This window comes from Actinoplanes sp. NPDC049598 (assembly GCF_040675435.1).
Taxonomy (GTDB): Bacteria; Actinomycetota; Actinomycetes; order Mycobacteriales; family Micromonosporaceae; genus Actinoplanes.
Genome location: NZ_JBFAOX010000004.1, coordinates 171,874 through 229,544, shown reverse-complemented (window position 1 = coordinate 229,544; position 57,671 = coordinate 171,874). Strand labels below are relative to the sequence as shown.

The window sequence follows — 57,671 nt, the reverse complement described above, 5'->3', positions numbered from 1 at the left end:
GGAAGAAGCCGGGCGGGTGCAGATGGAACGGGCCGCCGTTGAGAGTGAGGCCGGCGCCGGTCACGAGGTTGCGGCCGACCGAGGCGTAGGAGACCTCGTCGACGAAGATGTCGTAGGCCCGGCCGATCGAGATCAGCCGGGTGGCCAGCGCGAGCAGGAGCACCCCCACCGGCAGCAGGACCATCGCCCCGCCCCGCGGCCGCGGCAGCGGGTCCGGCGCGGGCCGCTCGATCTCGGCCCGGGCGGGCGGATGGGCCCGCCAGCCGAGCAGGTCGCGATGCCGGGCCAGGCGCACCCGGACGTCCGGGCCGGAAAGACCCAGCCGGTCCAGGACGCCGTGGGCGTCCTGCTCGTCGGCCCCGGTGAGCAGCAGGGCCGCCTGCCGGCCGTCCCGGTCGACCAGGTCGGTCACCCGCAGGCCGGTCAGGTCGGCGCGATCGAGGTCGTGGGCGGGCAGGGTGATCAGGGCCGCGCTGTCCGAGCCCGGGCGCCGCTCGGTGGCGGCCAGCGTGACCCGCTGCCGTTCCGCGGTGAGCACGGCGACCAGGTGCTCGGCCGTGGCGGCCCAGGTGAACCGGCTCGCCCAGGCGACGCAGCGCTCGGCGTACCCCTCGGCGGCCCGCGGATCGGCCAGCTCGTTCAGGGCGGTGACCAGGGTACGGCTCAGCCGCGCCGGCAGTTCTTCCTCGGCTCCCGGCTCGACCAGCCAGCCGGTCTCGCCGGGCCGGATCGTGTCGCGCAGGCCCGGCACCGAGAACGCCACCGCGGGCACGCCGGCCGCCGCCGCCTCCATGACCGACAGTCCCCAGCCTTCGCCCATCGACGCGCTCGCGGTGAGCCAGGCCGAGTCGACCAGCGCGTCCCGCACCACGTCGCCGATCCGGCCGTGGAAGACCACCCGGTCGCCGAGGCCGAGCTCGGCGGCGAGGTGCTGCAGGGCGGGACGGGCGTCGCCGTCACCCACCAGATGGAGCTCGACCCCCGGCGGCAGCGCGCGCATCAGCAGGTCGACCCGCTTCTGGGTGACCAGCCGGCCCACGCAGACGATCCGCGGGACCCCGTTGGGCCGGCGCGGCCGGGGCGGCGGCAGCTCCTGCCCGCAGGGGGCGAGGTGCACCGGGCCGCGCAGGGCGAGCCGCCGGCGGATCTCGGCCCGCGAGGACGGGGACACGGCGGCCAGCGCGCGGTCGCCGTACACGAAGGCGCTGGCCTGGTTCTCCAGGAACTGGCCGACCCGGGCGGCCGGCTGGGGGAAGTGCACCAGGAACTGGTCCTGGTGGACGTGGTGGATGAGCAGGGCGATCGGGGTGCTGCGGCGCACCGCCAGCGGGGTGAAGAACGGGATGCCGTTCTGCGAGTCGATGACCCCGTCGATGGACCGGCGGTTCAGCAGCAGCCAGAACAACACGAACAGATAGACCGTGTACGTGCCGCCGCCGCGCACCACGGCGCCGAAGGAGGCTTCCGACCGGCGCGGCTGCCCCTTGGCGCGGGCCGTCACGTACGTGACCCGGATCCCGGCCCGGCTCAGCTCCCCGGCGACCCGCTCGCAGTACAGCTCGGCCCCGCCGGCGGCCGGATGCCCGCTGTCCCGCCAGTTGCAGACGACGACGTGCCGGCCACGCCACGGGTGACTGCCGTAGACGCTCACCGGGCCCCCGCCGGCACCGGCGCCGGGACCTCCCGGTGCAGGCGCCACAGCTCGCCCACCACCTTCTTGCCGTCGGCCATCGGGCGGAACGTCGAGCCTTCCTGGTCGCGCCAGGCCACCGGGATCTCGACCACGGCCAGGCCGAGCGCCCGGGCCTTGGCCACCACCTCGAGGTCGAAGGCGAAGCCGGAGAGCCGGATCTCGGCGAACACGGCCCGCGCCGCCGCGGCGTCGAAGAACTTGAAACCGCACTGGGTGTCGGCCACCGGCCCCGAGTAGCGGCGGGTCAGCATGCGGAAGCCGGCGCCACCGACCCGCCGGACCAGCGGCTGGCGCAGCTCGAGCTTGGCCCCCGCGCACCGGCGGGAGCCGATGACGACCCGGTGGCCCGCCCGGAGCCGGTCGAGCACGTCGTCGAGGGCCTCGGCCGGGGTGGCGAGATCGGCGTCGCAGAAACCGACCCAGCGGGCGGTGCTGGTCAGCATCCCGCGGGCGACGGCCGCGCCCTTGCCGCGCCGGGAGCATCCGGTCACGGTCACCGGGACGCCGGCGGCCGCGGCCCGGTCCACCACGTCGGTCGTCCGGTCGCTGCTGCCGTTGTCGATCACCCGGAGGACCCCGTCGATGCGCCGGCGCCGCAGGTGCGCGGCGAGCGCGTGGAGGGTGTCGCTGAGCCGGCGCTCTTCGTTGTACGCGGGAATCAGGATCTCGAGATCGCGGCGCGGCACCGCGGCCCGGCCACGAAACACCAATTCGGACACGCGCGTCATCCCCCTGCCACTGCCACTTCAACGACGCTCTGCCGTAAGCCGGGAGGAATCTTTACAGCGAACTCACAGCCGCTGACTCGTCCTTTTGGGCAGGCAGCGGAGACCGCCTGCGCGGGGCCGTCTCAACCCGCTGACCTCCGGGTCCCCCGTTTGCCCATCGAGGCCACCAACGAGCGGTCCGAACTTCGCTACACAGCGCACCAACAGGGGAAACAATTGCCACCTAGGTCATCTAATCGGACACCTCCGCGCATGAAGAATTCATTACGAAAATGTTGTCGCCCGATCGCATAAATCGTGTGACGTTGATCTCTGACATGCTCGGGAAAGCGATTCGAGGTCGATTACCCGGCAGTCCCGGAAATACCGACATCCCCGTCATCCGGCGACACCGATCAGAATTCCGACACCCGCCTTCGACCGACTACGTCCGCCGCATGACGCCCGCCGAGCCGCGCCGCCACGAGTCGCCGACACCGATCTACCTACAGGTCGCCGACGCGCTCGCCGAGCGGATCGCGGCGTTGCCGGCGGACACGCTCGTACTGTCGAGGAACTGCGCGACCGGGGCCTGATTTACCCGGTCCCGCGACGCGGCTCGTACAAGAAAGCGCAGGAGTAGCGGCTGAAGCGCTGCATGCTCCGCAACGCAGTCTCCGGCTAGGAGGCGAGTTGGGTTTCGATGGCGCGGGTGTCGAGGAGGTACCACATGTGCTCGAAGCGGCCCTCGCGGAAGTGGTAGAAGGCGTTCTCGCTGAAGGTGACGGCGCGGCCGGTGGGCTGCAGGCCGAGCCACTCCGCCACCGGGGTGCCGGTGACGGTGAGCCGGGCCGCGACCCGGTCGCCCTCGACGATCAGGTCGTCCAGGCGCCACGTGTAGTCCCGGACCGCGTCGACGGCCTGCTTCATGGCGGCGACGTACTCGTCGCGGGAGACGGTCTCGCCGTTGAAGACGACGGTGTCGTGGGCGAACTCGGCCATGCGGTGGAATTCGCGCGCGTTGGCCGCCGCGAGGTAGTCGAGGTAGAGCGCGCGCAGGTCAGTCACGTCAGGATCGTGCCCCGGCGGGCTCGGGCGAAACAGTCGAAGAGGTCCGGCTGGCTCGCTCGACGCGCTGGCCCCAGAAGGTGCCGGCCAGGACGAGGGCGATGCCGGCGGCCGCGAGCAGGGTCAGGTGCTCGCCGCCGAGGCTGAGGCCGATCAGGACGGCCCAGACCGGTTCGGTGCCGAGCAGGAGGCTGGCCCGGGCGGGCGAGGTGCGGCGTACGGCCCACAGTTGCACCACGAAGGCGAAGACGCTGCAGCCGAGCGCCACGTACAGCACGCCCAGCCACTCGCCCGCGCCGAAACCGGTGGCCGTGGGGACGAGCGCCGGGCCGGCCGCGACCGTGAAGACCACCGCCCCGACCACGGTCTGCAGCGTGGTCAGGGTGATCGTGTCGTACGAGGGCCGGCTCAGCCGCCCGGAGAGGGTGACGTGCGCGGCCCGGACCACGGCGGCGGCCAGCATCAGGGCGTCGCCCGTTGACGGCGGGCGCAGGCCGGGGCCGGCCACCAGCAGCACCACCCCGCCGGTGGCGACGCCGGCGGCCAGCAAGAACCGTGGCGGCAGGCCGCCCTGCAGCAGCGGCGTGAGCAGGATGGTCAGGCTGATCAGCACGCCGGCGTTGGTGGCGCTGGTCAGCGACACCCCGTACGTCTCCAGGGCCAGCACCGACGCCTGCGTGCACCCGAGCAGCAGGCCCGTCCGCAGCTCGCCCCGGGCCGGACGCCGGCCGATCATCAGCGGCAGCATGGCCGCCATCGACACCAGGTAGCGCAGGGCCAGCACCACCAGCACCCCGCCCGCCACGACCAGCGTCTTGGCCGCCAGATAGCTGCTGCCCCAGATCACGGCGACGGCCAGCAGCAGAAGGTCTCCTGTCACACCGGAAGCCTGCGGCCCGCCGATACGGTAGACAAGACGCCATCTGCTGAAACAACGATGTAGTGGAGCCTAATGGATCCGCATCACCTCCGGTTGCTGCGCGAGCTGGGCGAGCGGGGCAGCGTCGCCGCGGTCGCCCGCGCGCTGCACATCACCCCGTCCGCGGTGTCGCAACAGCTCAACGTGCTGCAACGGCCGTACCCGGTGCCGCTGACCGAGCGCCGCGGCCGGCGGCTGGTGCTGACCGAGGCCGGCCGGGCCCTGGCCGCGGCCGCGGTCGAGGTGATGACCGCGCTCGACCGGGCCGCCCGGGCCGTCGGTGACTACCTGGACACGCCGGGCACCCCGGTCACCGTGGCCGCGTTCCACAGCGCCGGCCTGACCTGGTTCGCCCCGTTGATGAGCCGGCTCGGCGGCACGCCGGTGCGGTTCACGGACCGGGACGTGGCCCAGACCGACTTCCCGTCCCTGGTCGGCGACTTCGACCTGGTGCTGGCCCACCGGCTCGCCCACAGCCCACCCTGGCCGGCCGACCGGCTCACGGTGGTCCCACTCATCCAGGAGCCGCTGTACGTCGCGATGTCCGCCGGCCACCCGCTCGCCGCGCGCGACCGGCTCACCGCGGCCGACGTGAGCGCCTGGCCGTGGATCAGCGTGCACGAGGGCTTCCCGCTGACCGGCATCCTGACCGCGATCGAGGCGGCCGCCGGGCGCCCCCTCGACATCCGCCACCGGATCAACGAGTTCACGGTCGTGGCCTCGGTCGTCGCGGCCGGCGACGCCCTCGCCCTGCTGCCGGCCTACACGACGGCTCCGGACCCGCGACTCGCCCTGCGGCCGCTCGCCGACCTGCCGGCCACCCGGCAGATCGACGTGCTGACCCGGCCCGAGACGCTGCACCGCGCCTCCGTCCGGTCGGTGCTGGAGGCGCTGCGCGCGGTCAGTCGCGCAACGAGCTGAATCCGGAACAAGTCGTCCGACGTGGACAGCCGTGGCCTGTCCCCACCTGTGGTCAAGGCTTGAACGCGACTACTGGTGCGTGTGAGACTGCGGCGCGTGAAACCGAGTGGCCGGTGACAAGTCAGCAGCGGCACGTGGCGGTGCTGGTCGCTCTGTGCCTCGCCGCCGGGGTGCCGATCTTCTTCCTGTCCGGGACGGCCGTCGCGCCCTACACGCAGTTGGGCAGCAGTCTGCTCGCCTGCCTGGGCGCGATTCCGTGCCTGGCCGCGGCCCGTCAGGTCGGCGGGAGCGCGCGTCTGGGCTGGCGCCTGCTCGCCGCCGGGAGCCTGAGCTGGGGTCTGGGCAACTTCTACTGGTCGTGGAACGAGCTCGTCGTGCACGCCGAGGTGCTGTTCCCCTCGTTGGCCGACGTCGGCTACCTGCTGTTCCCGCTGCTGGCCACGGCCGGGCTGTGGCTGATCGCCGGCTGGACGTCGATCGGGTCGCGGATGACCGTGCTGCTCGACGGCCTGATCGTCGGCTGTGCCCTGTTCGTGATCGGCTGGTCCCTGACGGTCCGGGAGGTCTGGGAGACCGGCGCCGACTCGGCGCTCGCGTTCGTCGTGTCGATGGCCTACCCGGTCTGCGACATCGTCCTGGCCACCGTGGCCGTGCTGCTCGCGGCCCGGACCCGCCCCGGCAGCCGCGGCATCGGTCTGTTGCTGCTCCTGGGCCTGGCCGGGATGACCGTCAGCGACGTGTTGTTCGCCCTGGACACGTCGGCCGGCACCTATTTCACCGGGCAGGACTCGGATGCCGGCTGGTTCGTCGCGTTCGCGGCGTGCGGGGCGGCCGGGCGGCTGGCCACGACCTGGCCGATCACGTTCGACCATACGGGAGTGACGGCCCGCTGGCAGACCGTCCTGCCGTACGTCCCGTTCGGACTGGCCGCCCTCGTGGTCGCCGGCCAGACCCTGTTCGGGGTCGGGGTCGACGCACCCGAGGCGGTCGCGCTGATGATCGGTTTCCTGCTGATCCTGCTGCGGCAGCTCTCGACCCTGCTGCACAACTCGACGCTGACCCGGCGGCTGCAGCATCAGGCCTATCACGACCCGCTGACTGGGCTCAGCAACCGGGCGCTGTTCCTGGAGCGGCTCGAGGGCGCGCTCAGCGCCGGCCGGCCGGTCGGGATCCTCTACCTCGACCTCGACGACTTCAAGATGATCAACGATTCGCTCGGGCACGACGCCGGCGACATCGTGCTGCGGGCGGTCGGCGAGCGGCTACGGGCCTGTTTCGCCGAGCCGGCCACCATCGCCCGGTTCGGCGGCGACGAGTTCGCGGTGCTCACCACCCGCGTGCATGACCTGCCGGACCAGGCCCAGGGGCTGCTCGGGCTGCTGCACGAGCCGGTCGAGGTCGGCGCCCGTACGGTCCGGCTGGGGGCCAGCGTCGGGCTCGCGGTCTCCGACCGCACGGCCGGCTCGGCCGATCTGCGCAAGAACGTCGACCTGGCCATGTACGCGGCCAAGGCGCAGGGCAAGAACGCGTACGCGATGTTCGAGCCCTCGATGCGGCAGGGCTTCGACCAGGAGGTGCTGTGGCGGGCCGAGCTCCGGCAGGCCCTGACCGACCGGATGCTGCACGTCGCGTTCCAGCCGATCGTCGCCCTGGCCGGCCAGCGCGTGGCCGGTGTCGAGGCGCTGGCCCGCTGGCAGCACCCTCAGCTCGGCGTGGTGACCCCGGACGTGTTCATCCCGGTCGCCGAGCGGGCCGGCCTGATCGGTGAGCTCGGCCTGCTGGTGCTGCGCCGGGCCTGCATCGAGTTCGCCTCGTGGCCGGGCTCGCAGTTGGCGTACCTGTCGGTCAACGTGTCGCCGTCGCAGATGCTCGACGCCTCGTTCCCGTCGAAGGTGATCGCGACGCTGGCCGAGGCCGGTCTGCGACCGGGGCAGCTGGTGCTCGAGGTGACCGAGAACGCGCTGGCCGACGAGTCGGAGGTGATCGGCACGCTGCGGCGGCTGCGCGAGTTCGGCATCCGGATCGCGATCGACGACTTCGGCACCGGGTACGCCTCGCTGCGCTACCTGCACCGGTTCCCGGCCGACATCGTCAAGATCGACCGGACGTACGTCCAGGACATCGCGCGGGACCCGGCCGCCGTGCACATCCTCGGCACGCTGTGGCAGCTGTTCGGCGCGCTCGGCCTGACCGCGGTGGCCGAGGGCATCGAGGACCCGGCCCAGGCGGCGATGCTGGCCGAGCTGGGCTGTCAGGTCGGGCAGGGCTTCCTGTACGGACGGCCGGGGCCGCTGACGGCCATCACTACACAGCCGGTCGCCGCAGGCTGACGGCGACGCGCAGGCCGCCCTCGTCCCGCGCCGTCGCCGCGATCGTGCCGCCGTGGGCCCTTACGATCGACCGGGCGATGGCCAGGCCGAGCCCGCTGCCGCCGCTGTGGTCGATCCGCCCGGTGGCCAGCCGGGTGAAGGGCTCGAAGAGGCGGGCCACGTCCTCGGCCGGGACCACGGGACCAGTGTTCTCCACGACCAGGACCGCGCCGGGCCCGCCGACGGTGACGGCGACCGTGCCACCGGGCACGTTGTATTTGATCGCGTTGTGGACGAGGTTGCGGACGAGCCGTTCCAGCAGCACGCCGTCCCCCTCGACCTCGTACGGACCGGCCTCGATCCTGACCTTGACGTCGGCGTCGGCCGCGGCCCGGGCGTGCGCGTCGACGACCCCGGCCGCGATGGCGTCGAGGCGCTGCCCGGTCCGCGTCTTGAGGCCCTGATCGGCCTGGCTGAGCACCAGCAGGCCCTCGATGAGGCGCTCGTTGCGGGCGTTGGTCTCCAGCAGCTGGGTCGCCAGCAGGGCCGACTGCTCCGCCGTGAGCGGCTCGGCCAGCCCGACCTCGATCAGCGCGCGCTGCAGGGCGAGCGGGGTGCGCAGCTCGTGGGAGGCGTTGGCCGCGAAGCTGCGCTGGCCCTCGTAGCCGGCGGCGATGCCGTCCATCATCGCGTCGAGCGCCCGGCCCAGCCGTTTGAGCTCGTCCCGGCCGCGGCCGGCCCGGATCCGGTGGCCGAGGTTCTGCGGGCCGACCTGCGTGATGGCGGGCAGCATCCGGCGTACGGGCGTCAGCACCCACCACGTCAGCAGCGGCCCGAGCAGCAGGGCCCCGGCCAGGACGATCCCGTACTGCGGAAGGTTGTCGATCGGGATCTTGCGGGTGATCCGGCAGGCCATGCCGTCCACGTCGTCGAAGCAGGGCGCGTAGTACGGCTGGTCCCAGGGCAGCTGCGTATAGACGAACATGGCGACGAAGACGTACGTCACCGTGGCCGCGACCCCGGCCATCAGCCGCGCGCGAAGCCCCATCAGTGAAGTCCGAGGCGGTAGCCGGCCCGCGGCACCGTCTGCACGACCTGCGGCTCACCGAGCTTGCGGCGCAGCGTGGAGACGGTCACCCGGACGACGTTGCTGAACGGGTCGGCGTGCTCGTCCCACACCTGCTCCAGCAGGTCCTCGGTGGTGACGGCCTGCCCCTGGGCCCGCATCAGCGTGTGCAGCACGCCGAACTCCTTGTGGGTCAGGGCCAGCGGCCGGCCGTCACGGCTCGCGGTACGGGTCGCCACGTCCAGCTCGACCCCGTCGCGCTCGAGGACCGGGGGCAGGGCCGGAGCCGTACGCCGGGCCAGCACCTGCACCCGCGCCACCAGTTCGGCGAAGGCGAACGGCTTGGTCAGGTAGTCGTCCGCCCCGAGCCCGAGCCCCTCCACCCGGTCGTAGATGCCACAGGCCGCGGTGAGCAGCAGCACCCGCGTCCCGAGCCGCTGCTCGCCGATCCACCGGCAGACGTCGTCGCCGGTCGCGCCCGGCATGTCGCGGTCGAGCACCGCGACGTCGTACCGGTTGACCTGGATCTTCTCCATCGCCTGGGCGCCGTCGTAGGCGATGTCGACCGCCATGGCGGCGCGCCGCAAACCCACCGCGATCGTCTCGGCCAGCAACCGCTCGTCGTCCGCCACCAGTACTCGCACGCCGGCGATGCTGCCATGATCGGGATAAGGCCCGCATAAGCTCAGGCCACGAGGAACGTCCCGGCCATGAAGACCACGAGCAGGACGGCCTGCAGGGCGGCGCCGATCACCAGCACCGCGCGGTCGATCACCTGGTGGGCCCCCATCCGGGCCAGCACCAGGAAGATCGCCACCGCTTCCATCGCGTAGCGCGCCGCCGACTGCATCGACCGGCCGCCGACCTCGGTCGACATCAGCATGACGAGGGTGATCCCGGCCTGCACGACCAGGTACCTCTGGTCCGGCCGGAACTTGAACGGCCCCTTCACGCACAGGATCAGCAGCACCACCGCGACCAGGACCGTGCCGGCGTCCAGGACCGCGCCCAGGGTGGCCTTGTCGAGCGGCCCATGTCCGGCGATCTGCCGGATCGAGATCAGCCACGCCTCACCCGGGAACGTGTACCGCCGGCCCCATTCGTCCTGGGCGATGCTGAATTGCACCGGGCTGCCCAGCTCGATCCAGCAGTAGATGCTGTAGCCGGCCACGCCCAGCGGCACCAGCGCCAGGCTCAGCACGTCGGGCCGGACCCGGCGCGGCCGCCAGCCGGCCTGGCGCAGATATTCGACGGCCAGCGGGGCGATCAGCAGCACGCCGAACAGCCGGGTGGCCGACGACAACGCGCCGAGCGTGCCCGCCAGCCACCAGTGCCCGCGGCGGGCGGCGTACAGCGCCCCGACCATCAGCAGCAGGAACAGCGACTCGTTGTAGCCGATGAACAGGAAGAACCCCATCGGGAAGGCGGCCAGGTACCAGGCGGCGCGCTGGGCCACCCGCGGCCCGAACTCGTAGTCGGCCAGCCGGTACAGCAGGGCCAGGGCACCGAACGCGGCGGCGTGGGCCACGAACAGGGCAGCGGCCGGGCCGCCGCCGAACAGGTGGATCAGCATCGGGTACAGCGGGAAGAAGGCCGGGAAACCCGGGCCCAGGTGGTAGCCGCTCTCCGCGATCCGCACGTAGTGGCCGGCGTCCCAGCCGTTCCAGGCCAGGGCGACCGACCACAGATCCGGCGCGGGACCAGCTCCTTTGTAGGTCAGCCAGGCGAACGAGCCCACCGCGACATGCACGACGGCCGAGGCCGACCACACCGCGAGCGCCGCCAGCAGTGCCGAGCGCCACGGCCGGCGGACCGGCCGCGGCTCGACCAGGATGGCAAGATCGGGTCTGGCCCGTACGTCGACGCTCATGCGGACACCTTGATCGAGCGCGCATAAGGCCGCGTTAAAGCGATGGGGGGTGCCACTGGTGGAGCGCGACAAATTCGTCGTCGACGCCGCGCTGCTCGACCGGCTGGCCCACTGGGGCGGCAACGTGTCCGCCCTGCACCGCGAGCTGGTGGCCAACGCCGGCGGCACGCCCGTACCCAGCCTGGCGACGCTGCACCGGGCCGTGACCCGGGCGCTGTCAGCCGACGCGCCGGCCCCCGATCACGGCGGCCGGGAGCCCCCCGACCCGGGCGTGGCGATGACCGTCGACGAGCTGGCCGAACGGCTCCGGCTGCTCAAGGTCTGGGCCGGCGACCCGTCCTACGCGCGCATCACCACCCTGGTCAACGCGTTGTGGCGCCGGGCCGGCCGGCCGGGCAGCGAGCTGGCCGGCCGGACCACTGTGGTCGACTGCTTCCGGCCCGGGCGGCGCCGGCTCAGCGCGGAACTGGTGACGGCGATCGTCCAGGTTCTGCATCCCGACCCCGACTATGTCGCGCAGTGGCAGCAGGCGCTGCAGGCCGTCGCGGGGGAACGGCGGGCGGCGGCCCAGGTCCGCGTGCACGGCACGCTGCCGCCGGACCTGGCGCAATTCACCGGCCGTACGCCCGAAGTGCGCCGCCTGCGGGACGCGCTCGCCCCGGACGGGCCGGTCCGGATCGCCGTGATCGAGGGGATGGCCGGGGTCGGCAAGACCCAACTGGCCGTACGGGTGGCCCACCTGCTCCCGCACGACCGGACGCTGTTCGTCAGCCTGCGCGGATTCGATCCCGACCCCGGTCATCCGCCGGCCGACCCGGTGGCGGTGCTGGACGGCTTCCTGCGGCTGCTCGGCGTGCCCGGCTCGTCCATCCCGCACGACCTCGCGGCCTGCCGGCGGCTCTACAACGAGCGGCTCGCCGGCACCCGGACGCTGATCGTGCTGGACAACGCCGTCGACGCCGACCAGGTGCGGCCGCTGCTGCCGGACGGGCCCGGCTGTTCGGTGCTGGTCACCAGCCGCCGCAGCCTCGACGCGATCAACCCGGCCGTCTCGCTGACCCTGGAGGTGTTCGGCCGGGCGGAGGCGCTGCGGCTGCTGACCGGCGAGGTCGGGGCGGCGGCCGTACGCGACGACCCGGACGCCGCCGCGCGCATCGCGGAGCTGTGCGGGGGTCTGCCGCTCGCCCTCGGCCTGATCGCGGCCCACGTGCGGACGAAGCCCGGCTGGTCGCTGGCCGACCACGCGGAATGGCTCGACGAGCGCCGCCGGGCCGGGCGCCTGGACGACGGCGTGGCCCTCGCCCTCGACCGGTCCTACCAGGACCTGGACGCCGACCGGCAGCGTCTGCTGCGGCTGGTGGCGCTGCACCCGGCCGAGGACTTCGACGCCTACGCGGCGGCCGCGCTGACCGGCGGCGACCTGGACACGGTCCGGGCCGGGCTCCGGCAGTTGTGCGACAACCACCTGATGCACCTCGCCGGCGACGACCGATACACCCTGCACGACCTGATCCGCCTGCACGCGGCCGAACGCGCCCACGAACAGGAGCCCCCGGCCGGCCGCCGGGCGGCCCTGACCCGACTGCTCGACTATTACCTGGCCACCACCGTGGCCGCGATGACCGTCCTCTACCCGACCGGCGCCGACCGCCGGCCGCGGGCGCCCGGCACGACCACGCCGGCGCCGGACCTGCCCGGCCCGGAGGCCGCCTCGGCCTGGCTGAGCACCGAGCACGCCACGCTGATGGCCGTCGCCGCCTACGCCGCAGGCCACGGGTGGCCGACCCACACCAGCCGGCTCGCCGAGGTGCTGTTCTACTACCTGCTCTACACGAGCTACCGCGACCTGCTGGCCATGAACGAGCGGGCGGCCGCGGCGGCCCGCTCCGTCGGTGACGCCCGGGCCGAGGCCAAGGCGCTCTCCGCCCAGGGTGTCGCCTACACCTCGATCGGCCGGACCGAGCCGGCGGCCGATCGCCTCGACCGGTCGGCCGAGCTGTTCCGCAGCGTCAACGACGTCCGCGGCCAGGCCCACGCGGTGATCAACCGGGCCAATCTCGAGTTCTACCACCGCGGCCCGGCCGCCTCGAAGGTCCACTACGAGAAGGCGCACGCCCTCTACCGGGAGGCCGACGACCGGATCGGCGAGGCCCGGGCCCTGCACAACCTCGGCTACAACGAGGGGGTGCTCGGCCACTTCGACGAGGCGATCGACTTCATGACCCGGGCCCTCGCGGTCCACCAGGAGGTCGGCGACCTCGACGGCGTGGCCAAGGCGTTGAGCAACATGGCCAACATCGAGGCCCGCGGCGGACGGCTCGACGATGCCCGCGAGCACTGCCGGCAGGCGCTGGCCCTGAGCCGCCGGCTCGGCAACCGCAGCTTCGAGGCGGACGCGCTGGACGCCCTCGGCCTCGTCCACACCCGCCTCGGCGAGCCGGACCGGGCCATCGAGTTCCACGAGCGGGCGCTGAGCATCAAACGCGAGGCCGGCGACCGGGTGGGCGAGGCCGACCTGCTCAACGGGCTGGGCGAGGCGGCTCTCTCGGCGGGCCGGCTCGAGACGGCGACCGCCCACTTCGAGGCGGCGCTGGCCATCACCGGCGACAGCGGCATGGCCGAGCAGCGGGCCCGGGCCTGCAAGGGCCTCGGCCACACCCTCGACCGGCGGGGGGACCACGCTGTCGCCCGCACCTTCTTCGAGCGCGCGCTGCACCTCTACACCGAACACGGCATGTACGAGGCCGACGAGCTGCGCCGCCTGCTGGCCGGCCGATGAAGACGCCCGCTCGCGGCCGGGTGAGGCGGAACGAGCGGCCCAACGACGACGCCACAACCATGCGGCCCGTGTGCCATCGCTCCCCCGTTCGGCCACTCGCTCCCACTCGCCTCGTCGATCATTCCGGCCCGCCGGACCCGAGCGGCGGAACCCGACCGAGTCCGACCGTTTCTCAGCCCTTCAGGCGGGCGCGAACCAGCTTGACCAGGCGGACGGCCGTGTCCCGGTCCTTCTTGCCGGTGGGGTCGGTGACGACCCGGAGGTAAGAGACGCAGACGCTCTCGCCGACGCCGCCGTCCGGGGCGCCGCCGTTGTCGGCGCCGATGATGTTCTCGATCTCGTCGGCCTTGAGCAGCGTGCAGGCGTCCACGGAGGCCTTCCGGCGGCGGGAGCGGCGTCGTGCCTCAGCGACCACGTCATCACGGCCGACCAGCGCGGATTTCACCGCGAGATGATCCCCCGCGTGACGCGGTAGCGGGTTTCCGGTGTAATCACGGGCATGTCGCACGCGTCGTCGTTGAGTGAGCTGATCGGCCGGTACCTGCCCCCGGCCACCGAGGCGTGCCCGGTCTTCACCGAGGACTCCCATTTCGAGCCGATCATCGACGGCGTCGCCTACTTCACCGAGCTGGCCGGGCACATGCGGTCCCTCGGGCCCGGCGACGCCGTCTACATCGCCAGCTACCAGGCCGATCCGCATCTCGACCTGACCGGGCGGATCGCCGGGGAGACCGGTTATCGCCCGTTCACCGACGTTCTCGCGGAAAAAGCGGCGGGCGGCACGGACGTACGGATCGTGCTCAGCGCGGCCGAGTTCTCCAGGGGCGTGCCCTGGCTGCCGTTCGGGCCGTTCCGGGCCAACACGATCGCCTCGCAGGTGATCCGGGCTTGGAAGCACGACACCGGGACGCCGCTGGAGGACCGGGTGCTGCTCGACTGGTCCGGCCCGATCCTCGGCTCCAACCACCAGAAGCTCGTGGTGTTCCGCCATGACGGCCGGCTCACCGCGTACGTCGGCGGTCTCGACCTCGCGCCCAGCCGGTTCGACCACTCACCGCACCATCGGCTCAAACTCAAGGCCCATCGGTGGGGATGGCACGACGCCGCCGCGCGCTTGCGGGGCCCGGCGGCCGTACGGGTGTGGGAGACGTTCCGCTTCCGCTGGGAGAACACCGCCGCCCTGCCGCCTTCGTCCCTCCACCTGCCCTCCGGCGGCCACACGTGGCTCAACCCGCTGGAGCCGCCGCGTCACCTGCCACCGGTGCCGGAACAGCCGGAGCACCCGGCCGACGGGACAGCGGTACAGGTGGTGCGCTCGTACCGGCCGTGGTCGCTCTACCGTCACCGCGGGCTGCGCCGGATGCGCCGGGCCAACGTCGTGCGGGCCGGCATCCAGGAGATCTACCACTCGATGATCAAGGCGATCGGCGCCGCCGAACGCTACATCTATCTCGAGGACCAGTACTTCCACGAGTCTCCCGGCGGCGACCCGCGGTTCCAGCTCTACGGCCAGCTGCGCTCGGCCGCCTGCCGGGGCGTCAAAATCATCCTGATCGGCTCCGGCCGCCGCGACCCCGCCGACGGCGGCGACAGCACGGTCCGCCCGGTCATCACCCGTGACCTGCGCTGGCGGGTGCTGGCCAAGCTGCCGGCGCCCGCCCGCCGCAACGTGGTCATGTACCGCGTCGACAACCTGACCGTCCACACCAAACTGATGCTGGTCGACGACGTCTTCGCCAGCATCGGCTCGGCCAACTTCTTCAGCCGCTCGATGGTCGGCACCGACAGCGAGATCACCTCGACCTTCGTCACCACCGGCCCCCTGGTCCGCGACCTGCGCGCCCGCCTGTGGGCCGAGCACCTGCGCACCCCGCTGACCGACGAGCTCACCCCGGCCATGGCCGACCTGGACACCGCCCTGGGCATCTGGCGCCGCGAGTGGCTGCCGGCCGGCCACTCCCCCGACACCTGGCGCCGCCCGGGCCTCCCGGCCGGCTTCGCCCCGGCCGAGCGAGCCCTGACGCCGGCCCGCTACTCCTCCGCCGTGTGGCGCCGGGAGATCCGGGCCCGCTAAGCGCGTGCGGTTTCCAGGGTGGCGAGGGCGGCGGCGATCTCCCGACGGCTCTCCCGCATCATCTCGGCGCCGAAGACACCGGCGTAGGAGTCGCCGTGCCGGCGGACCAGGTCGTCGTAGAGGGCCGCCGCGGCCCGGGCCCGGCCGGTGTCGCCGATCCTCGCGTAGGCGATCGCCAGCCGATGGCTGATCACCAGGTGGCTGTAGTTGTCGCCGGGCGCGGCCCTCCCCAGCGCCCACTCGGTCAGGCGGATCGCCCCGGCGACGTCGTCGAGCTCCATGACGGCCTCGGCCCGCAGGATGGCCAGGCCGACCGTCAGGTCGGCCAGCCCCTCGGTCTCGGCCAGCTCGAAGGCCTCGGTCAGCAACGGTGCCGCCTCCGTCGCCGCCCCGGACTCCGCGAGCTCCTGGCCCAGCGCCTGCAGGGCGTAGACCAGCACGCTGGTGTCCGCCGCCTCGCGGGCCAGCTCGACCGCGCGGCGCAAGTGGCGCAGGCGGCCGGCCGGCTCGAGGACGGGCGGCCAGTCGCCCAGGCTGCGATGCACCTGAGCCTGCCAGAGAACCAGGTCTTCTTGTTCGGCGATGTCCAGCGCGCCCGTCAGCAGGCTCCGGGCACGCCCCGGTTCCGGGCCGCGCAGAACCATCGCGGCCTCCCGCCGCATCGCGATCTCCAGGACCGGATCGCCGGTGTCCGCGACCGCTCCCAGGACCCGGAGGATCTGGGCCTGCGAGTCGGCGTGCGACTCGGCCGACGACGACCGAAGCGGCCGTAGATGCAGCACGATGAGCGCCGCTTCACCGGTCCAGCCGCGCTCGAAAGCGAGGTCGGCGACGGCGTACACCGCGGCCCGCTCGGCCGCGTACCAGTCGAGCGCGGCCGCCGTGCCGGCCGGGGCGACGGGGACGACACCGGCCGGGGCCGGCCCCAGATCCCTCGGTGTGCGCAGTCCGAACGTGCGATAGGCGTTGCGGGTGCTGTGCAGGTAGTGCTCGACCAGCCGGCGCTCGGCCGGGCCGCGCTCGTCCCCGGGGGCGAGGAGTTCGGAGGCGTCGAGGAGCTCGGCGGCATAGGCGCGCAGCAGGTCGTGCACGGTGTACCGGCCGGCCCCGAGCTGCGTGACCATGTTCGCGGTGTACAGCTCGGGCAGCGTCTCCTCCACGCCGGCGCCCGCGGCGCTGGCCATGGCGGCGACCGCGATCTCGGCCGCCGGATGCACCGCGAGCAGCCGGAACAGCCGGGCCGAGGGCGCCGTCAGGGCCGCGTAGGACCAGGAGAAGGCGGACCGTACGTCGTCCTGCCGCTCGCCGGTCCGCAGGCCGTCCAGCCGGCGCGCCGCGGAGCCGAGCTCGGCCACCACGTCGGCCAGCGGCAACTCGGGCCGCACGGCGATGTGCGCCGCCGCGATGGCCAGCGCCAGGGGCAGCCCCGCGCCGAGCCGGATCAGCTCGTCGGCGGCGGCCGGCTCCGCCGCCAGCCTGCCGGCGCCCAGCCGGCGGCTCAGCAGGTCCCACGCGGAGGCCCGGTTCAGCCGGCCGACCTGCACCGGGTGTGCTCCCTCGTGGGCGACCAGGCCGGTCAGGCGGTTGCGGCTCGTCACGACGACCAGGCAGCCGGCCGATCCGGGCAGCAGCGGGCGCACGTGGGCCGAGTCGTGCGCGTTGTCCAGCAACAGGATCATGCGGCGATCGGCCAGCGCCGAGCGCCAGCGGGCGGCGCGGGCCTCCAGCGTGCCGCCGGCGGCTCCGGGGTCGATGCCGATCGACTCCAGCAGCGAGTTCAGGGCCTCCGCCGGCCGCACCTGCCGGCCGTCCGCCTCGAAACCCCGAAGATTCAGGTAGAGCTGACCGTCGGGGTAGTCGACGGTGATCCGATGCGCCCAGTGCACGGCCAGGGCGGTCTTGCCCGCGCCGGCCATCCCGCTGAGCACGACCACCGCCGCCCGCCGACCGCCCTCGAGCGCGGCGGTCAGGTCGTCGCGCGGCGTGAACCCGGTCAGCGACAGCGGCAGCTGGGCCGGGCCGGCCTCGTCCTCCGGGTCGGCCAGCGCCTCCAGGTGGGCCGCCCGAAGCTCGACCGTCGGGTCGGTGCCCAGCTCCTCGGCCAGCCGGTGGCGCACCCGCTCGAAATGCACGAGAGCCTCGGCCCGCCGTCCGGTGACCGTCATCAGCCGGATGAGCCGGGCCTGCAGCGGCTCGTGCAGCGGCGCCGCGGCCGCATACCGTGAGATCAAGGGCGCCAGCCGGTACGCCCGTGGGTGGGCCAGCGCGACATCGGCCGCCTCGACGGCCGCCTCGCTCCGGGCGCCGTCGATCGCCACGAACGCGGGCAGTTCGACAAGGCCGGCCGGCAGCCCGGCGAACGGGTGCTCCACCGCGAGCTCCAGCGCCTGCTCGTACTTCTGCGCCGCCTCCCGCAGGTCCTCCCGCTCCACGGCCGCCCGGCCCGCGGCGACCAACTCGAAGAAGGCGCTCAGATCGCAGCTGCGCCCGTCGATCGCCAGACGGTAGCCGTCCCCGGCCGGCGCCACCCACTCACCCGTCTCCCGGTGCCGCAGACCGGGTTCGAACAGCCGCCGTACCTGCCCGATCAGCCGTTGCACCTGGTTGACGGCGCTGGCCGACGGCCCGTCGCCCCACAGCGCGTCCACGAGTTCGCCGGTGGTGACCACCGCACCCCGCCCGGCCAGCAGCGCCGCCAGCACGATCCGCAGACGCACGGGCCCGACCGGCACCTCCTGGCCGTCGCGCCACAGCCGGAGACCCCCGAACACCCGCACGCGCACGATCTTGGCCACGACACCCACTCTGCCCGTCGAGCGGAGCCGGGCAAACGGCTGAGCAGCCAAGATCACGCAGGGCGAAAGTTATTCGGTGCGCAGGGCGACCGCTGTCCGGGTGCGGGCGGCCCAGCCGGCCGGGAGCAGGGCGCCCGCGGCGGCTAGGACCAGGCCGGCCAGGGCCAGCGCGGCCAGCAGGGCCGAGGCGTAGACGTCGATCGTGCTGTGCGGCAGGCGGATGCCGGCGCCGTGGGCCATCGCGGGCACGGCCCATCGGTGCAGCAGGTATCCGGCCGGGACGCCGATGATGCCACCGATCAGGCCGGGCGGGCCCACCGAGGCGATGACCATGACGGCGGTCTGCTTCGGCGTCATGCCGAGGGATTTGTGGACGCCGATGTCGTGCACCCGGTCGCGGGAGTCGAGCACGACCGCGTTGAGCACGCCGAGCGCGGCCACCGACACCAGCAGCGCGGTGAGCAGGGCGGTCAGCGAATCGAGGATGATCAGCGTGCCGTCCGGGCTCTCGGCCTGGGTGGCCTCGGCCGAGATGTTCCGGCTCCGCAGCGCGGCCAGGTAGGCGTCGCGATCGGTGCCGGGTGCGAGCTTGACGTACCACTCGAAATCCTGGCCGGCCAGGCCGGGCACGCTGGCGGTGTCGGTGTAGAGGTGGTTGTTGGCGCTGCCGTCGAAGACCTCGCCGACCAGGGTGAGCGGCCTGTGCCCGGCGCCGGTCACGGTGTCGCCGAGGTGTTTGCCGGTCGCGGTCAGGAAGCCCGTCGTCACGACCGCCTCGCCCGGCGCGGTGTACCAGCGGCCCGCGAGCATCTCGTACCCGGCCGCGCGGGCGTCGCCGCTGGTCACCGTTCCTCGTGCGGCCTCGCGCAGCCCGTCGACCGGGATCTCGGCCGGTCCGCGGCCGTAGAAGCTCCCGGTTCCCGGGGTGGTGGCCACGGCCTCGCGGGTGTCGATGTCCCGGTGGCCGGGTTCCGCCGGCAGAACCAGCACGTCGGCCGAGGTCTCGGGTTTCTGATCGGCCGCCTGCACCAGGCGCAGGGAACTGGCCAGGCCGATGGCGAAGGTCGCCGCCGCCGTGCCGAGCGCGACGGTCAGCAGCATGGCCAGCGTCCGGGCGGGCCGGGTGAACGGCTGGGCCAGCCCGAGGCTCAGCGGCCGGGGCAGCCCGGAGCGGGCGGCCAGCCGGGCGGCGAACCGGCCGCGGCCGTGTTGCGGGGTGCGGCCGACCGCGAGGGCGTCGACGGTACGCAGGCGGGCGGCCCGCCACGCGGCCGGCGCCGCGGTCGCGGCGATCACCAGCACCGCGGCGAGGATCGCGGCGGCGTCGACCCACGGGGTGACCGCCATCGGCACGGTGCCGAACAGGTCGGCCACGTCGGCGGTCAGTGGTACGGCGAGCAGGTCGCCGGCGACGATCCCGAGGACCGCGCCGATCATGCCGGGGATCAGGGCCTGGGCCAGGCAGGCCCGGACGACCTGGGCCGGGGTCAGCCCGAGCGCCTTCATCATGCCGATACGGCGGGTGGCCGACGCGATCGTGCCCGCGGTCACGTTGCCGATGACGATCGCGGCCAGGGCCAGGCCGATCAGGCCGAACGCGCTCAGCAGCGGCACGAACAGCTGCGTCCGGTGCGCGGCGTCGTCGCGTACGCCCAGCCAGCTCTGTGTCTGCACGCCCGGGCCGAGCGCGGTCGCGTGGGCGGTCATCGCGGCCTCGGTGCCGGCGTCGGCGTAGCGGTAGAGCATCTGCCAGCCGGCCGGCCCGAGCGCGCGGACGCCCTCCGGGGTCATCCAGCCCTGCGCGGTCTGGCTGATCGACCGGGCCTCGCCGACGACCTTCAGCGTGGAGCCGTTCTCCAGCTTCAGCTCGAACCCGGTGGGCAGCCGGAGGCTGGTCCGGGCGATCACGATCTCGTCCGCCGTGCGGGCCCAGCGCCCGGAGAGCAGCGTGACCTGGTCGACCCGGTCGCCGCCGGGGTTCGCCCGGCCGGCCACCTTCAGCGGTGGGACGCCCGGGCCGGGTCCTTCCATCGGTCTCGACTTGACGGTGGTCACGGGGAACGGGCCGCTCGCCGAGCCGGCCTGCGACGCGGTGGCCGCCGCCTGGGTCTCGGTCGTCGTCGCGGAGTCGAAGACCGCGGTCAGGTGGGCGCCGTGCTGGGCGTTGAACGCGTTCCTGAACGGCGCCGACGACGCGGCCAGCAGCAGGCCGGCCAGGACGGTCGCGGTGACGGCCATCGCGGTCGCCGCGATGATCACGATGGTGGAGACGCGGCGCCGCCGGGCGCCACGGACGACGGTCCGGATCGCGCTCATCAGGCGGCCACCCGTCCGTCGACGAGGCGTACGGTCCGGGTGGCGACGGCCTCGGCCAGGACCTCGTCGTGGGTGACCAGGACGATGGTCTGTCCCTCGGCGTGCAGGTCGACCAGCAGCTTGCGCACTTCCGCCCCCGACGCGGTGTCCAGGGCGCCGGTCGGCTCGTCGGCCAGCAGCAGCGGCGGCCGGTTCATCAGCGCCCGCGCGACCGCGACCCGCTGCCGTTCCCCGCCGGAGAGGCGGCCGGGGTAGGCGTCGGCGTGCCGGTCGATCCCGAGCGTCTCGAGCAGCTCGAGGGCCCGCCGGCGCGCGCCCGCCGGCTTCCCCGCGATCTGCGCCGGCAACAGCACGTTGTCGCTGACGGTCAGGTCGTCGAGCAGGTTGAAGAACTGGAAGACCAGGCCGATGGTGGCCCGGCGGTAGCGGGCGGCGGCGGCCTCGCCCAGCCGGTCGACCCGGGTGGCGCCGACCGTGACCGTGCCCTCGGTGGGCCGGTCGAGGCCGGCGATCAGGTTGAGCAGGGTCGACTTGCCGCTGCCGGACGGGCCGAGCAGGGCCAGGCACTCGCCCTCGGCGACGTGCAGGCTCAGGTGGTCGAGGGCGGCCTGGTCGCCCTCGTAGCGGCGGCTCACATCTACGACGTCAATCATGGTTGCCGAAGCTAGGGGCCGCCGGGCGCCCCGGGCGTCGGCCGTGAGAGTGCCTTGCCCGCCGCCCGTCATCCTTGCGGCGTAGTCGGGCGATGGATGCGTCCGGTGGGCCCGGCCGGACACAATGGCCCGGTGACCCGCTTTCTGCAGCGGCCGGTGGTCGCGCGGGCGCTGCGCCGCTCCGGCCCCCAGCCGCGGCTGACCCGCCGCAACTGGGCGTTCGACGTGCTGCTGGTCGCGGTGTTCGTGGTGGTCGCGCTCAGCGGCACCGACATCACCGGCCATCTCTTCGACACCACCAACGACGTGGCGGTCGCCGTGGAGGCGCCCGACTGGCCCGATCCCCCGGACCTTCCGGACGGCTTCCGCCCGGAGATGACCCCGGCGCCGCCCTTCGGGCCGGTCCACCCCGATCCGCAGGGCCCGGGATGGATCGCCATCGCCGCCATCCTGCCGCTGGTGGTGCGCCGCCGCTACCCGCTCGCGACGCTCTCGGTCATCCTCGGCATCACCGTGCTGTCACTGCACGGCGTGGAGCCGAGCACCGACATCCTGCGCGTCTCGTTCTACGCCTGCGTGATCGCCGGGTACACCGCGGCCGCGTACAGCCCGTACCGCCATTGGGCCCTGGCCGCGCTGGTGCCGGCGGCGTTGCTCTACAGCTCGTTCCCCGACCTGGCCGTGCCGATCGTCCCGGTCGCGTGGGTGCCTTTCCTGGTGCTGCTGCCCATCGGGCTGGCGGTCAACGGCATGCGCACCTGGCGTCAGCGGGCCGACCGGCTCCGCGAGGAGCGGGCCGAGGCGCTGCGCGAGGCGACCCGCCGGGAACGCGCCCGCATCGCCCGCGAGCTGCACGACATCGTCACCCACAACGTGTCCATGATGGTCATCCAGGCCGGCGCCGCCCGCAAGGTGCTCGACAACGCGCCCGAGGCCGCCCGTGACGCCCTGCTGGCCGTCGAGGAGGGCGGGCGGGCCGCCCTGGGCGAGCTCCGCGGCGTGATGGGGCTGCTGGCCACGGCCGAGGAGGACTCCCTCGAACCGGAGCCGGGCCTGGCCCAGCTGCCCCCGCTGATCGACCGGGTCCGCGACGCCGGGGTCGACGTCACCGTCACCACCAGCGGCGAGCGGTTCCCGCTGCCGTCCGGGGTGGAGCTCGCCGCGTACCGCGTGGTGCAGGAGGCCCTCACCAACACGGTGAAGCACGCCGCCGGGGCCCGCGCCACGGTCGATGTCGCCTATTCGCCGGACGAGCTGCGGATCACCGTCACCGACACCGGTGGGCGGCCGGCCCCCGAGTCCGCCGCCTCCACCGGCCGCGGTCTGGCCGGCCTGCGCGAACGGCTCGCCGTCTACGGTGGCACCCTCCAGGCGAGCGCCCGCCTCACCGGCGGCTATCGCGTTCAGGCCCAGCTTCCCGTGGAGAGCCGATGACCCCCACCCCGCCGGTACGGGTCGTGATCGCCGACGATCAGGCGCTCGTCCGGGCCGGCTTCCGGATGATCCTCACCGCCGACGGCATCGAGGTGGCCGGCGAGGCGGCGAGCGGGGCCGAGGCCGTCGAGGTGGTCCGGCACACCCGTCCCGACGTCGTGCTCATGGACATCCGTATGCCCGGCATGGACGGCATCGAGGCCACCCGCCGCATCCTGGCCGGCGACGGCCCGCCGCGCGTCATCATGCTGACCACGTTCGACCTCGACACGTACGTCTACGCCGCCCTCGGCCTGGGTGCGAGCGGCTTCCTGCTCAAGGACGTCACCCCGGAGTTCCTGGTGGCCGCCGTCCGCATCGTCCGCGAGGGCGACGCCCTGCTGGCCCCGGGCATCACCCGCCGCCTGGTCGAGCGCTTCACCGCGCCTGAGCCCCGCGAGTCCCCGGCGCACCGCGACCTGGCCGCGCTGACCCCCCGCGAGCGGGAGGTCCTGACCCTGGTCGCGCAGGGCCTGAGCAACCTCGAGATCGCCGGCCGGCTCTTCCTGTCCGAGGCCACTGTGAAGACCCACGTCGCCCGCATCCTGGCCAAACTCGGTCTCCGCGACCGGGTGCAAGCCGTGGTCGTCGCCTACGAGACCCGCCTGATCAGTCCGAGCACATCGATCTGAGTTGTCCCCCTGAGTTACGCTCCAGCCGTCGCGGCGATACGGACCCGTCCTAACGTTGTTTTCGCCGCGCGCTCGGCCTAAAGTGTGCGAACTGACCAACTCAGGAGGGTGCAGTGGCGGACCTGCCACCGAAGCAGCCCGGTCCCTCGGACCCGGCCCAAGACGTTCCCACGCCGGCGCCCCAGTTGCTGGTCATGCCGCCGACCGACGCGATCCCGTCGCTGGTCTGGCCGGGGGCCGAGGGCGAGACGGCATGGGCCATCCCGGTCCGGATTCCCTCGGGCACACGGGGCTACGCCGTGTTCCTCCCGATGGTCCAGGCCGAGACAGCGGCGGCCGCCCCGGTGGCCGCCCAGCCGGCCCCGCCGTCGGCCGAGGCGATCCCGCCGGCCACCACCGAGCTGACCGCTCCCGAGTCGACCGATCCGAAGCCGACCGCTCCCGAGTCGACCGACGATGCGCCGGCTGGTCCCAAGCCGGTTGACCAACCCGGCGAGCCCGCGCCACCGCGAGTGGTCACCGCCGCCGAGCCCCGGGCGATCCCGCCCCAGAACCCGCAGGCGGCACTGGCCCAGCGCCCGCAACCGCAGCCGTACCGCCCCCAGCCGGCGCGCCCGTTCGCGATCGACACCTACGAGCGACCGCCGAGCGCCTGGGCGACGTTCCGGAAGAAGAACTGGCCCGGCCCGAAGCAGGCCAAGGGCTGGGCCGTCCCGGCCGGCGTGCTCGCCGGCGCTCTCGGTTTCCTGGCCTTCCTGCCGCTGGACCGGGTCGGCATCGGCTGGTTCCTGGCCTGGCTGGCGTTGACGCTGGGCGTCGGGTTCGCGGTCCGGCCGAGCAAGGAACTGCCCCGCCGGGAGCGGCTGGTCCGTTCCGGCTGGGCCGCGGCGGCGCTCGCCCTCATGCTCGTCCCGGCCTTCCGCAACGCGTGGTGGCTGGTGACCTTCAGCGTGCTGGGCGCGATCGGCTGCACCGCGCTGGCCATCGTCGGCGGCCGGCAGGTCCGGTCGATCCTGTTCAGCCTGGTCGCCGCCCCCTTCGCGGCCCTCGCCGGCATCCCGTGGGTCCGTAGGCACCTGAAGTCGGGCCGCAACCCCGGCATCACCAAGCGGATCTTCTTCTCGGCCGCCCTGACCGTCGTCGTGCTGCTGGTCTTCGGCGCGTTGTTGTCGTCGGCCGACGTCGCGTTCTCCCGGTTGCTCGACGACGCCGTGCCCGACTTCAACCTCGGCGCGGTCTTCAAGTGGATCTTCTTGGCCGCGGCCGGCGCCCTGCTCGCCGTCTCCGGGATCTACACGCTCAGCGCGCCGCCGGTGACGGCCGGCCTGGACACGCCCGGCCGGGGCCGGTTCGGCCTGATCGAGTGGGCGCCGGCCGGGGCCGCGCTCGTGCTGCTGTTCGCGGGTTTCGTGGCGGTGCAGTTCACCGTGCTGTTCGGCGGGAGCCGGCACGTGCTGAAGACCGCCGGGCTCAGCTACTCCCAGTACGCCCGGAGCGGCTTCTGGCAGCTCGTCGCGGTCACGTTGCTGTCCCTGGCGCTGATCGCGGCCCTGGCCCGCTGGTCGAAGCGGGACACCCGGGCGGAACGGCTGCTGCTGCGCGTACTGCTGGGTCTGCTCTGTGCCCTGAGCGTGGTCATCGTGGCCTCCGCGCTGTCGCGGATGTGGGAGTACCAGCGCGTCTACAGCTTCACCGGTGAGCGGATCTTCGTCATGGCCTCCGAGATGCTGCTCGGCGTCATCTTCGTGATGATCGCCGCGGCCGGCATCAAATGGCAGGGCCGCTGGATCCCGGCGTCCACCGTCGGTCTCGCCGTGCTGATGCTGCTCGGCCTGGCCGCCCTGGACCCCGAGGGCTATGTGGCCAGCCGTAACGCCGCCCGCTACGAGGGCTCGGGCAAGATCGACGCCTGGTATCTGCGGGCTCTCTCGGCCGACGCGACTCCCGCTCTGACCGAGCTGCCCGACCCGGTACGGAGATGCACCCTGAGCTGGATCGCGGAGGACCTCAAAGAGCCCGACCCCTGGTACGCCTGGAACCTGGGCCGCCAGCGCGCCCGCGCGGCCCTGGACGAGCTGGGCCCGGCCGCGATCGGTTCGCAGAAGGACTGCAAGGCCGCCGACCAGTTCGACCTGCCCAAGACCCGCCGATGAACGACGGTGCTCCGGCCTTCGGGCCGGAGCACCGTTTCACGGCTTGTAGCACGCCCACAGTCCGGCGCTTTCCTCGACCGCGGCCAAGCTTTCCGTCTGGTACTGCCAGCCGCAGGCGAGATTCTTGTTTATCGGCGCCCGGCAGACCCACGTCTTGCCGTTCAGGACCAGCGGCTGGACATTGATGCTCCCCTGATAGGTGTCATTGCAATAGCCGAGCATGTCCTTGATTCCGCCGACGTCCTTCTTCTGCTTGTCCCGGCATTTCCCGCCGTACGGCTCGTCGACCTGGATGACCATCTTCAGGTCGGCCTTGTTGTATTGCCACTGGCACGCGCCGTCCAGGTCGATGGGCGCGGTGCAGAATTGGGTGTCGACCTCCGAGTACCCGTACGACTCGCAGTACTTCGCAAGATCCAGGCCGCCGACGCGATCCTTCGGTGAGGGCGCCTCGGCCGCCGGGGAACCGGACCCGCGCGCCGCCCCGATGGCATAGGCCCCACCGGCCACGATCGCAATCGCCACGATTCCGGAAACGGCCAGAAGTATCTTCTTGTCGAGCTGCTTGATCAATGCCACCAGGCTGGTCAACAACTCCATCCCTCGCTCAGCGAAGTCTAAGATCCATTTCATGAGCCCTGCTCCCTCGAAGAGGACGGAGCCGCATCATATCGACGTAAGTCAAAGCAGTTCGATCAAGAAGGTTCGAGCGGGCTGGGCCCGCCGGAATAACTCCGCGGCGTGTACGTTGTGCTGCACGGAAAGTCCGTAAGGCACACGGAGTTAGGGGATCGCATGAGCCTGACCCATCAGCTGGACCGCCTGCTCGAAGCCGGCCTCGCCGGCGTCACCGGCCGGAGCGCGACCGAACTGGCCGCCGATGTCGCCGCCCTGCCCGACGAACCCGGCAGCGTGCTGGCCGTGCATCCCGCGCTGGCCACCGCCCGCGAACTCGCGCCGCTGCTCCGCCACCGCGACAAGCCCGGCTTCGTCGTCGACGACATGACCGACCTCGAGGAGTTCGTCCCCCTGGACGGTCTCGCCGTGCCGGCCGGGCTGCTCTATCTGATCCGCGAACCCGACCGGGGCGACGACATGCGCAACTGGAGCCCGAACGAGGCCCTGCCCGCCATCCTCGAACGCGGGCGGACGCCGCTCACCGTCAACGAGGGCATCAGCTGGCTGTTGCAGGAGCCGAAGGTGCTGGAGCCCAACCACTGCTTCATGACCATCGGCTCCCGCAAACCGAAAGGCGCCACTCTGGACGCCCGGACCCCTGCCATCTGGATCAGCAACGGGACCGGCCGCGACGGCCCCACCCACCGCAGAGCACCGAAGATCGGCTGGTGCTGGGCCGGCAACCGGCACACCTGGCTCGGCTTCGCCTCCGCTCATTCCCGCTGCCCGGCCGGCTGATCAGCGGAAGCCGAAGACCGGGGGCAGGACGAGGACGACGGCCCAGAACCACACCGCGTACACCGGCAGGTAGAGGGTCTGCCAGCGTTCGATGGCCGCGAAGCCGGACCGCCGGCGGACGAATCCCCACAGCAGCCAGGCCGACCAGGCCAGGTTGACCAGGAGCACGATGTTCTGGCCGATCGCCGTCACGTTGTTCGGGGTGGTGCCGTACTCGGCGATCCGGCCGGCCATCGTGTAGAGGACGAGGGCGTCGATGAGAAGGGCGCTGATCACGAGGGCGAGCTGCATGACGTCGAACGGGCCGCGCGGGGCCTGCGGGTCACGGGCCGACAGCGAGTAGAGCAGCAGGCCGAGGACCACCGCGAGCAACAGGTCGAACATGACCAGGGCGCTGCGGTCGACGTCGATGCCGCGGCCGTTCCAGCCGATGACGGCGAGGTAGGCCAGCAGGGTGACGGTGAACAGCGGGGTGAACAGCCGGGTCAGGACCGGCGCGATGTTCTCGATGACCCCCTGCTTGACCTCGACCAGCCAGCCGCCGACGACGGCCGCGGCCACCATGCCGCACGGCACCACCCAGTTCTGGATCAGGTAGTCGGCCTGGATGCCGATCGCCTCGAAAATGCCGTACAGGAAGGCGATGAGGACGCCGCCGCCGAGCATCATCAGGACGAGGTAGACGAACCACTCGCCGGTGAAGCGGATGAAGTCCATCCGCCGCCGGGACGAGCGCAGATCGTCGGAGACGTAGGCCAGACCCAGCACCAGCCACAGCGCGGCCGGCAGGTGCGTCATGACCAGGCCGGCCGACTGGTCGCTCTCGCCGAGCGGGTACGCGTTCGCCACCACCGCGCCCACCGCGAACAGGGCCGCCAGCACCCCGTACACCCATCGCGCCGGCCGCCGGCGCCACAGCAGGAAGCCCGCCAGCCAGGGCAGGGCGAACAGGCTGAGATTGGCGCCGTAGAAGACGCCGAAGTCGGCGAACGACCGCCCGAACAGCGCCGGCACCTTGATCGAGACGGCGGCGCCGATCGCGCAGATCAGCATCGCGACCAGGTCGTGCCTCTTCGACGGGTCGCCGGGCTCGCTCGTGAACATCAGCTGCTTCCACAGCCGTTCGGAGTGCTCGCGGGCGAACTCGCGGGACAGGTCGTCCAGGCCGCCCATCCGCTTGACCGCGACCAGGAACGCCTCGTCGCGGCTCAGCCCGAGCGTCACCAGCCCGTCGACCGAGTCGCGAAGGTGGTCCTCCAGCTCGTCGGCGTCGGACTCCACCAGCTCGGGCCGGCGGCGTACGTACTCCCGCCACCGCACGAACTGGTCCTCGAGCTCGTCCTTGCCGTTCGTGATCGTCACGCGGTGCCCTCCAGCGGAATGAACAGCGGCCAGACCTGTTTGAGCGCGCCGACCACGGTCTGCCATTGACGTTGTTGTTCGGCCAGCTCGGCCCGGCCCTGCGGGGTGATCCGGTAGTACTTGCGGCGGCGCTCCCCGGCCACCGCCTGCCAGCTCGCCTCGACGTGGCCGAGCCGCTCCAGCCGGTGCAGCAGCGGGTAGAGGAAGCCCTCGGTCCAGTCCAGCTCGCCGCCGGACAGCTCGTTGATGCGCCGCAGGATCGCGTACCCGTAGCTCTCCCCCTCGGCGAGAATGCCGAGCACGATCGGCGTCGCCGAGGCGGCCACCAGATCCTTGGTCACCCGCACGGGCGCCTCCTTCATACCTAGAAGTACGAGGCATAGTAGTTCTAGGTATGCCGGAAGGGAAGCGACGGTCCGTCAGGTTGAAGACGTGACGAGCTCATGACCGACGAATCCATCGAGGACCTGCGGGCACGGTATGCCGCGGCGGCCCCGGGCAGTCCGGCCGCCGCACGGCTGGCCCGGGCCCTGGGCCTGCGGCTGGCCCTGGGTTACTTCCGCCAGGCCGGGGCGACGGCCGACCGGGACGAGGCGATCGTCCTTCTGGACGAGGCGCTCACCGTCGCCCACGACGAACCCACCGTGACCCACGCCGGCCTGGGCATGCTGCTGTTCTTCCGGGCGATGCCGATCCCGCTCGGCGGCGACCCGGACGGCAGCGCCGGCATCGCCCTGGGCATGGCGCTGATGCGCGGCGAACTGAACGACCCCGGCCGGCTGGCCGACCGGGACCGCGCGCTGGGGCACCTGCGCTGGATCGTCGGCCACGAGCCGCCCGGGGCCGAGGTCCGGCAGTACGCCGAGGCGCTGATCGCCGCCATGCGCGTGGTCGGCGCGCGCGACATGACGGAGATGATCGCGGCCGTCTCGTCCCTGGCCGGACTTGTCGGCGCCCTCGACGGCATCCACCGCACCCTGGGCGACCTGATGGTCGCGAGCGTCGAACCCGCCGCCTCCGGCCGGCTCGGCGCCGCCCAGGACGAAGTCCTGCGGCAGCTTCCGCCCGGGCACCGGCTCCGTCCGTTGATCCTGGCCGAGGCGGGGGCGCTGATCGCCGAACGCGGTCACGTCGCCGGCCTGCCGGAGCACCTGACCGGCCTGGCCGGCGTGCTCAGCGACACGCTGGCCGACCTGGGCGGCGCCGACCCCGATGACGGCGCGACGGTGCGCCGGCTGACCGGGCTGCTGCTGTCGGCCTCGGCGTACCGGAGCCGGCCCGAGCACATCGAGCAGGTCGTGCGGCTGGCCGAACAGATCGTCGCCGCTCCCCCGGCCGACCCGGTCCAGGCCGGCCGGGACCGCTTCCTGCGGGCGATGACGCTGATCCTGCGGGCCCGGTTCGCGGACCGGCCCGCCGACGACCTGCGGGCCGCCGCCGATGATCTGCGGACCGCGCTGGTCGCCGTGCCGAAGGACGACGACCTGCACACGGTCATCGAGGGCATGCTCGGGGTGCTGCTGCACGATCGGCACCTGCGGCAGGGGACGTACGAGGACGCCGAGGCCGCCCCGCGGATGCTGTCGCGGGCGGGCACGGAGCCGGTCATCGAGCTCGCGCGGCTCATGTCACGCACCGTTTTCGCCGTTCAGCACCTCGACGCGGCCGCGCTCGACGAAGTGATCGACGGCTTCGAGAACGCTCTGCCCAAGTTGGACGCCGGCTATCCGTGGCGCTCCCGATTCGACGTGGCGCTCGGGCTGGCGTACCTGGCCCGCAGCAACCACGGCCGGCACCCGGAGGATCTGCGCACGGGCATCGGCCTTCTCCGCCGGGCGGGCGGCGACCTGGCCGTCGAGGAGTCGGGCCGGCCCGCCCTGCGCGCGGCCGGGGCCCTGGCCGATCTGCTCGACGACGACCCGGCGCTCCGGCCGGCGGCGATCCGGCAGCTCGACGAGATCGCCCGCGACCCGTCCGTTCCGTCGCCGGACCGCGTCGCGCTCGCCGCGCTGGCCGCGATGGCCCGGCTCCCGGACGAGCCGCGCGCGGCCGCCGAGGGGCTCGAACGGGTCCGGCCGGAACTGACCGCCGGCCACCCGTTGGCGGCTCAGATCCATGCCACGCTGGCCACCGCCTACCGTCTCGACGGGCGGCTGGCCGAGGCCGTGGAGAGCGGGCTGCGCGGCCTGCGGGCGTACGGCAATGATGTCCTGCTTCAGAGCGGCACCGCGCACGCCCTCGACGCGGCCCGGCAGGCCGCGGCACTCGCCCTGGAGACCGCCGGCTGGTGCCTCGACGCCGACCGGCCCGCGGCGGCGATCGAGGCCCTCGAGCTGGGCCGCGGACTGGTCCTCGACAGCGCGACAGCCGGGGCGACCGTCCTCGAATTGCTGCGGGAAGCCGGGCACACCGCTCTGGCCGAGGAATGGGCCGCGACACCGGCCGCGCCGGTCGCGGCCACCGCCGCCGAGACGGTCGCCGCCACGCTGGTCGCCGTTCCGTCCGACCTACGGCCCAGAGTCCTCGCCGCCCTGGGCGACTCCGGCCTCGCCGGGCAACTGGTCACGGTCCCGGGCCCGGCGGAAATCGCGGCGGCGGTACGCGCCGTGGACGCGGACGCGCTCGTGTATCTGCTCGCCGGGGACGGTGACCGGCCCGGCCGCCTGGTCCTCGTGCCGGCCGACGGCGAGCCACGATGCCTGCCCGCGCCGGAGCTGCGCGGTGACGCCGTACCCGAGGCCGTGCCGATGGCGGCCGCCGGCCCGGACCGGGACATCCTCCCGGTCGACGGCCCGACCGGCGAGGACTGGGCGGCGACGTGCGACTGGGCCTGGCCCGCGGTGATCGCCCCGCTCCTGACCGGCCTGGGCGAACCCGGACCGGACCGGCCGCACCGCCTCGTGCTCGTGCCCTGGGGTCCGCTCGACCGGATCCCGTGGCACGCGGCCCGCTCCCCCGAGTCGGTGTACGCCTTCCGGTCCTTCGCGATCTCCTACGCCGCCTCCGGCCGCCAGCTGGGCGCGGTCGCACACCGGCCACGACGCACGGCGGGGCCGGTCTCGCTGCTAAGCGACCCTACGGGCGGCCTGCGGTGGGCGCCGGTCGAGGTCGAGCTGCTCCGCGAAGGCCCCTACCCCGGCGCGCGCGTGATCAGCACCGCGGACGACGTGCTCCGCGCGCTGGACGGCGATGCGGTGCTGCATTTGGCCTGCCACGCCGTCACCGGGGCCACGCCGGAGCGCTCCCACCTTGTGCTGGACCCGGACCTGCCGGTGACCAGGATTCTGTCCGAGGCACGGGACCGGCCGCCCGGCCTCCCCGGCGGGCTCGTGGTGCTGTCGGCCTGTTCGACCGACCTCACCCCGTCCGCCCACGACGAGGCGCTGACCCTCGCCACCGCGGTCCTCGCGGCCGGCGCGGTCAGCGTCATCGGGTCACGCCGGCCCGTGTCCGACCACACCACCGTCTGCCTGATGGTGATGTTCCACCGCTATCGCACTGCTGAGGGCCTCAACGACCGGGACGCGCTGCGGGCCGCGTACGTCTGGATGACCGACCCCCAGCGAGAGATCCCGCCCGAGCTGGCGCCGCTGAAAGCGGCCTCGTCCGAGCTGGCCCATCCGGCCGCGTGGGCGCCCTTCACGCATCACGGCCGGTGAGCTGTCCGTCAGATACCGGCGTCAGCACGTCACTTCCGGGGAGAAGATCGTGAGCACAGCGGGCAAGTCTCAGAGAGCCGCCTCCTTCGTTTTCCTGCTCCTGCTGGCCGCGGTGATCGCCGGGCCGGTGCTGTACCTCGTCTACTCCGGACAGAACCGGACCGCGGTGCCGTTGCTGGTCGGCTGCGTCGTCACCGCGTTCGTCCTGGTCCTCCTGGCCGCGAACGTCATCGCGCGGCACCGGCGCAGCCGCCGCCACGCCGAGCAGTACGGCGTACCCGAGAAGGGTCTGCTGCACGCGCTGCAGCTGCGGCAGTGGCTGATCATTCTGATCGGGGTGGCGGTGGTCGCGCTCGGGACGGGGGCCTTCACGGGCGTACGGGTCCTGGCCGGCGACCCGGCCGAGGCGGCACCGGCCCCTACCTTGACCCCCGAGCCGGCGCCCACGACCGTCCCGACCACCACGCCGGTCGAGACGGAAAGCCCGGAACCCAGCGAGTCCCTCGAACCTTCGCTCGAACCTTCCCTCGAACCTTCCCTTGAGCCGGGCGAGCCGGACGCCAGCGGCTTCGACACCCCGGCCCCGGGTTCGACCGAGTACCTGGACAGCGCCGACCCGACCGACGGCGGTTACGACGCCAAGCCGGTGAGCCTGAGCGGAACCCGCTACTCGCGGGGCATCCAGTTCTACTGCAACACCCCGACCAACTCGCACCTGCAGTGGAACGTGGCCGGCAGCGCCACCTTCAGCGCGACCGCCGGCATCGACGACAGCACCGACAACGCCTTCGGCAAGGTCGTCGAGATCCTCTTCTACGACCAGGACGGCCGCACCCTGCTGCCCAAGCCGGCCGAGGTCTCCGTCGGCCACCCGGCCAAGCTGTCCGTCAAGCTGACCGGCGTCGTCGGCCTCCGGATGGCCTGCTCCACCCGCGACGCGAAGACCGACGAGGAGAAGTCCACCTACGCCGTCTTCGGCGACCCGATCGTCGTCCACGAGTAGGTGCTCAGCCCAGGTCGGCGATCCAGCGGGCGGTACGGACGAACGTACGGCGGGCGCTGTCCTTGTCGTCGAGGAAGCTGCCGATCAGCAGGGAATCGCGCAGCATCGCGAGCGCCTCGGCCTTGACCTCGATGTCGGCCCGGCCGGCGTCGGTGAGCATGGCCCGCAGGTCGTCGTGGAACCAGGCCCGGTGCCGGGTGACGACCTGGCGGACCGGGCTGGCCGGGTCGGGGAACTCGCCCGCGGCCTTGATGAACGGGCAGCCCAGGGTGTGCCGCTCGGCGGCATCGGCGGCAATGCCCTCGATGGCGAGCTCCAGCTTGTGCTGGGGCGAGACGGCCCGGGCCAGCCCGGCGTCCCAGAGCTCCTTCATCCGGCTGTCCTCGCGCTCCAGGTACGCGACGACGAGCGCCTCCTTGCCGTCGAAGTGGCGGTACATCGTGGTCCGGGTGACCCCGGCCTCCTGCAGGATGCGCTCCACGCCGACGCCGTTGATGCCCTCGGTGTAGAAGAGGCGAGCCGCCGTCTGGAGAAGTTGCTCGCGGGGCGCGATCGCGCGCTTTGTACTCGCCATGATCCCATCCTACAACTCGGAATGATCGTTCCTTCCGTCATAGGTAACCGGCGTCACTGACGCCTTGTTCCCGCTCGAAACCCGGGGTTAGCTTCAGGAAGCAAACGGAATGATCGGTCATTCCGTGACTGACTGGAGGCTCCCATGAACCGCACCCGCAGGATCGCCGCCGCCGCGGCGGCGGTCGCCACGATCGCCACCGCGACGGCCACGCCGGCCACCGCCCACGGCACCGCCAAACCGACCGTGGTGCTCGTGCACGGCGCCTGGGCCGACGCGTCGAGCTTCGCCCCGGTCACCGCGCTGCTGCAGCGCCGCGGCTACACCGTGCTCAACGCCCCGAACCCGCTGCGGGGTCTGGCGTCCGACGCCGCCTCGGTCGCCGCGTTCGTCAACCAGGCCACCACCGGCCCGGTCGTGCTCGCCGGCCACTCGTACGGCGGGGCGGTCATCACCAACGCCGCCACGCAGGCCCCGCGGGTCACGGCGCTGGCCTACGTCGACGCGTACGCCCCGGATGCCGGCGAGACCGTCGTCCAGCTGACCGGCGCCAAGCCCGGTTCGGCCCTCGCCGCCCCGGCCGAGACCGTCTTCGACGTCGTCCAGGACCCGTCGCGGCCGGCCGGGGACGTCGACCTGTACGTCAAGCGCGACCAGTTCCCGCGGATCTTCGCCGCGCACCTGCCCGCGGCCACCGGCCGGGCCCTCGCCGCCGCCGAGGCCCCGATCGCCGCCGGGGCGCTGCAGGAGCCCTCCGGCCCGCCCGCCTGGAAGAAGCTGCCCAGCTGGTTCGTCATCGGCACCCGCGACCAGGTCATCCCGGCCGCCGAACAGCAGGCCATGGCCGAGCGCGCCCACGGCCACGTCACCACCGTCACCGCCGACCACCTGTCCACCCTCGAGCAGCCCGCCGCCGTCGCCGCCGCCATCGAACAGGCGGCCCGGCGATGAGCGTCCTGTTCATCCCCGGCCTGTGGATCCACTCCACCGCTTGGGATCCGTGGCGCGAACTGTTCGCCCGCAACGGTTTCGACTCGGCCGCCCCGGGCTGGCCCGGCGAGGCCGCCGACGCGGCCCTCACCCGGCAGGCGCCGGAGCGGCTCGCCGGCGTCGGGGTGCAGGAGCTGACCGACCACTACGCCCGGCAGGCCAAGGCGCTCGGCGAGCCGCCGCTCGTCGTCGGCCACTCGTTCGGCGGGCTCGTCGCCCAGAAGCTGCTCGCCGCCGGTGTCGCCCGGGCCGCGGTCGCCATCGACCCGGCCCCGATCAAAGGCGTCAAGGCGCTCCCCCTGGCCCAGATTCGCAGCGCCCTGCCCGTGCTGCGCAAGAGGACCAACCGCGACGGCACCGTGATGCTCACCCGCCGGCAGTTCCGCTACGGCTTCGGCAACGCGGTCAGCCGCGAGGAGTCCGACCGGCTGTACCAGCGCCATGCGATCCCCGGGCCCGGCCGGCCCATCTTCGAACTGACCGCCGCCAAGAAGGACCCCGCGTCACCGGTCGAGGTCGACCTCGACGACAGCCGGCGCGGGGCGCTGCTGATCCTCGGCGGCGGCCGGGACCACACCGTGCCCGCGGTGGCGGCCCGCCAGGCGGCCGCGCTCTACCGCCCGGGACAGCGCACCGACTATCGCGAGCTGCCCGGCAAGGGCCACTCGCTCGTCTTCGACGACGGCTGGCGCGAGGTCGCCGGCATCGTCCTCACCTACCTGAAGGAGCAGTCATGATGATCCCGCCGCCGTTCGACCCCGAGCTCAAGACCGTGCTCGATGTCGTCAACCAGTCCATCACCCCGACCCTGCTGCCGTCGCACCTCTCCGCGCTGCGGGGGCCGGGCTTCACACCGACGCTGGAGCAGCTGCTGGACGGCCGTCCCATCACCCACGAGGTCCGCGACGCGGACGGCGTCACGGTGTCGATCTTCCGTCCGGCCCACCCGGTGGAGGAGGCCCCCGGCTTCTTCTTCACCCATGTCGGCGGCATGATCTTCGGCGACCGGTTCGTCGGCGTCGGGCCCGTCGTCGACTACGTCGAACGGTTCGGGGCGGTCGTGGTCACCGTCGAGTACCGTCTCGCCCCGGAGCACCCGGCGCCGGCCGCGCTCGAGGACTCGTACGCCGCCCTGGTCTGGACCGCGAAGCACGCGGACGAGCTCGGCATCGACCCGGACAAGCTGTTCACCATCGGCGGCAGCGCCGGCGGCGGGCTGACCGCGGGCATCACCCTGATGGCCCGCGACCGGGGCTTCCCCGCCCTGGCCGGGCAGGTGCTCATGTACGCCATGCTCGACGACCGCAACGACAGCGTGTCCGCCCGCCAGATCGACGGGATCGGCATCTGGGACCGGACCAGCAACAACACCGGCTGGGACTTCTACCTCGGCGACCGCCGGGGCCGCGGCGAGGTCACGGCGTACGAGTCCGCGGCGCGGGCCACCGACTTCACCAACCTGCCGCCCACCTACGTCGAGGCGGGCTCGGCCGAGGTCTTCCGCGACGAGGACGTGGCGTACGCATCGGCGCTGTGGGCCGCCGGCGGCGACGCCGAACTGCACATCTGGCCCGGCGGCTACCACCTGTTCGAACTGCTCGCCCCCGACGCCACCTTGTCCGTCGCCGCCCGCGAGACCCGGGCGGCCTGGATCGCCCGGCGCCTGCTGAAGGAGAACTGATGCGCTACACCACTTTCGGCACCCGGACCGGGTTGCGGGTCTCCGAGTACGCCCTCGGCACCGCGTCGTTCGGCACCAACTGGGGCGGCGCCGGCCGCGACGATGCCCGGACCATCCTCGACCGCTTCGCCGAGGCCGGTGGCACGGTGCTCGACACCGCCGACGTGTACGGCTTCGGCGAGGCCGAGCAGATCCTGGGCGACCTGCTCGGCGCCGACCGGGACAAGTTCGTCCTGGCCGGCAAGTTCACCCTCGGCGCCCACCCCGATCTCGGTGTGACCCGCACCGGCAACAGCCGCAAGGCCATGCGGTACGCGCTGCACGCCTCGCTCAAGCGGCTCGGCACCGACCATCTGGACCTCTACCTGGTCCACCACCCCGACTCGGTCACCCCCGGCGAGGAGATCGTCGGCGCCCTGGACGACCTGGTCCGGGCCGGTGACATCCTGCACGGTGGCCTGTCGAACTTCCCGGCCTGGCGCGTCGCGCACGCCGCCTCCCTGGCCGGGCGGGCCGGCCGGTCCGCCACCCTGGCCGGTCTGCAGATCGAGTACAACCTGGCCGACCGGGGCGCCGACCGCGAACTTCTGCCCGCCGCCGAGGCGCTGGGGCTCGGCGTCATGCTCTACTCGCCGCTCGGGGGTGGTCTGCTCACCGGCAAGTACCGCGCCCGCGAGCAAGGCCGGCTCTCCGGTCCGGTGGCCATCGGCCAGCAGGAGGACACCCCGCAGAAGGTCGCCACCGTCGACGCCCTGCTCGAGGTCGCCGCCCGCACCGGGGAGAAGCCGGCCCGGATTGCCATGTCCTGGCTGCGGCACATCAGCCGCCGCTGGGCCACCGCGGTCGTCCCGGTGATCGGCCCCCGCACCCTGGCCCAGCTCGACGACTACCTCGCCGCCCTGGATCTGGACCTGCCGGCCGAGCATCTGGCCACTTTGGACGCGGTGAGCGAGCCCGCGCTGGACTATCCCCAGAGCGCCCTGCGCACCTACACCGCCCCCACTCTGGGCGGCGCCGCGGATCGCTTCGATCGGCTCCGGCCGGTCGCCTGATCACCGATCCCGCCCCGGCTGAAGAGCCGGGGCGGGTTTCCGGTCAGCCCTTGTAGGCGCCGATGATTTTGGTGAACTCGTAGGCCGACTGGGTGACGCCACTGCAGGTGTCGTCGTTCGGGTAGGCGCCGGGGCACTGCCGGTCGCGGTTGAGCGACCAGAAGGTCAGCCGGGCGATCTGATGCTGCTGGGCGTAGGCGGTGATGGTCCGCATGTCGTTCAGCGTCACGACCGCCTGCTCGTCGGTGATGCCGTTCATCGAGGAGATGCCGACGTGCTTGTACGCCTCGGCGTCGCTGTAGCCGTACGCCGTCTTGAGCTTGTTCTTGAGGCCGTCCGCGGCCTGGATCGTCAGGGCGCCCTGGTTGGTGCCCGTGCTGCCCCAGTCGAAGGTCATGATGCCCCAGCCGTCGACCTGCAGTCCGGCCGCCGCGGCCCGGTTGATCAGCGAGTTGTCCGGTCCGGTGGTGCCACTGCCGAGCGTGATGTACGTGGTGATGCCGGGGTTGTTGGCCTTGATGGTCTTGAGCGCGTCGACCGTCTTCTGCTGGTCGGCCGCCGTGTTGTACGGCGTGCCCTCGATGTCGATGTCGATGGCCTTCAGGCCGTACGCGTTGATGACTTTCTGGTACGCGGCCGCGAGCGCGGAGGCGCTGCCGCAGGTGTGCTCGAGCCAGGGGCCGGCCGCGCCACCGAAGGAGATCACGACGTCGCCGCCGTTGGCCCGGATCGTGTTGATCGCGGTCTGGTCCGCCCCGCCGGTGAGTGCCCGGCCGCCGTCCCATTTCGGGTCGCAGTTGCCGCTGTTGAGGATGAACGCCATGGTGTACCAGGTCACGCCGGTGGCGTTCTTGACCGTGGTGAGGTTGGGCGGGTTGCCCCAGCCGGTGTAGTAGTACGGCGCGACGGCCTTGGCCCCCGGACCGCCGCTGCTGGGCGGCGGTGTCGTGGGCCCGGTGGGCGGCGTCGATCCGGCCGCGGTCCACTTCTGGTTCGCGGCGCCGGTGCACGTCCAGATCTGCAGTTTGGTGCCGTCGGCTGACGTGTTGTCCTTGACGTCGAGGCACTTACCGGAGGCGGTGTTGACGATCGCCCCACCGCTGATCTGCCACTTCTGAGTGGCCACGGAGTCGTAGCAGTCCCAGACGTGCACGGCGGCGCCATCCGCCGTCGAATTACCGGCAACGTCGAGGCACTTGCCCTTGGCCTGCAACGATCCGTTGTCGGCGACCGTCCAGGTCTGGTTGGCCGAGCCGGCGACGCAGGTCCAGATCTGCGCCAGGGTGCCGTTGGCCGTGGATCCGCCGGTCAGGTCGAGGCATTTGCCGCCGAGCCCGGTGATCGAGCCGGTTGTCGCGGCCAGCGCGTTCGTCACGCCGAGGACGCCGAGCGCGCCGACGACGAGGGTGGAGGTGGTGAGGGCGAGGATTTTCGAGCGGCGTCTCATGGAGCACGTCCACTTCCTGTTCAGCGGCGCCGCTGGGCGCCGTGGGGGATCTCACGGCCGAGGTGGGGGCCTGGCCGTAATAGAAAGGTTGCTGAACAGTAAGCGCGCGGGTCGATGCGTTGTCAATCGGGGCCTATCGCCTACTCGATACGTTTCCGCAGCTCAGACGGATGTTAATAGTGTTAATTAAAGTTTTGCTTAAGTGCCGGAGGAAAGCCCCGGGCCGAAAGTTTCGCTTCCTCTTGACCGCTCCGACCAGCGTCTCTAGCGTGCAGTGAGCGATAGGCGTCGATACTTTCGAAGGGGTAGTCATGGCGGGACGTTCTCGGGTCATGGCCTTGCTCGCCGCGTCCGCGCTGGCGGCGTTCGGGCTGACGAACGCGGCGGCGCCCGCCGCGGCGCAGGGTGGGCCGTGCCGGGCCGGGTATGTCGGGCTGACGTTCGACGACGGGCCCAGCGAGACCGCGCCGCAGCTGCTGGCGGCGTTGCGGGCGCACCGGCTGCGGGCCACGTTCTTCAACCAGGGCGACAACTCGCTGGCGCGGCCCGAGCTGGTCCGGGCCGAGCAGCGGGCCGGGATGTGGATCGGCAACCACACCTTCACCCACCCGCATCTGCCGGAGCTGAGCGAGCCGGCCGTCTTCCAGGAGATCGCCAGTACGCAGTGGGTGCTGCGCGACCTCACGGGGCGGGAGCCGACCCTGTTCCGGCCGCCCTACGGCGAGACCAACGACCAGGTCCGCGCCGCCGAGGAACGGATCGGCGTGCTCGAGGTGCTCTGGACCGTGGACTCGCGGGACTGGGCGGGCGTGAGCGCCGAGGAGATCGCGGCCGCCGCCCGGACCCTGCAGCCCGGCGGGATCATCCTGATGCACGACTGGCCGCCGGCCACCATCGAGGCCATTCCGCAGATCGCCCGGGATCTCGCGGCGCGCGGTCTTTGTGCCGGCCGGATCGCTTGGACCCCCGACGACATCCCGTACGGCACCCAGGTCTTCCACGCCAAGGCCGCACGCCCCTGAGGGTAAAACGGTGGCCACCGGGGCACTGTGCCCCCCATGAGCCAACTGCGTACGTCGCCGCCGCCTCCCGAAGCCCGGGAACTGCACACGTGGGTGCTGAACACCTCCACCGAGCTCCGGGCGCTGCGGGCGAACCTGCAGCAGGCTCTGACCGGCAACCCGCTGGTGGCCGGTCAGCGCCTCGCGGACATCCCCGAGCGGGTGGTGCTGGTCGCGACGGAGCTGGCCACCAACGGGATCAAGCACGGCCGGCCGCCGACGATCGTCCGGTTGCTGTGCACCGACGACCAGTTCATCCTCGATGTCGCCGACCACGATCTGAGCACCGTGCCCGAGCTCGCCGACACCCGGCCGCTGAACGCCGGGGGCCGCGGCCTGATGCTGGCCCAGTCGTTCTCACTCAAGGTCGGCTGGTACGCGAAGAAGGACACCAAGCACATCTGGGCCTCGTTCCCCATCCACGAGTGAGCGCGCCGGCCGGCTACTCCTGATCGCTCAGCCAGCCCTGCTTCGCCGCCAGCACGGCGATCTGGAAGCGGGTCCGGGCCCCCAGCAACGCACCCACATCGCTGATGTGTTGCTGCACGGTGCGGCGGCTGATGTCGAGCATCCGGGCGATCGTCTCGTCCTTCATCCCGGCCGCCATCATGCGCAGGATCTCCCGTGTCCGCAGATCCCGCCCCGAGATGGTCAGATCGTGCCGTTTCGTCGGCGACACCGGCTCGGCGCGCTCCCACACGCTCTCGAACAGCGCCACGAGAGCCGACACCAAGGCGGGCGAGCGCACCACCAGCGAACCCGACGAGGGGCGGTCTTCCCAGATCGGCAGGAGGGCCGCCCGCCGGTCGAAAATCGCCAGCTTCACCGGGATCTGCGAGGACAGCCGGAGTTTCCCGCCCTGACCCGTCCCGCGCAGCGCCGTCGTGAGGGACACCGCGTCGGTGAGCCCGTCCGTCTCGTACACCGACCGCAGCCGCACCCCGGGCGTCACTGCCACCGCCTCGGCGGACGCCGAACTCGTCACGTACGGCGGCTTCGCGAGGTGAAGCACCTCGAACGAGCTTTCCTTCAGCAGCTGGCCGTACCGCGCGGGCACCTCATCCGGCCTTCTGAGCACCTCCACCACGTCCGTGGCGCGCGGCCCGGACGCCGCCTCATGTGTTTCGAAGAGCCGTTCCGCGAGGTCCTCGACCCGGGCCAGCTCGGCCCGGCGGCGGGCGAGCAGGGCGCCGAGCGCCGGTCGCGGCGGCGCCACCGCCCATCGTGGCGGCGTGCCGCCGATCGGCGACGCCAGCGCCGAGTCCACCAGCAGTCGCAGCGCTCGTTCCGCCTCGGCCGGTGGCACTCCGGTCGCGGACGCCACCTCGTGCCGGTCGGCCGATCGTACGGCCATCAAGTGTTCCAGCACCCGGCCGGCGAGCGGATCCAGACCCGTTGCCGACCACGGTATTTCCGATTCGCCCATACGTTCCCTGCGTCCCTCCCCGGCCAGCATGCCCCAGTCCGATGAATCGGGGATTACGAATGTGTAAGAGCCGCCGGGCCGGCTCTGCTGACTTGCGCAACTGCACAAGCTCGGCCTTGTGGCGGCCGCCGGGGCCGGGGTGAGGTGGGCGAACAGGTGTCCACAACCTTGCAGGAGCACCAATTGCGCAGACCCACGGCACTACCCGCAATCGCCGTACTGGCGACGGCCGCCATCCTCGGAACCACCGCCCAGGCCGCGCACGCCGCGCCGCCGCCGGTGGCGGACGAGTCCATTCCGGCCACCGTGGCGCCGCCCACGGACACCCCCGCGCTCGTGGACGACGTGGCCGACCCGGTCGACGCCACGGTCGCCCCGGACAAGGCCGCGAAGGCCCACCTGGCCGGCCACAAGGACCGCTACAAGATCGGTGACCCGGCCGGCTCGCTCACCACGGCGAGCGTCGAGACGGACGGCGAACGGGAAACGGTCCGCCTGAACCAGAAGTACAAGGGCCTGCCCGTGTTCGGCGCCCAGTACGTGGTCCGTACGGAGAAGACCGCCGGCAAGCGCACGGTGACCGGAACGTCCGGCAGCTACTTCACCAACCTGGACGTCGACACGACCGTCACCCCGATCCCGGCCTCGGTCGCCGTCTCGCGGGCCGTCGACGAGGTACGCAAGAGCCTGCACCCCGGCACGGCGGTCGTGGCCTCGGCCGCGGGCGAACTCACCGGCACCGACCAGGGGCTCCTGGTCATGCCGACCGGCACCGGTGTGCTCGCGCGGCGCGTGCTGGTCCAGGGCAAGGACGCGGTGACGGGTCAGCCCGTGCTCCGCGACGTGTACGTGGGCGCGACGAACGGCGTACCGCTGCTCAGCGTCAGCCGCATCAAGTCGCTCGTCGCCGTCCCCAAGACCGGCACGCCGCAGGCCCGCACGAAGTCCGGCCCGGCGGGCACCGCGACGGGCTCGGTCGCCGGCCAGGGCACCACCCTGCACGGCGCCACGGTCTCGCTTCCCCTCCTCAAGTCCGACGCCGGCACGTACCTCATGAAGGACCAGACCCGGACGACGCCGATCACCACCTGGGACGCCCGGGGCCGGGACTACTACGACCTGATGGGCGACGCGTGGCCGGCGGACCTGGCGCCGTTCGCGTCCCCGACGACCAAGCTCGGGGCCGACCTGACCGAGGCCGGCGCCGTCGACGCCGCCTGGGACGCCGCCCAGGTGGTCGACTGGTACAAGACCAAGCTCGGCCGCAACAGCCTGGACGACAAGGGCATGGCCATCGACTCGATCGTCGGCATCACCTACGGCGGCAACCCGTGGGTGAACGCGTACTGGGACGGCACCCGCATGGTGTACGGCAGCGGCGACGCCGAGTACCTGCCGCTGGCCGCGGACCCGGACGTCGTGGGCCACGAGATGACACACGGCGTCGTGGAGCACACCGCGAGCCTCGTCTACGCCGGCCAGCCGGGCGCGCTCAACGAGGCGATCGCCGACTACTTCGGCAACGCCATCGACGTCGACGCGTCGGGCACGTCCATGTCCGACCCGCAGGCCAGCCTGCTCGGCGGCGACCTCTGCCGTACGCTCGCACCCGCCCAGTGCGCCCTGCGCGACCTCGACGACGGCGCCACCACGGCCGACTTCCAGCACCTCATCGACACACCGTCGATGGACGACGGCGGCGTACACCTGAACTCGACCATCGTCTCCGGCGCCCTCTGGGACCTGCGCCAGGCTCTCGGCAGCAAGACCGCCGACAAGGTCGTCTACCGCGCCCTCACCGACTACCTGACCCCGATGTCCGACTTCGTCGACGCCCGCGATGCGGTGCTCGCCTCGGCCAAGTCGTTCCGCCTGAACAAGAAGGACCTCAAGGTGGTCCAGGCCGCGTTCGACTCCCGCGGGATCACCGCGAAATGGAAGGCGAACCTGTACGGCAAGGGCACGCAGGTACTGATCGACCGGCTCAACACCGGCATGTACGCCGACATGAGGGCGACCGTGGCGGGCGGCTGGTTCGCCGTGCCGCGATCGGACGCCAACCGCACCGAGCCGACCTCGATCTGGGTGGGGCGCACCAACGGCAAGGGCACGCCGTACCGGATCTCCCCGGACGACGGCAGCGTCCACAGCTTCCCGCACACCGACGGCAAACGCGTCGTGTGGCTGTCGATCGCCCTGAACCCCGACTCCCCCACGTACGAAACCAACCGCATCCTGTCGGCGCCCATCGGCGGCGGCCCGATCAAGGAGCTCTACAGCTCCCCCGACCGCATCGACGGCCTCGGCTTCGACGGCGACATCGTCGCCTGGAGCCAGTACGACCCCGCCCAGGGCTACCTCGACGTCGTGCGCTACCTGCGCGGCGCCTCGCGGACCGTGCACACCCTGGCCCACCCCGACTGGCGTGGCAGCGCGACGGCCCCCAGCGTCAAGAACGGCAGGATCTCCTACGTCCGGTACGAGAACTTCGAGCAACCCGACGCCAACGGCATCTACTGGTCGCTCGGCGCCGAGGTCTACGACGTCAAAACCGGCCGGACCACCTACGCCGGCGGCGACTTCGGCGCCGAGCGGATGAGCTACCCCGACCTGTCCGCCACCGGCGTCGCCTGGATGACCGACCGCGACTACGGCACCATCATCGACGGCGAATGGAGCCAGGGCGCCTACTACGACTCCGTACGCCTCTTCGACTTCGCCACCCGCACCAGCCACCTGCTGTTCGAGGAGAACTCCCCCCAGGCCATCCGCGCCGTCACCGTGGCCCTCTCCGACACGACCCTCACCGTCACCGAGGAGGCCCCGGTGAAGGCCTGGCTCGAAACCGGCGGCTACCCCGGCAACGCCCTCAACCCCAAGCTGAAGCAATACACCTTCCAGGGCAGGTACCTCGGCCCGGCCTCGTGCAGCCCAGGCGCCCAGATGTACGCGACGGCGGCAACCGGCCGCGACGTGGCCTACATGGACTCGTCGGCCGCCGGCTTCGGCCTCGCCTACGCGAAGGGAGCCAAGTCCTGCAAGTAGAATCGACGCGATAGGCAACCGCTCATCCAGCGCTATTGGATGAGCGGTTCTCCTTTAGAAGAGCCGCCCTCGGTACGGGTGGGTGCGACCCCACTTCTCCTCCCACCGCAGCAGGTCGGCCTGCCACCTCGGGAGATCGGGGCGGTACTCCCGGACGGCCGGCCGTTCCGGCTGAGCGACCAGGAAGCGCCAGTAGTCCTCGATCGCCGCCCGAGCGACGTCGGCCGGAAACTCGCCCTCGGCGCCGGGCACCCACAGGTTCCTGATCCGCAACACCGAGGGCGTGAACGACACCGCGTAGTTCTCGCTGCTCCACTCCTCGAACGGCGGCTCACCGCGGGCCACATCGTCGGCCATCGCCAGCGCGTCGAGAGTGACCAGAAAGAATCTGTCGAAATCAGCGGTCAGCCACTGACCCAGCAGGTCGTACCGCTGGTCCTCGACCTGATACACAGGCAGGCCGTACGTGGGATCGATCCCCAAGCTGATAACACCCACCGCAAGCCTCTCGATGCGCTAGGGAAGAGGCCAGCCGTGCGTGAAGCCACCGGCCTGGTTGTAGAAGCCTCTTATCGTGACGCCATTGTAGGTACCGGCCCACATGTTGCCGGGCAGCGGCGTGGAGTTCCGGAATGCTCCGGACACCGCGTTGTCCACCTGCGCCGGCGTCCAGTCGTCGGGAAAGAATGTGCTGATACCCCGATTGCCAGACTTTGGCTTCCAGGCGCCGGCCGGCGGGTTCAAAGTCGGATCGTAGAACTCGGGCTCCGCCTCGTACACGCCGTTCGGGTAAGTGACCTGCGAACCGGGCACGAGACGCCGGTCGGGGAAGTCCTCGCCGCCCGGGCGGTAGTGATAACCGGAGCCTTTGGGCTGCCCCGGCTTCACGTGGCCGCCGCCGATGGTATGCGTCGTGAAGTACGGGTTCATCCGGTCGGGGCGACCGCGCCGGCGGGTCTTGCGGAGGAACCGCAACGCGGCCCGCATGAGTTTGCCGGAGCCCTTGGCCATCCCGGGTCACGCGTCCAGCAGCTGGGCGATGGTCTCCTGCACGAGATTCCCGACGATCGTCCGGGTCAGCTGCTGGAAGATCGGGATCTCGGCCAGACTCGCGCCGAACGTGGGCACCGCGGTCGCCAGCGCCTGCGCGATCTGCACGGCCAGGATGGCCAGCTGCGCGATGACCGCCACCTTGAGCGCGAGCACGATCCCACCGCAGATCATCAGTCCGGTGCCGGTCAGCGTGGCCGCGTTGGCACCGTCCAGGAGCGTCTGAGCGGGGCTGTCCTCTTTCACCCACCAGGCCTGGAACGCGGCGACGGCCTCGCCCTCGTGCTCGGTCCACACCTCGCCGGCGGCCGACGAGGCGTCCGACACGATCGCCTCGAGCCGGTCGGCGAACGACATCCACGCCTGCCCCATCGCGACCAGCGCGGTCTCGTCGGCCTCGGGCCAGCTGTAACCGAGAACGCCGAGCAGCGACCGGAGCTCGCCCGGAATCTCGATGCCCACGCGTCAGTCACCCAGCTCGGTGAGCAGCCCATGGAACCGGCGGCTGACGTTCTCGTCCACCTCTCTGTGCTGCGCGCTGATGTCCACCACGTCGGCGCCGGCCAGGGCCATTTCGTCCAGGGCATCCTGGTAACACTCGAACGCCCAGGACGACACCTCGTCATGGGCGGCGCCGATCAGCGAGCCGATGTCGTCACTCCCCCAGGGTGCGCCGAACCCGGCCAGCTCGGACCGGAACGACGTCAGCTCGGCGGAGAGCCGTGAGGCAACGCTCTGGAGGGCCGATCCGGACGCGGACAGCCGCTCGGGATCGATCCTGAAGCCGCTCATCGGTTCTCGGCCCGGCGGGTCAGCTGCTCCTGTGCCTCACCCAGCGACGCGGTCAGCTTCGCGAACTGGCGCTCGGCATCGAACTGGATGCCCTTGAGCTGCTCGGTGAGCGCGCCGAGGTCGGAAGGTCCGGCGGCCGCCATGGCGCGGCTCTGCAGGTCGGCGAGCGCGGCGTTGACGGCCGACTCGATCTCTCGCGCCAGATCCTCGGCGCTCAGCCGAGGCAATGAGGGCGACAGTTCAAGGTTCTCGATCCGACCCGGCAGAACTGCCCGGACCCGAATCCGCCCGTCGGCGGCCTCACCCGTCCCGACGGGCGGCTCCCGCTTGTCCTGATCGCCGGAGGCGGCCTGGGCTCGCCCCAGGGCGGCCACCACGTCGGCCAGCGTTCCACCCAGGCCGGACGAATCGATCGGGCCGGTCATCCTCCACCTCCTCGCGGGCGGGCCGTCTCACCCAGCCGCGACCGTATCGAAACCTGTCCACTTGTCGAGGGCGCCGACGCCGGTGGGTGGCCACCGCAGTGCGCGACGTTGATCAATAGATGGGCCGGACCGTATCGTGAGCGGGCATTGACAGGTGCCTACACACGGGGGAAGGCAACCACATCGTGAACAGCGCGAGACGGGTACGGGCTCTGCTCGTACCCTTACTGACGTTCGGCCTGGTGGCGGGGGTCGTACAGACCTTGCCGAGGCCGGCCTACGCGGAACCGGCCGCCGCGACTCCGGCCCTGGCGCAGCTGCGGGCGCTGGCCGAGGCCATCGAGGACGAGCCCACCACCTTCGAGCCGGGGACGTTCACGCCGCCGGAGAAGACGTGGGACGGGGTGACCGGCGTCCAGGACACCGGCGATCCGCGGCTGCGCGGGCTGGTGGCGGACATCGCCGACCTCTCCGAGGAGCCCGAGGTCCGCGACGCGGCCGCGGCGGCGCTGGCCGCCGGCACACCGGACGCGGTGATGGAGTTCCTGACCACCGGTGAGCCGGCGGCCCAGGCGGTCGCCTCGGCGCGCAAGGCGCGCACGGCCAAGGCGAACAAGGACGCGATCACCAGGCTGGCCGGCACCGGCGGCACCTATTTCAACGCCGAGGTGCAGCGGGTTCTCAAGGGCTCCGATCAGGACCGGGCCCTGTTCCTGGCCTATGGGGCGGATGTCGCCCGGGCCCGGGACACCGCGGCCGGGCAGGTCGTCAAGGACCGGGCCGACCAGTTGCGGGCGCGGGCCCAGATGCTGGCCGGGCTGCCCGACTCGAACGTGACGCGGGCGGCGCAGCAGGCGCTGGCCGCCGGGGACGCCGCGGTCGAGACGTTCTTCCAGAGCGGGTACCTCCAGGCCGCGAAGCTGGACGCCGCCCAGCGGGAGAAGGACCTGGCCGATCAGCGGGCCCGTGACGAGGCCGCCGAGCAGCTCTCGGATCTGGCCCGCAAGGCGGCCCAGGCGGCGCAGGCCCGCAAGAATCTGCTGACTGCGCACGGCAACGGCGTCCGGGCGTTGGAGCGCGCCGCGAACGCGCTGACGTCAGCCGCCAACGAGGCCCGCAAGGCCGAGCAGATCCTGGCCGCGAACACCGTGTCCGGTAATCACCCGCCGACGGCGTACGACCAGGTGGCCGCGGAGGCGGCCCGCCAGGCCGGGTACGCCGCCGAGGCGTCCCGCCAGGCTCAGCAGGCCGCCGCCCAGGCCACGGTCGAGGCCGGCATCCTGGTCGAGATCGGGCTGCCGTACGGCTCGGACTGGGCCGGGCTCGCCCAGGGCATGGCGGAGTCGGCCCAGGCCGCCTCGGTCGCCATCCAGACGGCTCAGCAGACCATCACCGCGACGGCGGCCACGGGCGCTGCCCGGGACGCCGAGCAGAACGCCATCGCCCGGGCCGCGCAGGCCACGAAGTGGCGCGAGTACGCACAGCAGCACGCCAAGACGGCCGCGCAGCTGGCCGCCACGGCGAAGAAGCAGGCGCTGGCGGCTCAGGCCGCGGCCGTCCGGACGAAGGCGGCGCGGGCCGAGGCCGAGGCGGCCGAGGCCAAGGCGTGGACCGCCGCGCAGAAGACCCGGGACGCGCGGATCAAGGCGCAGGAGGAGGCGGCCAAGGCCGAGGCCGCCCGCAAGGTCGCCGAGCGGGAGCGGGCCACGGCTGCGGCCGCCCGGGCCCGCGCCGAGCAGCAGGCCGCCGTCGCGCGGTCGGCCCGGGGCCAGGCCGAGTACCTGGCCGGCGTGGCGCACGACAGCCGCGTCCGGGCCGAGCAGCGAGAGGGTGAGGCGGCCACCGCCAGCAGCAACGCGAAGACCGCCGACGGCAAGGCGACCGAGGCCCGCAACCGGGCCGTGCAGGCCGAGCAGGACGCCCGGACGGCCGACGCCAAGGCCGCCAAGATGGAGGCCTGGGCCCAGCACGCCACCGCGGGTCAGGAGTCGGGTGAGGCCAAGCAGGCCGCGCTGGCGGCCCGCCAGGACGCCACCACGGCCCGGTCGGCGGCGACCGGGGCCCGGTCGCAGGCGGACATCGCGACCGGTGCGGCGGCCAACGCCAACGCCGCCGCGAACGAGGCCGAGCGGGCCGCGGCGCGGGCCCGGGCGGCGGCCGAGCAGGCGCGGGCCGCGGCGGCCCGGGCCGATGCGGCGGCCCGGCGGGCCGAGCAGCAGGCGGCCGAGACGCACGAGCAGGCCACCAAGGCTCTGGCGGCGGCCGCCGAGGCCACCGAGCAGCAGTTCAAGGCGGCCGAGGCGGCCCGGGCGGCGGCCACCGCGGCGGCCCAGGCGGCGGCCGAGGCCGTGCTGGCGATGCGTGGCGCCGAGCGGACCAAAGCCGAGGCCGAGGCGGCGGCCGACGAGGCGCTCTCCGCGCTGGCTCAGGCCACCGTCGCGGTGCAGGCGTCGGACGCGGCCCGGCAGACCGCGACCGGGATCGCCGAGCCGGCGAACACGGCCATCACGCTGGTTCAGCCGTTCACCGGGGCCGACCTCGACGCCGACTTCACCGTGGCGGTCGCGGCCCAGGCCGAGAGGCTCGGCGCCGAGTTCGTCGACGCGGCCGAGCGCCGGGCGGCGGAGGCGGTCGCGGCCGCCGACTCCGCGCAGGCGGCGGCGGAGCGGGCCGCCAGAGAGATCAGGCCGGCCTACGACGCGGCGGCCGCGGCGGCCAGGTCGGCCGCCGACGCCGCCCGGTCGGCCGCCGACGCGCGCAAATCGGCGGCGGCCGCCGCGGTGGACGGTGCGGCCGCCCGCGCGGCCGGGGTCAGCGCGGCGAAGGCCGACGCGCAGGCCGCCGCCGACGCCGCACTGGCCCGGCAGGCCGCCAACAGCGCGGCTCAGGACGCCGCCATCGCCGGCATGAACGCGCAGGCGGCGACCAACGAAGCCGCCGCGGCCCGCGGCGCGGCGAACCGGGCGGCCTCGGATGCGGCCGCCGCGCGCAGCGCGGCCGACGCCGCCGAGGCGGACGCGGCCCGGGCCGAGACCGCCGCCGACAACGCCAAGAAGTCGGCCGACGAGGCGGCCGACGCCGCGCTGCACGCGCTGAAGATGGCCCAGGAGGCGCAGGCGGCGTACGAGAAGGCCGAGGCCCGCGATCGGGAGGCCGAGCGCAAGGCCCGGGAGCAGGCGGTCGGCCAGACCGGTCAGGGCGATTCGTCGATGGATCCGGCGATGGTCGAGATCCTGTGCGGGAGCGGCACCGACGCCGAGACCCAGGAGTGCATCCGCAAGTACGAGGAGGACCTGAAGTCGGCGGCCGAGGGGGTCTGGGACTTCCTCAAGGAGAACGGCGTCGAGTTCCTCAAGGATCTGCTGCTGGGCGACATCGAGGCCTGCTTCAAGGAAGGCGACGTCGAGGCCTGCCTGTGGACCGTGATCGGCCTGATCCCGTGGACCAAGGTCGGCCCGGTGATCAAGGCGTTCGGCAAGATCGCGCCGAAGGTGGCCAAGTGGCTCGACAAGATCAACGACGCCCGCAAGCGGCTGGACGAGGCGGCCGAGCTGATCAGCAGCTGCTACGACGACCTGGCCGGCGTGGTCGGCGTGGCCGGGGCGTCGCGCGCCGCCAAACCGTCGTTCGCGGCCGCCGCGGCGAAGCCCAAACCCAAGCAGTGCCCGGTCATGGGCAAGGGCTTCCTGGACAACATCAACAAGATCAAGCAGGGCCAGGGGTCGCCGCGCCGAGACCCGGACACCGGCCAGATCCAGATCTGGACCGGTGACAAGGGCGTCACCAATCCGGCCAACAACGTCTGGCAGAAGGTCCCGGACGCAGTCAAGCGGAAGTGGGGCGGCTCGCTCGAGTACGACGTTCCCGGCTCCAAGGACCCCGGCACGGCCCGGATCCTGGTCAAGTTCAAGGGCGATGGGACGATCGAGCGGATCGGCTGGAGCATGAACCACTACTGGACGATCTACGAGTTCCCGCTGAGTTGAGGAAGACCATGCCCCACCACGGTGCCGCCCGGTTCGCGTTCGTCGACGACGATCGCGAGCTGCGGCTCGGCGTCTTCGAAACGGTCGACGGCCTGTTCACCGGTCACACCGCCGCGGAGTCGCACGCCGAGTTCGTCGCCGCGTCGGACTGGTTCCCGGTCGAGTTCACGGCCGGGGGCCTGCGGCCCGACCAGCCCGTGCCCGTCGGAGAGGAGCTCGGCTGGTGCTCGGTCGAGATCCTCTCCGGGGCGGGGGAGCCCATCGGCTTCTACGACCTGGGCTCGACCGAGGTGGAGCGCCTGGTTCCGCGGGCCGACGGGTCGTTCGACGCGACCGTGACCGGCTTGATGACCAAGCCGCCGGAGCGGGGCGTCGAGGCGATCTGGGACCGCTGGCGGGCCGGGCCGCCGGACGCCGTCAACACCTGGGCCGAGCTGCCGGCCGGCCGGCGCGAGGCCTGGCTCGAGGTGGCCGGCAAGTACCGCTGGCGGGACCGGCTGCGGCGCGGCGTCCGGCACGATCGGCCGGGCGAGGAACTGCCCGTGCTGATCCTCGACGGGCAGTACGCCACCGATCTGGCGAGCGTCTATTGCGCTCTCGGGGAGGCGGTCAACGGCCCGGGCGGCTACTACGGCAGCAACCCGTACGCGCTGCAGGACTGCCTCCGCGACGGTTGGGGCCTCGCGGCTCCGTTCGTTCTGGTGTGGCGGCGGTTCGAGGTCGCCCGTGGTCAGGTCGACGGCCCCGCCCTCGACACGGTGCTGGCCGTGCTGGAAACGGCCGGCGTACGGGTGGAGCAGCAATGAGAAACCGGGCCGGGTCCACGAGGACCCGGCCCGGTTCGGAAGGTCAGCTGAGCTGGACCCGGGTGCCGAACTTGCCACCGCCGGTGCCGGGCCAGAAGTACTTGTGGCCCGCCTTGTCGAAGGCGATCAGGTCGTCCGTCCCGGCGCCGTTGAAGTTGCCGGCGACCAGGTTGACGTAGGCCGAGAAGTTGGCGTTGACCTGGATCCGGGTGCCGAAGCCGCCGTTCACCTTGGCCGGGTAGAGCCACAGGGCGCCGGTCGACCGCTCCACCGTGAGGATGTCGTGGGCGTTCGCGTCGCCCACGCCGAAGTCGCCCGCGGTGAGCCGGTCGTAACCGCCCCAGCCGGTGCCGATCTCCTTGCGCGTCATGGTGAACGTGCTGGTGTTCAGCGTGTAGCACCACAGCTTGCCGGTGGAGCGTTCCACCGCCACCAGGTTGCCGTTGGCCGCGGTGGCGGAGACGCAGAACTTGCCGATCATCAGATCGCGCATGCCGTTCCAGCCGCTCGCGCCGATCTCCTTACGCGGGTTGGCGCCGACCTTGCCCAGGTTCGGGTACAGGTACAGCTTGCCGGTGCTGCGCTCGATGGCGGCGAAGTCGTCCATCAGCACGCTCTTCTGCACGACGCAGGTGGGGTTGGCGACGCACTTGTCACCCTTCACCCCGTCCAGCTCGCCGCCGGCGACCTCACCGGGGATGGTCATCCCGGTGATCGGCGGGATGTTGTAGCGCCAGGCGTCGACGAGCTGCTTCTCGAGATCCGCGTACTCGAAGAAGCGCAGCGCGCTGTCGTGGCTGTCGGCGAGCACCTCGCCGGCGTACTTCACCGAGGTCAGGTCGCCGCACAGGTCGCCGGTGCCCGGGTCGGTCAGCGCCGGGGCGCTCGGGTTGTCGAACTTCCAGGTCGCGTTCGAGTCGAAGCCGCAGCCCAGGTCGAAGTCGTAGCTCGTGGTGTTGGCCGAGGTCCACAGCTCGGTGCCCCAGTGGCGCAGGAACCGGCCCGGCTTGCTCTTCGACTCCAGGCTCACGTTCGAGCCCGCCTTGCCGGCCGAGGCGCACCACGTGGCCGAGGTCTTGAAGGCGTCGCTGCCGTCGTTGGCCGCGAGCTTGACGAAGTAGGCGGCCTCACGCAGGTAGTACCCCGGCGAGACGGTCGACTCCAGGGAATGGCAGGCGGCGTCGCCCAGGCCGGGTACGACCTTCCAGGTGGCGTCGGTGAGCGCGGCCCCGGCGGTGGCGCCCTGGTAGGCGAGCGAGACCTGGGCGCTCGATCCCCGCAGGTACCAGCCGGTCCGGCCGACGTCGACGGTGCGCAGCGTCTGGGTCACGGCGGCGTACTGGCCGTCGCGCAGGAACCGACTGACGTCGGCGTCGGAGCCGGCCAGGGCGGCCTTCGCGGCCGCCACCAGGGCGGGGTGCACAAGGCTGTTCTCCGCCTTGGCCTGGATCTGCCGGGCCGCGGCCCGGTTCTCCTCGGCCTGCTTCTGCAGGGCCTTGGCGATGTCGCGCTGGTTGGCCTCGTAGATGCCGGTCTCGATGAACGTCTTGCGCTTGGCCTGGTCGAACGACGAGAGCGCCTCGGTCGCCGCGGCCTCGATCTCGGACCCGTCCACCGCCTTGGTCGAGATCAGGTAGACGAAGTTGGTGTCGTCGAGGACGAGCATCTCCTCGGTGGCCACGACGCCGAGCACGGCCAGCGCCCGCGCCTTGGTGGCCTTCCACAGCGCGGCCGCCTTCTCGGCCTCGGTCTTCTCCTTGTCCCGCTCGATGGCGTCGATGACGTCCTGGCGGTGCGCCTCGAAGATCCCGGCGGTGATGTACGCGCGGAGCTTGTCCGCGTCGTTGCTCGTGATGGCGGCGTCGGCGCCTTCGTAGACCAGGGTGCCGGGCTCGGCGAAGCTCATGACCTGGGCCACGAAGTCGTAGTTGTCCATCGCCAGCAGGGCCGGCGTGACCGCGAGGCCGATCACCGCGGCGGCGGCCTGACGGGCGTCGCGCTCGGCCCGTTCGTACTGCTCGTTGGCCTGATCGCGCAGGTTGGCGGCGAAGATCCCTTCGCGGATGAAGGCGGTGCAGTTCGAGGTGTCGCCCCCGCTGACCGTTCCGGCGTTGAAGGCCTCCTGCGCGGCCTTGCGCATCTCGGGGCCCGCGCCGGCGTGCACCGCGATCTCATGAACGAAGTCGCAGTCCAGCAGCGCCTGAAGGGTGAAGTCGTCGCCCGCCCCGACCAGCAGGGCGGCCTTGTATTTCTCGTCCAGCGTCGCCTCGGGCAGCGGGTCGTCGGCCACGGCCCTCATCGCGAGGAGCGGGTTCGCCCGCTCGGCGGCGATCGCCGGCTGGGGTGTGAACCCCGCCGCGAGCACCGCCACGACGGACGCGGCGAGCACGCTTCGCGCGCCCGGTCGCATGATCTTCATCCGGTGGATGGTCCTTTCTATTCGTGAACGCGCGACACCGCCCGTCCAGGCCACCTCGCAGGTGGCCGGGACGGTGACGGACAGGCCGCAGCAGCCCTCGGTGAGGAGGGCGGACAGAGAGCGGAAGATCGCTCAGGCGGCCGTGGCGAGCCTCTGAGGGCGATGGAAGCCGGACACCGGCCAGGAAGCGCCGAGACGCGTGAACATGAATCCCCCGTTGATCCAACGGACGCGGCCATTCGTGACAGTGAATCGACCCGCGCCCTGGTGCGGCGATCTTATGCGGAAGAAGTTCCTCTGTGGAAGGCCGCCGAGGAACTTCGTGATGTCAGCGACCTTCGATGGCCGGGGCCGACATCCGCTGCTCGCCCGCGAGCGCCTCCCGGTAGAGCTCGGCCCAGAACCGGCCCTGCTCCTCGGCCGACGTGGCCTCGGCCGCCCACTCGGTCTCGTTGGCGGTGGCCGGGGCCAGGATCGGGTCCCAGTTCGGCCCGCTCGCGGCGGCCGCGGCGGCCGCCACGGCCTGCCAGTTGGCGGCCTGCGCGCGCGACACCGCCTCGGCGTCCGACCATGCCGTACGGGCCGGGGTGGTCTGGTCGCCCACCGCCCGCCAGGCCCGGGCGGCGGCCGCGCGGGCCTGCTCGGCGGCCTCGCCGGCGGCGCCGAGGGCGGCCTGCTCGGCGGCGTTGGCCTGGGCGATCAGCCGGTTCACCGAGGCACGCCAGGCGACGTCGGAGTCGGCCCGCCGGGTGCGGTGCACCTCCAGGTCGAGCGAGGCGCCGTTGAGCCAGCCATAGGCGAAGAAATCGACGACGTCCGCGTCGGTCGCCTCCGGCCGGAGCGCCCAGGCCGCGCTGGCCCGGACCTGCTCACCGGGGTCGCTGTCGCGCAGCGCCGCGACGAACGCCCGGTCGGCCTCGGCCAGGGCGCGCTGCTGGGCCCCGTCGGCCTCACGGTTGACCCGGTCCCGCTGTTTGGCGGCGGCGTAACCGGTCTGCACGAACCAGGCCCGGTCGGCGTCGCTGCCGTGGACGGCGAACTCGGCCGCCGCGTACACCTCCGGGGAGACCTCGGGCAGGGTGGTCGCCAGGACCCGCTTCGCGATGTCCACGTTGCGGGCCTTCACGGCGGCCGAGCGGGCCACGGCGGAGGCGTAGCCGGAGGCCAGGAACTGCGCGACGGCCCGATCCTGGGCCGAGCTGAGGAGCGCGGTCCGGGCCCCGGTCCGGACCAGCTGCCGCGGGTCCCGCAACGAGAGCCAGCGGACCAGGGCCAGGTCCGCGGCGGCCGAGCTGGCGGCGGCCGTGACGGCGGCGGCCGGCGCGGCGAGGGCCGGGGCCGGTGTGGCCCCGGCGCCCACCAGGAGGCCGGCGGCGAGTGTGAGAGTGAAAGCACCGAAGCGCTTGTGCATGGATCCCCCGTGAGACGTCGACAGCCACACCCGTTCATCTACGCCGATCATCGGGTCCGGCGATCGATCATCCTAGGCGGAGCGACGCCGCTCCATCGACCCCTGTGCCCGGGGGCCGGCGGATCAGGACCAGCCGCCGAGGTAGCCGGCCAGGCCGGGGTCGGCGTCGAGCGGCGCCGGGCCGGCGTCCGGGTGGACGCGGGTCTCGAACAGGTCCTGTCCCCACGTGGAGCGCCGGGCGCGGGCGCGGGACGAGTCGACGCGTACCGCGGGCGCCTCGGACGGTCCGAACAGGACGGTGCCGAGGGTGCCGGCGCTCACGGTGGCCACCGCCTCCCGTAGGAGGTCGGCCACGCTGTCGGCGCGGATCGCCGAGGGCACGTCGATGACCACGCGGGCCGGGGGTTCCGAGCCGGACGACTTGGTGAGCACGCGCTGGTCGGCGGCGAACAGGTCGGCGTACTCCTCCGGCACGTGCACGACCGCTGCCGGCAGCGCGGCGAGCAGCGAGTCGACGCAGACGTAGGCCGCCGCGGGTGACGGGGCGGCGCCGAGCCGGATCTCCACGTCGGCCCGGGTGCCCCGCAGCCCGTGGCCCCGGGAGCCGGCCACCGGGATGCGGTCGGCCAGCAGCAGCGTCTCGGCGTCCTTGCGGGCGCGGCGTTGCGGGTCCTCGAGGTCACGCCCGGCCCAGTCGGGGCCGTCGTGCCAGGCCACCGCGTCCTCGGCGTGGGCGAGGAGCGCGCCGCCGAGCCAGGCGCGGTACGCCCATTCCCAGTCCTCGCCGCCGTACGTTCGAAAGTCCTCGTCGAAGCCACCCACCCGCTCGAAGAACCAGCGGGAGCAGGCGAGCGCGGCGCTGATGACGTACCGGTAGGACCGGTCGTCGGCGTCGAGCAGGTTGCGGGATTGCCGGTAGCCGTCGCGCAGCCACTGGGGTTCGGGCAGTTCCGCCGCGGGACCGGCCTCTTCCACGGGGGCATCGACCGGCAGGCCGGCCAGCTCGGCGTGCCGCCGGCGGCCCACCACGACGGCCTCGGGAGCCAGTGTGGGCAACCGGGCCATCCGCGTGAGGTAGCCGGGCTCGGGCACCGTGTCGGCGTCGAGGAAGCAGAGCACCTCCCCCGTCGCGGCCGCCGCGCCCAGATTGCGGGCCGCCGCCGCCCGGAAACCCTGGTCCTCCTGACGCAGGAGCCGGACCCCGTCCGGCACGCTCGGCGGCTCCGGGGATCCGTCGTCGACCACGATGATCTCCGTACGGCCGGCCGGATGGGTCTGGCGGCGCAGCGCCGCCAGCGTACGGTCGAGCTCCGCCTGTTGCCGGTAATGCACGACGATGACCGAGACGGCCGGCGGTTGCTCGGGTTCGGTGCCGTCGAGCAGGTCCCAGCGGTTGCCGGGCACGGATCGGCCGTTCACCATGCGATCTCTCCTGTCCACCAGCGGAGGTAGGCGGCGGCGGTGTCGTCGAGATGGGGGCGGGTGACCGCGTCCGGCGTCAGCCACGTCGACTCGGGGTCGGCCAGCGCGGATGCGATCGCCTCGGCGAGTTCGCCGGGGCCGGCGAGGTGGACCGTTCCGGGGCGCAGCGACGCCATCTCGCGGGTGTAGCGGCCGTCGACGACGACCGGGCGGCGGCCGGCGGCGATCCAGGTGGCCAGCGAGCCGGAGGCGGAGAAGTGCCGGTGGGCCACGACCGGGACCGCGACCGCCCGGCAGCGTGCCATCAGGTCCTCCTCGGGCACGAAGCCGGTCACGCCGACCGTGACGCCGCGCGCCGCGGCCTGCCGGGTGAAGTCGTTCAGGTCGGCCTCGTGCCCGGCCGAGGGGCCACCCAGCACGGTCACCCGCGGCCGGGTGCCGAGGCCGGACACCGCGTCCACGACCTCCGCATGACCCTTGCCCGGATAGAAGAAGCCGAGCACGGCGACATCGGGCGGCCCGCCGCTCGCCCGGGGCCCGGGCGGCGCGGGAGTGACGGGCAGGGGCACTACGCCGAGCGCCCGGGGCACGATGCCGGCCTCGGCGAGATGGGCCGCCTCGTGCCGGCTGTTGACGACCACGCCCCGGGCCGCGCGGGCGACGCGGGCATAGCAATCGGTGCGGCGGGGCAGGTTGCGCGGTCCGTCGGAGGCTTGCGGCACGTCGTGCAGGGTGACGGTGAGCGCCGTCCGGGTGGCGATGCGCTCCACCACTGCGGCCGCGTCCTCCGGCGACGAGGCCCAGAGCCGGTCGGTGAAGTGGAGATGCGCGCGCTCCGGCGGATGGTCGCCGACGAGCGCGTCGGCGGTCACGCCAAGCCGTACACCAGTGGCGGTCTCCACGGCCGCGGCGAGGTCCCGGGCGGCGACGGTCACCCCGTGGCGCTGGTCCGCGGTGACGGCCAGTGCCGGCAGCCCACTCATGCCGCCCCCAGCAGGCGCAGGGCGTCGGCGTGGCGGGCCAGACCGGCTCGCACCGCGTCGGGATGCCGCGCGTACCAGCCCAGGTGGGCCTCCCGCACGGCTTCGGCCTCGACGGCCTGCCCGTCGACCAGCCAGTACGAGCGTTCCGGCTCGTCGAGATTCCAAGCTTCCAAGACGGCGGCCTCCCGCGGCGCGTGGACGGAGTCGAGCAGCGGCCGGCCCGGGTCGGCGGC

General features: G+C 72.5%; 47 protein-coding genes (2 of these 47 only partly in view). 20 read left to right on the top strand and 27 right to left on the bottom strand.

Annotation, left to right across the window (positions count from 1 at the left end; translation table 11 throughout):
* Positions 1-1,651: the 5' portion of a glycosyltransferase gene (locus tag AB0J66_RS12360; protein WP_364659068.1), read on the bottom strand. The gene continues 1,280 nt to the left of window position 1, outside the view; the window shows 1,651 of its 2,931 coding nt (coding positions 1-1,651); the start codon lies at positions 1,649-1,651; its stop codon lies beyond the left edge, outside the window.
* Positions 1,648-2,412: a glycosyltransferase gene (locus AB0J66_RS12355; RefSeq protein ID WP_364659066.1), complete on the bottom strand. Its 765-nt coding sequence runs from the start codon at positions 2,410-2,412 to the stop codon at positions 1,648-1,650. The genes AB0J66_RS12360 and AB0J66_RS12355 overlap by 4 nt, the downstream gene beginning before the upstream one ends.
* A gap of 446 nt (positions 2,413-2,858) precedes the next feature.
* On the opposite strand from AB0J66_RS12355, the gene AB0J66_RS12350 reads away from it, so the two are divergent.
* Positions 2,859-2,996, top strand: coding sequence for a hypothetical protein (locus AB0J66_RS12350; protein WP_364659065.1), 138 nt, complete (start codon positions 2,859-2,861; stop codon positions 2,994-2,996).
* Positions 2,997-3,081: 85 nt separating this feature from the next.
* Here AB0J66_RS12350 and AB0J66_RS12345 read toward each other — a convergent pair whose 3' ends face one another.
* Together AB0J66_RS12345 and AB0J66_RS12340 are read right to left on the bottom strand one after the other, a co-directional pair.
* Positions 3,082-3,468 (bottom strand): ester cyclase, encoded by a 387-nt coding sequence (locus AB0J66_RS12345; RefSeq protein WP_364659064.1) that lies wholly within the window; start codon positions 3,466-3,468, stop codon positions 3,082-3,084.
* Between the two features lies 1 nt (position 3,469).
* Positions 3,470-4,348: an EamA family transporter gene (locus AB0J66_RS12340; protein WP_364659062.1), complete on the bottom strand. Its 879-nt coding sequence runs from the start codon at positions 4,346-4,348 to the stop codon at positions 3,470-3,472.
* 72 nt (positions 4,349-4,420) lie between these two features.
* Here AB0J66_RS12340 and AB0J66_RS12335 point away from each other — a divergent pair, with 72 nt between their 5' ends.
* Together AB0J66_RS12335 and AB0J66_RS12330 are read left to right on the top strand one after the other, a co-directional pair.
* A complete protein-coding gene (locus AB0J66_RS12335) occupies positions 4,421-5,308 on the top strand; it encodes a LysR family transcriptional regulator (protein WP_364659060.1) in 888 nt (295 codons plus the stop codon).
* A 113-nt stretch (positions 5,309-5,421) separates the two neighbouring features.
* The gene (locus AB0J66_RS12330; protein WP_364659058.1) at positions 5,422-7,638 is read left to right on the top strand and encodes an EAL domain-containing protein; all 2,217 of its coding nucleotides are present in this window, start codon (positions 5,422-5,424) and stop codon (positions 7,636-7,638) included.
* Here AB0J66_RS12330 and AB0J66_RS12325 read toward each other — a convergent pair.
* From AB0J66_RS12325 to AB0J66_RS12315, 3 genes are read right to left on the bottom strand one after another with little or no spacing between them, the layout of a single operon-like run.
* On the bottom strand, positions 7,613-8,665 hold the full coding sequence (locus AB0J66_RS12325; protein WP_364659056.1) for an ATP-binding protein: 1,053 nt from the start codon (positions 8,663-8,665) through the stop codon (positions 7,613-7,615). The genes AB0J66_RS12330 and AB0J66_RS12325 overlap by 26 nt on opposite strands.
* Positions 8,665-9,327 carry a response regulator transcription factor gene (locus AB0J66_RS12320; protein WP_364659055.1) on the bottom strand — a complete coding sequence of 221 codons (663 nt, stop codon included), beginning with the start codon at positions 9,325-9,327 and terminating at the stop codon, positions 8,665-8,667. Before AB0J66_RS12320 ends, AB0J66_RS12325 begins: the two co-directional genes overlap by 1 nt.
* A gap of 41 nt (positions 9,328-9,368) precedes the next feature.
* A complete protein-coding gene (locus AB0J66_RS12315; protein ID WP_364659053.1) occupies positions 9,369-10,553 on the bottom strand; it encodes a mannosyltransferase family protein in 1,185 nt (394 codons plus the stop codon).
* A gap of 58 nt (positions 10,554-10,611) precedes the next feature.
* Here AB0J66_RS12315 and AB0J66_RS12310 point away from each other — a divergent pair, with 58 nt between their 5' ends.
* Positions 10,612-13,332 (top strand): tetratricopeptide repeat protein, encoded by a 2,721-nt coding sequence (locus AB0J66_RS12310; RefSeq protein WP_364659052.1) that lies wholly within the window; start codon positions 10,612-10,614, stop codon positions 13,330-13,332.
* Positions 13,333-13,504: 172 nt separating this feature from the next.
* On the opposite strand, the gene AB0J66_RS12305 is transcribed toward AB0J66_RS12310, so the two are convergent.
* Positions 13,505-13,777, bottom strand: a complete 273-nt coding sequence (locus tag AB0J66_RS12305) for a hypothetical protein (protein WP_364659050.1) — start codon at positions 13,775-13,777, stop codon at positions 13,505-13,507.
* A gap of 54 nt (positions 13,778-13,831) precedes the next feature.
* Here AB0J66_RS12305 and AB0J66_RS12300 point away from each other — a divergent pair, with 54 nt between their 5' ends.
* Positions 13,832-15,406: a phospholipase D-like domain-containing protein gene (locus AB0J66_RS12300; protein ID WP_364659049.1), complete on the top strand. Its 1,575-nt coding sequence runs from the start codon at positions 13,832-13,834 to the stop codon at positions 15,404-15,406.
* Here AB0J66_RS12300 and AB0J66_RS12295 read toward each other — a convergent pair.
* The 3 genes from AB0J66_RS12295 to AB0J66_RS12285 form a co-directional block, all read right to left on the bottom strand.
* Positions 15,403-18,201, bottom strand: a complete 2,799-nt coding sequence (locus AB0J66_RS12295) for a BTAD domain-containing putative transcriptional regulator (protein WP_364659048.1) — start codon at positions 18,199-18,201, stop codon at positions 15,403-15,405. The genes AB0J66_RS12300 and AB0J66_RS12295 overlap by 4 nt on opposite strands.
* A gap of 69 nt (positions 18,202-18,270) precedes the next feature.
* Positions 18,271-20,517 carry an FtsX-like permease family protein gene (locus AB0J66_RS12290; RefSeq protein WP_364659047.1) on the bottom strand — a complete coding sequence of 749 codons (2,247 nt, stop codon included), beginning with the start codon at positions 20,515-20,517 and terminating at the stop codon, positions 18,271-18,273.
* Positions 20,517-21,170: an ABC transporter ATP-binding protein gene (locus AB0J66_RS12285; protein WP_364659046.1), complete on the bottom strand. Its 654-nt coding sequence runs from the start codon at positions 21,168-21,170 to the stop codon at positions 20,517-20,519. The genes AB0J66_RS12290 and AB0J66_RS12285 overlap by 1 nt, the downstream gene beginning before the upstream one ends.
* Positions 21,171-21,302: 132 nt before the next feature.
* Between AB0J66_RS12285 and AB0J66_RS12280 the strand changes: the two genes are divergently transcribed.
* From AB0J66_RS12280 to AB0J66_RS12270, 3 genes are all read left to right on the top strand, one after another.
* Positions 21,303-22,604, top strand: coding sequence for a histidine kinase (locus tag AB0J66_RS12280; protein WP_364659045.1), 1,302 nt, complete (start codon positions 21,303-21,305; stop codon positions 22,602-22,604).
* A complete protein-coding gene (locus AB0J66_RS12275; RefSeq protein ID WP_364659043.1) occupies positions 22,601-23,275 on the top strand; it encodes a response regulator transcription factor in 675 nt (224 codons plus the stop codon). The genes AB0J66_RS12280 and AB0J66_RS12275 overlap by 4 nt, the downstream gene beginning before the upstream one ends.
* A 113-nt stretch (positions 23,276-23,388) precedes the next feature.
* Positions 23,389-25,428 (top strand): DUF4173 domain-containing protein, encoded by a 2,040-nt coding sequence (locus AB0J66_RS12270; protein WP_364659042.1) that lies wholly within the window; start codon positions 23,389-23,391, stop codon positions 25,426-25,428.
* 36 nt (positions 25,429-25,464) lie between these two features.
* Here the strand turns inward: AB0J66_RS12270 and AB0J66_RS12265 are convergent, their stop codons facing one another.
* The gene (locus AB0J66_RS12265; RefSeq protein WP_364659041.1) at positions 25,465-26,019 is read right to left on the bottom strand and encodes a hypothetical protein; all 555 of its coding nucleotides are present in this window, start codon (positions 26,017-26,019) and stop codon (positions 25,465-25,467) included.
* A 204-nt stretch (positions 26,020-26,223) separates the two neighbouring features.
* Here AB0J66_RS12265 and AB0J66_RS12260 point away from each other — a divergent pair, with 204 nt between their 5' ends.
* Positions 26,224-26,844, top strand: a complete 621-nt coding sequence (locus AB0J66_RS12260) for a DUF5701 family protein (RefSeq protein WP_364659040.1) — start codon at positions 26,224-26,226, stop codon at positions 26,842-26,844.
* Here the strand turns inward: AB0J66_RS12260 and AB0J66_RS12255 are convergent, their stop codons facing one another.
* Together AB0J66_RS12255 and AB0J66_RS12250 are read right to left on the bottom strand one after the other, a co-directional pair.
* On the bottom strand, positions 26,845-28,206 hold the full coding sequence (locus tag AB0J66_RS12255; RefSeq protein WP_364659038.1) for a permease prefix domain 1-containing protein: 1,362 nt from the start codon (positions 28,204-28,206) through the stop codon (positions 26,845-26,847).
* Complete coding sequence (locus tag AB0J66_RS12250; RefSeq protein ID WP_364659036.1) at positions 28,203-28,553, bottom strand: helix-turn-helix transcriptional regulator; 351 nt, start codon at positions 28,551-28,553, stop codon at positions 28,203-28,205. Before AB0J66_RS12250 ends, AB0J66_RS12255 begins: the two co-directional genes overlap by 4 nt.
* 96 nt (positions 28,554-28,649) lie before the next feature.
* On the opposite strand from AB0J66_RS12250, the gene AB0J66_RS12245 reads away from it, so the two are divergent.
* Both AB0J66_RS12245 and AB0J66_RS12240 read left to right on the top strand, forming a co-directional pair.
* Positions 28,650-31,865 (top strand): CHAT domain-containing protein, encoded by a 3,216-nt coding sequence (locus AB0J66_RS12245; protein WP_364659034.1) that lies wholly within the window; start codon positions 28,650-28,652, stop codon positions 31,863-31,865.
* 49 nt (positions 31,866-31,914) lie between these two features.
* Positions 31,915-32,868 carry an NPCBM/NEW2 domain-containing protein gene (locus tag AB0J66_RS12240; RefSeq protein ID WP_364659032.1) on the top strand — a complete coding sequence of 318 codons (954 nt, stop codon included), beginning with the start codon at positions 31,915-31,917 and terminating at the stop codon, positions 32,866-32,868.
* 4 nt (positions 32,869-32,872) lie between these two features.
* Here AB0J66_RS12240 and AB0J66_RS12235 read toward each other — a convergent pair whose 3' ends face one another.
* Positions 32,873-33,442 carry a TetR/AcrR family transcriptional regulator gene (locus AB0J66_RS12235; protein ID WP_364659031.1) on the bottom strand — a complete coding sequence of 190 codons (570 nt, stop codon included), beginning with the start codon at positions 33,440-33,442 and terminating at the stop codon, positions 32,873-32,875.
* Positions 33,443-33,586: 144 nt separating this feature from the next.
* Between AB0J66_RS12235 and AB0J66_RS12230 the strand changes: the two genes are divergently transcribed.
* Genes AB0J66_RS12230 through AB0J66_RS12215 form a run of 4 tightly spaced genes read left to right on the top strand, consistent with a single transcriptional unit; the run spans position 33,587 to position 37,165 of the window.
* Positions 33,587-34,393, top strand: coding sequence for an alpha/beta hydrolase (locus AB0J66_RS12230; RefSeq protein WP_364659029.1), 807 nt, complete (start codon positions 33,587-33,589; stop codon positions 34,391-34,393).
* Positions 34,390-35,169: an alpha/beta fold hydrolase gene (locus AB0J66_RS12225; protein ID WP_364659027.1), complete on the top strand. Its 780-nt coding sequence runs from the start codon at positions 34,390-34,392 to the stop codon at positions 35,167-35,169. The genes AB0J66_RS12230 and AB0J66_RS12225 overlap by 4 nt, the downstream gene beginning before the upstream one ends.
* Positions 35,166-36,113 (top strand): alpha/beta hydrolase, encoded by a 948-nt coding sequence (locus tag AB0J66_RS12220; protein WP_364659025.1) that lies wholly within the window; start codon positions 35,166-35,168, stop codon positions 36,111-36,113. The genes AB0J66_RS12225 and AB0J66_RS12220 overlap by 4 nt, the downstream gene beginning before the upstream one ends.
* Complete coding sequence (locus AB0J66_RS12215) at positions 36,113-37,165, top strand: aldo/keto reductase (protein WP_364659023.1); 1,053 nt, start codon at positions 36,113-36,115, stop codon at positions 37,163-37,165. Before AB0J66_RS12220 ends, AB0J66_RS12215 begins: the two co-directional genes overlap by 1 nt.
* Before the next feature lie 43 nt (positions 37,166-37,208).
* Here the strand turns inward: AB0J66_RS12215 and AB0J66_RS12210 are convergent, their stop codons facing one another.
* Positions 37,209-38,612, bottom strand: a complete 1,404-nt coding sequence (locus AB0J66_RS12210) for a ricin-type beta-trefoil lectin domain protein (protein ID WP_364659022.1) — start codon at positions 38,610-38,612, stop codon at positions 37,209-37,211.
* A gap of 311 nt (positions 38,613-38,923) precedes the next feature.
* Between AB0J66_RS12210 and AB0J66_RS12205 the strand changes: the two genes are divergently transcribed.
* Both AB0J66_RS12205 and AB0J66_RS12200 read left to right on the top strand, forming a co-directional pair.
* Positions 38,924-39,634 (top strand): polysaccharide deacetylase family protein, encoded by a 711-nt coding sequence (locus AB0J66_RS12205; RefSeq protein ID WP_364659020.1) that lies wholly within the window; start codon positions 38,924-38,926, stop codon positions 39,632-39,634.
* Positions 39,635-39,670: 36 nt separating this feature from the next.
* Positions 39,671-40,102 carry an ATP-binding protein gene (locus AB0J66_RS12200; protein ID WP_364659019.1) on the top strand — a complete coding sequence of 144 codons (432 nt, stop codon included), beginning with the start codon at positions 39,671-39,673 and terminating at the stop codon, positions 40,100-40,102.
* A 13-nt stretch (positions 40,103-40,115) separates the two neighbouring features.
* On the opposite strand, the gene AB0J66_RS12195 is transcribed toward AB0J66_RS12200, so the two are convergent.
* Positions 40,116-41,027: a helix-turn-helix transcriptional regulator gene (locus tag AB0J66_RS12195; protein WP_364659017.1), complete on the bottom strand. Its 912-nt coding sequence runs from the start codon at positions 41,025-41,027 to the stop codon at positions 40,116-40,118.
* Between the two features lie 255 nt (positions 41,028-41,282).
* Between AB0J66_RS12195 and AB0J66_RS12190 the strand changes: the two genes are divergently transcribed.
* A complete protein-coding gene (locus tag AB0J66_RS12190; RefSeq protein WP_364659015.1) occupies positions 41,283-44,144 on the top strand; it encodes a M4 family metallopeptidase in 2,862 nt (953 codons plus the stop codon).
* Between the two features lie 54 nt (positions 44,145-44,198).
* Here the strand turns inward: AB0J66_RS12190 and AB0J66_RS12185 are convergent, their stop codons facing one another.
* Genes AB0J66_RS12185 through AB0J66_RS12165 form a run of 5 tightly spaced genes read right to left on the bottom strand, consistent with a single transcriptional unit; the run spans position 44,199 to position 46,411 of the window.
* Positions 44,199-44,627: a hypothetical protein gene (locus AB0J66_RS12185; RefSeq protein WP_364659013.1), complete on the bottom strand. Its 429-nt coding sequence runs from the start codon at positions 44,625-44,627 to the stop codon at positions 44,199-44,201.
* A 33-nt stretch (positions 44,628-44,660) separates the two neighbouring features.
* On the bottom strand, positions 44,661-45,155 hold the full coding sequence (locus AB0J66_RS12180) for an EndoU domain-containing protein (RefSeq protein WP_364659011.1): 495 nt from the start codon (positions 45,153-45,155) through the stop codon (positions 44,661-44,663).
* 6 nt (positions 45,156-45,161) lie between these two features.
* Positions 45,162-45,656 carry a hypothetical protein gene (locus tag AB0J66_RS12175; RefSeq protein WP_364659009.1) on the bottom strand — a complete coding sequence of 165 codons (495 nt, stop codon included), beginning with the start codon at positions 45,654-45,656 and terminating at the stop codon, positions 45,162-45,164.
* Positions 45,657-45,659: 3 nt separating this feature from the next.
* On the bottom strand, positions 45,660-45,986 hold the full coding sequence (locus AB0J66_RS12170) for a hypothetical protein (protein WP_364659007.1): 327 nt from the start codon (positions 45,984-45,986) through the stop codon (positions 45,660-45,662).
* Positions 45,983-46,411 (bottom strand): YbaB/EbfC family DNA-binding protein, encoded by a 429-nt coding sequence (locus AB0J66_RS12165; RefSeq protein WP_364659005.1) that lies wholly within the window; start codon positions 46,409-46,411, stop codon positions 45,983-45,985. Before AB0J66_RS12165 ends, AB0J66_RS12170 begins: the two co-directional genes overlap by 4 nt.
* Positions 46,412-46,653: 242 nt before the next feature.
* Between AB0J66_RS12165 and AB0J66_RS12160 the strand changes: the two genes are divergently transcribed.
* Together AB0J66_RS12160 and AB0J66_RS12155 are read left to right on the top strand one after the other, a co-directional pair.
* A complete protein-coding gene (locus tag AB0J66_RS12160; RefSeq protein WP_364659003.1) occupies positions 46,654-50,397 on the top strand; it encodes a hypothetical protein in 3,744 nt (1,247 codons plus the stop codon).
* Between the two features lie 8 nt (positions 50,398-50,405).
* The gene (locus AB0J66_RS12155) at positions 50,406-51,203 is read left to right on the top strand and encodes a barstar family protein (protein WP_364659001.1); all 798 of its coding nucleotides are present in this window, start codon (positions 50,406-50,408) and stop codon (positions 51,201-51,203) included.
* A gap of 43 nt (positions 51,204-51,246) precedes the next feature.
* On the opposite strand, the gene AB0J66_RS12150 is transcribed toward AB0J66_RS12155, so the two are convergent.
* The 5 genes from AB0J66_RS12150 to AB0J66_RS12130 all read right to left on the bottom strand — a co-directional run.
* Positions 51,247-53,622, bottom strand: a complete 2,376-nt coding sequence (locus AB0J66_RS12150) for an AbfB domain-containing protein (RefSeq protein WP_364658999.1) — start codon at positions 53,620-53,622, stop codon at positions 51,247-51,249.
* A 328-nt stretch (positions 53,623-53,950) separates the two neighbouring features.
* Positions 53,951-55,033, bottom strand: a complete 1,083-nt coding sequence (locus tag AB0J66_RS12145; RefSeq protein WP_364658998.1) for a hypothetical protein — start codon at positions 55,031-55,033, stop codon at positions 53,951-53,953.
* 123 nt (positions 55,034-55,156) lie between these two features.
* A complete protein-coding gene (locus AB0J66_RS12140; protein ID WP_364658996.1) occupies positions 55,157-56,455 on the bottom strand; it encodes a glycosyltransferase in 1,299 nt (432 codons plus the stop codon).
* Positions 56,449-57,438, bottom strand: coding sequence for a hypothetical protein (locus AB0J66_RS12135; protein WP_364658994.1), 990 nt, complete (start codon positions 57,436-57,438; stop codon positions 56,449-56,451). The genes AB0J66_RS12140 and AB0J66_RS12135 overlap by 7 nt, the downstream gene beginning before the upstream one ends.
* Positions 57,435-57,671: the 3' end of a WcbI family polysaccharide biosynthesis putative acetyltransferase gene (locus AB0J66_RS12130; protein WP_364658992.1), read on the bottom strand. Its footprint extends 675 nt past the window's final position; only the last 237 of its 912 coding nucleotides appear in the window; the start codon falls outside the window, past its right edge; it ends in the stop codon at positions 57,435-57,437. The genes AB0J66_RS12135 and AB0J66_RS12130 overlap by 4 nt, the downstream gene beginning before the upstream one ends.

Excerpts from the sequence above, each read along its gene's own strand:
- AB0J66_RS12225 (WP_364659027.1), top strand. The coding sequence starts at position 34,390 with ATGAGCGTCCTGTTCATCCCCGGCCTGTGGATCCACTCCACCGCTTGG.
- AB0J66_RS12275 (WP_364659043.1), top strand. The coding sequence starts at position 22,601 with ATGACCCCCACCCCGCCGGTACGGGTCGTGATCGCCGACGATCAGGCG.
- AB0J66_RS12235 (WP_364659031.1), bottom strand. The coding sequence starts at position 33,442 with ATGGCGAGTACAAAGCGCGCGATCGCGCCCCGCGAGCAACTTCTCCAG.
- AB0J66_RS12220 (WP_364659025.1), top strand. The coding sequence starts at position 35,166 with ATGATGATCCCGCCGCCGTTCGACCCCGAGCTCAAGACCGTGCTCGAT.
- AB0J66_RS12315 (WP_364659053.1), bottom strand. The coding sequence starts at position 10,553 with ATGAGCGTCGACGTACGGGCCAGACCCGATCTTGCCATCCTGGTCGAG.
- AB0J66_RS12150 (WP_364658999.1), bottom strand. The coding sequence starts at position 53,622 with ATGAAGATCATGCGACCGGGCGCGCGAAGCGTGCTCGCCGCGTCCGTC.
- AB0J66_RS12180 (WP_364659011.1), bottom strand. The coding sequence starts at position 45,155 with ATGGCCAAGGGCTCCGGCAAACTCATGCGGGCCGCGTTGCGGTTCCTC.
- AB0J66_RS12215 (WP_364659023.1), top strand. The coding sequence starts at position 36,113 with ATGCGCTACACCACTTTCGGCACCCGGACCGGGTTGCGGGTCTCCGAG.
- AB0J66_RS12300 (WP_364659049.1), top strand. The coding sequence starts at position 13,832 with ATGTCGCACGCGTCGTCGTTGAGTGAGCTGATCGGCCGGTACCTGCCC.
- AB0J66_RS12140 (WP_364658996.1), bottom strand. The coding sequence starts at position 56,455 with ATGGTGAACGGCCGATCCGTGCCCGGCAACCGCTGGGACCTGCTCGAC.
- AB0J66_RS12230 (WP_364659029.1), top strand. The coding sequence starts at position 33,587 with ATGAACCGCACCCGCAGGATCGCCGCCGCCGCGGCGGCGGTCGCCACG.
- AB0J66_RS12195 (WP_364659017.1), bottom strand. The coding sequence starts at position 41,027 with ATGGCCGTACGATCGGCCGACCGGCACGAGGTGGCGTCCGCGACCGGA.
- AB0J66_RS12170 (WP_364659007.1), bottom strand. The coding sequence starts at position 45,986 with ATGAGCGGCTTCAGGATCGATCCCGAGCGGCTGTCCGCGTCCGGATCG.
- AB0J66_RS12135 (WP_364658994.1), bottom strand. The coding sequence starts at position 57,438 with ATGAGTGGGCTGCCGGCACTGGCCGTCACCGCGGACCAGCGCCACGGG.
- AB0J66_RS12155 (WP_364659001.1), top strand. The coding sequence starts at position 50,406 with ATGCCCCACCACGGTGCCGCCCGGTTCGCGTTCGTCGACGACGATCGC.
- AB0J66_RS12245 (WP_364659034.1), top strand. The coding sequence starts at position 28,650 with ATGACCGACGAATCCATCGAGGACCTGCGGGCACGGTATGCCGCGGCG.
- AB0J66_RS12350 (WP_364659065.1), top strand. The coding sequence starts at position 2,859 with ATGACGCCCGCCGAGCCGCGCCGCCACGAGTCGCCGACACCGATCTAC.
- AB0J66_RS12145 (WP_364658998.1), bottom strand. The coding sequence starts at position 55,033 with ATGCACAAGCGCTTCGGTGCTTTCACTCTCACACTCGCCGCCGGCCTC.
- AB0J66_RS12260 (WP_364659040.1), top strand. The coding sequence starts at position 26,224 with ATGAGCCTGACCCATCAGCTGGACCGCCTGCTCGAAGCCGGCCTCGCC.
- AB0J66_RS12290 (WP_364659047.1), bottom strand. The coding sequence starts at position 20,517 with ATGAGCGCGATCCGGACCGTCGTCCGTGGCGCCCGGCGGCGCCGCGTC.
- AB0J66_RS12285 (WP_364659046.1), bottom strand. The coding sequence starts at position 21,170 with ATGATTGACGTCGTAGATGTGAGCCGCCGCTACGAGGGCGACCAGGCC.
- AB0J66_RS12200 (WP_364659019.1), top strand. The coding sequence starts at position 39,671 with ATGAGCCAACTGCGTACGTCGCCGCCGCCTCCCGAAGCCCGGGAACTG.
- AB0J66_RS12165 (WP_364659005.1), bottom strand. The coding sequence starts at position 46,411 with ATGACCGGCCCGATCGATTCGTCCGGCCTGGGTGGAACGCTGGCCGAC.
- AB0J66_RS12335 (WP_364659060.1), top strand. The coding sequence starts at position 4,421 with ATGGATCCGCATCACCTCCGGTTGCTGCGCGAGCTGGGCGAGCGGGGC.
- AB0J66_RS12325 (WP_364659056.1), bottom strand. The coding sequence starts at position 8,665 with ATGGGGCTTCGCGCGCGGCTGATGGCCGGGGTCGCGGCCACGGTGACG.
- AB0J66_RS12205 (WP_364659020.1), top strand. The coding sequence starts at position 38,924 with ATGGCGGGACGTTCTCGGGTCATGGCCTTGCTCGCCGCGTCCGCGCTG.
- AB0J66_RS12210 (WP_364659022.1), bottom strand. The coding sequence starts at position 38,612 with ATGAGACGCCGCTCGAAAATCCTCGCCCTCACCACCTCCACCCTCGTC.